This window comes from Staphylococcus gallinarum, from assembly GCF_029774255.1.
Taxonomy (GTDB): domain Bacteria; phylum Bacillota; class Bacilli; order Staphylococcales; family Staphylococcaceae; genus Staphylococcus; species Staphylococcus gallinarum.
Window position 1 is genome coordinate 1,557,128 of sequence record NZ_CP069082.1, and the last position, 57,671, is coordinate 1,614,798.

48 protein-coding genes (2 of these 48 running past the window's edge) are annotated in these 57,671 nt (G+C 31.9%); 7 read left to right on the plus strand and 41 right to left on the minus strand.

From position 1 onward, the window contains the following. Positions 1-923 carry the 5' portion of a siderophore ABC transporter substrate-binding protein gene (locus tag JN168_RS07355; RefSeq protein WP_279525728.1) on the minus strand. Its footprint begins 88 nt before the window's first position, so the window shows 923 of its 1,011 coding nt (coding positions 1-923); the start codon lies at positions 921-923; its stop codon lies beyond the left edge, outside the window. A 1,343-nt stretch (positions 924-2,266) separates the two neighbouring features. Here JN168_RS07355 and JN168_RS07360 point away from each other — a divergent pair. Continuing rightward, positions 2,267-2,788, plus strand: coding sequence for a DUF308 domain-containing protein (locus JN168_RS07360; RefSeq protein WP_042738734.1), 522 nt, complete (start codon positions 2,267-2,269; stop codon positions 2,786-2,788). Positions 2,789-3,201: 413 nt separating this feature from the next. On the opposite strand, the gene JN168_RS07365 is transcribed toward JN168_RS07360, so the two are convergent. The 15 genes from JN168_RS07365 to JN168_RS07435 all read right to left on the minus strand — a co-directional run bounded on the left by JN168_RS07365 (position 3,202) and on the right by JN168_RS07435 (position 18,294). Next, positions 3,202-4,461, minus strand: a complete 1,260-nt coding sequence (locus tag JN168_RS07365) for an aminoacyltransferase (RefSeq protein ID WP_107528019.1) — start codon at positions 4,459-4,461, stop codon at positions 3,202-3,204. Positions 4,462-4,491: 30 nt separating this feature from the next. Continuing rightward, a complete protein-coding gene (locus tag JN168_RS07370) occupies positions 4,492-5,754 on the minus strand; it encodes an aminoacyltransferase (protein WP_107528020.1) in 1,263 nt (420 codons plus the stop codon). Positions 5,755-6,051: 297 nt separating this feature from the next. Continuing rightward, entirely contained in the window at positions 6,052-6,711 is a 660-nt protein-coding gene (locus tag JN168_RS07375) for a type 1 glutamine amidotransferase domain-containing protein (protein WP_042738737.1), read from the minus strand. A 120-nt stretch (positions 6,712-6,831) separates the two neighbouring features. Beyond that, positions 6,832-7,560 carry a tryptophan synthase subunit alpha gene (gene trpA, locus JN168_RS07380; protein ID WP_232138670.1) on the minus strand — a complete coding sequence of 243 codons (729 nt, stop codon included), beginning with the start codon at positions 7,558-7,560 and terminating at the stop codon, positions 6,832-6,834. Beyond that, positions 7,553-8,767, minus strand: a complete 1,215-nt coding sequence (gene trpB, locus JN168_RS07385) for a tryptophan synthase subunit beta (protein ID WP_042738739.1) — start codon at positions 8,765-8,767, stop codon at positions 7,553-7,555. The genes trpA and trpB overlap by 8 nt, the downstream gene beginning before the upstream one ends. Continuing rightward, on the minus strand, positions 8,760-9,398 hold the full coding sequence (locus JN168_RS07390; RefSeq protein WP_279525729.1) for a phosphoribosylanthranilate isomerase: 639 nt from the start codon (positions 9,396-9,398) through the stop codon (positions 8,760-8,762). Before JN168_RS07390 ends, trpB begins: the two co-directional genes overlap by 8 nt. Further along, entirely contained in the window at positions 9,398-10,180 is a 783-nt protein-coding gene (gene trpC / locus JN168_RS07395) for an indole-3-glycerol phosphate synthase TrpC (protein WP_042738741.1), read from the minus strand. The genes JN168_RS07390 and trpC overlap by 1 nt, the downstream gene beginning before the upstream one ends. Then, complete coding sequence (gene trpD, locus JN168_RS07400; RefSeq protein WP_279525730.1) at positions 10,164-11,180, minus strand: anthranilate phosphoribosyltransferase; 1,017 nt, start codon at positions 11,178-11,180, stop codon at positions 10,164-10,166. Before trpD ends, trpC begins: the two co-directional genes overlap by 17 nt. After that, positions 11,149-11,745, minus strand: a complete 597-nt coding sequence (locus JN168_RS07405) for an anthranilate synthase component II (RefSeq protein WP_042738743.1) — start codon at positions 11,743-11,745, stop codon at positions 11,149-11,151. Before JN168_RS07405 ends, trpD begins: the two co-directional genes overlap by 32 nt. Then, positions 11,742-13,148, minus strand: coding sequence for an anthranilate synthase component I (locus JN168_RS07410; protein ID WP_042738744.1), 1,407 nt, complete (start codon positions 13,146-13,148; stop codon positions 11,742-11,744). The genes JN168_RS07405 and JN168_RS07410 overlap by 4 nt, the downstream gene beginning before the upstream one ends. Before the next feature lie 558 nt (positions 13,149-13,706). Beyond that, entirely contained in the window at positions 13,707-14,429 is a 723-nt protein-coding gene (locus JN168_RS07415) for a hypothetical protein (protein WP_279525731.1), read from the minus strand. Positions 14,430-14,725: 296 nt separating this feature from the next. Next, on the minus strand, positions 14,726-15,754 hold the full coding sequence (locus tag JN168_RS07420; protein ID WP_042738746.1) for a M42 family metallopeptidase: 1,029 nt from the start codon (positions 15,752-15,754) through the stop codon (positions 14,726-14,728). A 28-nt stretch (positions 15,755-15,782) separates the two neighbouring features. Beyond that, positions 15,783-16,088 (minus strand): SdpI family protein, encoded by a 306-nt coding sequence (locus JN168_RS07425; RefSeq protein WP_232154984.1) that lies wholly within the window; start codon positions 16,086-16,088, stop codon positions 15,783-15,785. A 272-nt stretch (positions 16,089-16,360) separates the two neighbouring features. After that, complete coding sequence (locus JN168_RS07430) at positions 16,361-17,179, minus strand: squalene/phytoene synthase family protein (RefSeq protein WP_042738748.1); 819 nt, start codon at positions 17,177-17,179, stop codon at positions 16,361-16,363. A gap of 182 nt (positions 17,180-17,361) precedes the next feature. Beyond that, a complete protein-coding gene (locus JN168_RS07435; protein ID WP_042738749.1) occupies positions 17,362-18,294 on the minus strand; it encodes a D-2-hydroxyacid dehydrogenase in 933 nt (310 codons plus the stop codon). 181 nt (positions 18,295-18,475) lie between these two features. Here JN168_RS07435 and JN168_RS07440 point away from each other — a divergent pair, with 181 nt between their 5' ends. Next, positions 18,476-19,567 carry a prephenate dehydrogenase gene (locus JN168_RS07440; protein ID WP_042738750.1) on the plus strand — a complete coding sequence of 364 codons (1,092 nt, stop codon included), beginning with the start codon at positions 18,476-18,478 and terminating at the stop codon, positions 19,565-19,567. A 93-nt stretch (positions 19,568-19,660) separates the two neighbouring features. Here JN168_RS07440 and JN168_RS07445 read toward each other — a convergent pair whose 3' ends face one another. The 3 genes from JN168_RS07445 to JN168_RS07455 all read right to left on the minus strand — a co-directional run bounded on the left by JN168_RS07445 (position 19,661) and on the right by JN168_RS07455 (position 22,487). Further along, positions 19,661-20,686 carry a threonine aldolase family protein gene (locus tag JN168_RS07445; protein WP_279525732.1) on the minus strand — a complete coding sequence of 342 codons (1,026 nt, stop codon included), beginning with the start codon at positions 20,684-20,686 and terminating at the stop codon, positions 19,661-19,663. Then, positions 20,683-21,135 (minus strand): MarR family winged helix-turn-helix transcriptional regulator, encoded by a 453-nt coding sequence (locus JN168_RS07450; RefSeq protein WP_042738752.1) that lies wholly within the window; start codon positions 21,133-21,135, stop codon positions 20,683-20,685. Before JN168_RS07450 ends, JN168_RS07445 begins: the two co-directional genes overlap by 4 nt. An 89-nt stretch (positions 21,136-21,224) precedes the next feature. After that, the gene (locus JN168_RS07455; RefSeq protein ID WP_042739030.1) at positions 21,225-22,487 is read right to left on the minus strand and encodes a Y-family DNA polymerase; all 1,263 of its coding nucleotides are present in this window, start codon (positions 22,485-22,487) and stop codon (positions 21,225-21,227) included. 160 nt (positions 22,488-22,647) lie between these two features. Here JN168_RS07455 and JN168_RS07460 point away from each other — a divergent pair, with 160 nt between their 5' ends. Next, positions 22,648-22,833 carry a 2-hydroxymuconate tautomerase gene (locus JN168_RS07460; RefSeq protein WP_042738753.1) on the plus strand — a complete coding sequence of 62 codons (186 nt, stop codon included), beginning with the start codon at positions 22,648-22,650 and terminating at the stop codon, positions 22,831-22,833. A 79-nt stretch (positions 22,834-22,912) separates the two neighbouring features. Here JN168_RS07460 and JN168_RS07465 read toward each other — a convergent pair whose 3' ends face one another. After that, positions 22,913-23,893, minus strand: a complete 981-nt coding sequence (locus JN168_RS07465) for an LCP family protein (RefSeq protein WP_042738754.1) — start codon at positions 23,891-23,893, stop codon at positions 22,913-22,915. A 138-nt stretch (positions 23,894-24,031) separates the two neighbouring features. Between JN168_RS07465 and msrA the strand changes: the two genes are divergently transcribed. Further along, positions 24,032-24,547 (plus strand): peptide-methionine (S)-S-oxide reductase MsrA, encoded by a 516-nt coding sequence (gene msrA, locus JN168_RS07470; RefSeq protein WP_042738755.1) that lies wholly within the window; start codon positions 24,032-24,034, stop codon positions 24,545-24,547. Between the two features lie 233 nt (positions 24,548-24,780). On the opposite strand, the gene JN168_RS07475 is transcribed toward msrA, so the two are convergent. The 12 genes from JN168_RS07475 to parE all read right to left on the minus strand — a co-directional run bounded on the left by JN168_RS07475 (position 24,781) and on the right by parE (position 43,632). Then, positions 24,781-25,695: a D-ribose ABC transporter substrate-binding protein gene (locus JN168_RS07475; RefSeq protein ID WP_042738756.1), complete on the minus strand. Its 915-nt coding sequence runs from the start codon at positions 25,693-25,695 to the stop codon at positions 24,781-24,783. A gap of 12 nt (positions 25,696-25,707) precedes the next feature. Continuing rightward, the gene (locus JN168_RS07480) at positions 25,708-26,649 is read right to left on the minus strand and encodes an ABC transporter permease subunit (protein ID WP_107589411.1); all 942 of its coding nucleotides are present in this window, start codon (positions 26,647-26,649) and stop codon (positions 25,708-25,710) included. Further along, positions 26,636-28,126, minus strand: coding sequence for a sugar ABC transporter ATP-binding protein (locus tag JN168_RS07485; protein WP_269668881.1), 1,491 nt, complete (start codon positions 28,124-28,126; stop codon positions 26,636-26,638). The genes JN168_RS07480 and JN168_RS07485 overlap by 14 nt, the downstream gene beginning before the upstream one ends. Before the next feature lie 11 nt (positions 28,127-28,137). After that, complete coding sequence (gene rbsD, locus JN168_RS07490) at positions 28,138-28,527, minus strand: D-ribose pyranase (RefSeq protein ID WP_042738759.1); 390 nt, start codon at positions 28,525-28,527, stop codon at positions 28,138-28,140. A 45-nt stretch (positions 28,528-28,572) separates the two neighbouring features. Then, positions 28,573-29,526: a LacI family DNA-binding transcriptional regulator gene (locus JN168_RS07495; protein WP_042738760.1), complete on the minus strand. Its 954-nt coding sequence runs from the start codon at positions 29,524-29,526 to the stop codon at positions 28,573-28,575. 181 nt (positions 29,527-29,707) lie between these two features. Continuing rightward, a complete protein-coding gene (chrA, locus tag JN168_RS07500) occupies positions 29,708-30,868 on the minus strand; it encodes a chromate efflux transporter (protein WP_279525733.1) in 1,161 nt (386 codons plus the stop codon). A gap of 679 nt (positions 30,869-31,547) precedes the next feature. Further along, positions 31,548-34,073: a bifunctional lysylphosphatidylglycerol flippase/synthetase MprF gene (gene mprF / locus JN168_RS07505; RefSeq protein WP_279525734.1), complete on the minus strand. Its 2,526-nt coding sequence runs from the start codon at positions 34,071-34,073 to the stop codon at positions 31,548-31,550. A 403-nt stretch (positions 34,074-34,476) separates the two neighbouring features. Further along, positions 34,477-35,703 carry an AI-2E family transporter gene (locus JN168_RS07510; RefSeq protein WP_042738763.1) on the minus strand — a complete coding sequence of 409 codons (1,227 nt, stop codon included), beginning with the start codon at positions 35,701-35,703 and terminating at the stop codon, positions 34,477-34,479. A 609-nt stretch (positions 35,704-36,312) separates the two neighbouring features. Beyond that, positions 36,313-37,155 carry a glucose PTS transporter transcription antiterminator GlcT gene (gene glcT, locus JN168_RS07515; protein WP_042738764.1) on the minus strand — a complete coding sequence of 281 codons (843 nt, stop codon included), beginning with the start codon at positions 37,153-37,155 and terminating at the stop codon, positions 36,313-36,315. A gap of 398 nt (positions 37,156-37,553) precedes the next feature. Next, a complete protein-coding gene (gene alsT / locus JN168_RS07520; protein WP_042738765.1) occupies positions 37,554-38,996 on the minus strand; it encodes a glutamine transporter AlsT in 1,443 nt (480 codons plus the stop codon). 242 nt (positions 38,997-39,238) lie between these two features. Next, a complete protein-coding gene (parC, locus tag JN168_RS07525) occupies positions 39,239-41,641 on the minus strand; it encodes a DNA topoisomerase IV subunit A (protein ID WP_107580082.1) in 2,403 nt (800 codons plus the stop codon). Then, entirely contained in the window at positions 41,638-43,632 is a 1,995-nt protein-coding gene (gene parE, locus JN168_RS07530; protein WP_107512369.1) for a DNA topoisomerase IV subunit B, read from the minus strand. The genes parC and parE overlap by 4 nt, the downstream gene beginning before the upstream one ends. Positions 43,633-43,831: 199 nt before the next feature. Here parE and plsY point away from each other — a divergent pair, with 199 nt between their 5' ends. Then, positions 43,832-44,440 carry a glycerol-3-phosphate 1-O-acyltransferase PlsY gene (plsY, locus tag JN168_RS07535; protein WP_042738768.1) on the plus strand — a complete coding sequence of 203 codons (609 nt, stop codon included), beginning with the start codon at positions 43,832-43,834 and terminating at the stop codon, positions 44,438-44,440. 326 nt (positions 44,441-44,766) lie between these two features. After that, positions 44,767-45,063, plus strand: a complete 297-nt coding sequence (locus JN168_RS07540) for a HesB/YadR/YfhF family protein (RefSeq protein WP_042738769.1) — start codon at positions 44,767-44,769, stop codon at positions 45,061-45,063. A 231-nt stretch (positions 45,064-45,294) separates the two neighbouring features. Here JN168_RS07540 and menI read toward each other — a convergent pair whose 3' ends face one another. The 3 genes from menI to JN168_RS07555 form a co-directional block, all read right to left on the minus strand. Next, a complete protein-coding gene (gene menI / locus JN168_RS07545) occupies positions 45,295-45,741 on the minus strand; it encodes a 1,4-dihydroxy-2-naphthoyl-CoA hydrolase MenI (protein WP_042738770.1) in 447 nt (148 codons plus the stop codon). Positions 45,742-45,855: 114 nt separating this feature from the next. Next, entirely contained in the window at positions 45,856-48,558 is a 2,703-nt protein-coding gene (acnA, locus tag JN168_RS07550) for an aconitate hydratase AcnA (protein ID WP_042738771.1), read from the minus strand. 342 nt (positions 48,559-48,900) lie between these two features. Then, complete coding sequence (locus tag JN168_RS07555) at positions 48,901-50,544, minus strand: glycine betaine uptake BCCT transporter (RefSeq protein ID WP_042738772.1); 1,644 nt, start codon at positions 50,542-50,544, stop codon at positions 48,901-48,903. Positions 50,545-50,751: 207 nt separating this feature from the next. Between JN168_RS07555 and mscL the strand changes: the two genes are divergently transcribed. Next, a complete protein-coding gene (gene mscL, locus JN168_RS07560) occupies positions 50,752-51,105 on the plus strand; it encodes a large conductance mechanosensitive channel protein MscL (RefSeq protein WP_042738773.1) in 354 nt (117 codons plus the stop codon). A 197-nt stretch (positions 51,106-51,302) separates the two neighbouring features. Here mscL and sbcC read toward each other — a convergent pair whose 3' ends face one another. From sbcC to tkt, 6 genes are all read right to left on the minus strand, one after another. Next, the gene (gene sbcC / locus JN168_RS07565) at positions 51,303-54,332 is read right to left on the minus strand and encodes an exonuclease subunit SbcC (RefSeq protein ID WP_279525735.1); all 3,030 of its coding nucleotides are present in this window, start codon (positions 54,330-54,332) and stop codon (positions 51,303-51,305) included. Beyond that, positions 54,329-55,465, minus strand: coding sequence for an exonuclease subunit SbcD (sbcD, locus tag JN168_RS07570; RefSeq protein WP_229367169.1), 1,137 nt, complete (start codon positions 55,463-55,465; stop codon positions 54,329-54,331). The genes sbcC and sbcD overlap by 4 nt, the downstream gene beginning before the upstream one ends. Before the next feature lie 108 nt (positions 55,466-55,573). Continuing rightward, positions 55,574-56,041, minus strand: a complete 468-nt coding sequence (locus tag JN168_RS07575; protein ID WP_042738776.1) for a CcdC family protein — start codon at positions 56,039-56,041, stop codon at positions 55,574-55,576. A gap of 248 nt (positions 56,042-56,289) precedes the next feature. Next, positions 56,290-56,475, minus strand: a complete 186-nt coding sequence (locus tag JN168_RS07580) for a hypothetical protein (RefSeq protein WP_042738777.1) — start codon at positions 56,473-56,475, stop codon at positions 56,290-56,292. Between the two features lie 567 nt (positions 56,476-57,042). After that, complete coding sequence (locus JN168_RS07585; RefSeq protein WP_042738778.1) at positions 57,043-57,282, minus strand: YneF family protein; 240 nt, start codon at positions 57,280-57,282, stop codon at positions 57,043-57,045. Positions 57,283-57,493: 211 nt separating this feature from the next. Continuing rightward, positions 57,494-57,671: the 3' portion of a transketolase gene (gene tkt / locus JN168_RS07590; RefSeq protein ID WP_042738779.1), read on the minus strand. 1,811 nt of this gene lie beyond the right edge of the window; the window shows 178 of its 1,989 coding nt (coding positions 1,812-1,989); its start codon lies off the right edge, out of view — the gene reads right to left on this strand; its stop codon occupies positions 57,494-57,496.

The following is a 57,671-nucleotide window of genomic DNA, read 5'->3' on the forward strand; positions in this document are numbered from 1 at the left end:
AAAGGGGTAACATCATTTTGTTTGATAGCTTTCACATTTTTTATTACAGGATTTTTCAACGCCTGAGGAATATGCTGTTTATCTTGCTTTAAATCTTTTGTTCTATCAATAACAAAAATTTTATCAGGGTTAAGTTTTTCAAGATATTCATTTGAAACTAATATACCACTTGAATTTGCTTTCATTTTCGGATCAGCATGTTTGATGCCTAAATCTTTGTTTAAAAAGCCTCCAAATCTACCACTATCTGCAAATGCTTTAATTCCTTTATCATCTACATTTAAGAACAGTACACGATCATTGTTTATACTCTTTTTAGTTTCATTAACTTTATCATCTAATTTTGAAATTAATTTATCTGTCTGTTGCTCTTTATTAAAGATCTTCCCAATATTTTGTGTATTATGCTTAATAGATTTTATGTAATTATCATTATCTGGACTTACAAATACTATTTTGGCTTTAGGAGCAGCTTTTTTCATTTCATCTAGCGTCTTTGTATGTGCCTGTCTAAATGAAGCAAATATTACATCTGGTTTTGCTTTAGCTAAAGCATCATAATCTGGTTGACCTGGATTACCTAAATTTGTATATTTTTTATCTTTAAACTCATTCAAGATCTTAGGTAAAAAAGATGCACCTTGACCTTTAGAAATTGCTACGATTTTATTTTGTAATTTCAATGATTTCATAATATCTAAAGCACCATAATCCATAACTGCAACACGTTTAGGATTTTCAGGAACTTTAATTTTTTCTGTTTTCATTTTCCCACGATTATGATCTTTATTTTTATCTTTAAATTCATAAGTTTGTTTAATACTAACTGTTTTTTGATCTTTTTCTGCTTTTTCATTTGAATTGGAACCACACGCTGCTAACATCACAGCAAAACATAAAACTACAAACAATATTTTCTTCATTACTTTATCCTCCTTATAATAGCTTTTATTATATCCTAATTGAAAAGTGTTATCAATTAGATTTTTAAAAACTTAGTTTTATACTATTACTTTGATTGCAGAATAATTCACTTTTTGCAGAAAATATGTAAAATCTAACAAACCAATGATAATAACTACATTAATAAGTACAAACTCACAATCATAGGAGATAAATGTATATCAAAACTTTAACTATTACTGAATGCAAAATAATAGTTAAATATAGGACAATCAATAAAATATACTTGCTTAAAGCAGGTTAACTTAGATGCTAGTGATTTATTATTCAAAATTTACAGGATTGTTCAAATACAAACATATGGAATTGAATAGCATTTTGACTTTAGAGAAAAATGTCTTAAAAGAATAAGCTTGAACAAGATTCTGATTAGAATTATCAACAAATTAAATAATATGAATAATTTTATTAGTTAAATGACTCGAATTTGAATTTATAAAATGTGATGAATTAGATTTATAAGCATTAGCAAGCTAAATTATATTTATTGGATTTAGTAAATGAAATCAAGTCTTAAATAATAACATAATTTCAACTATAGAAAACAACCAATAATTAATGAACAGGATTATCTATAATTTTAAAAATTGAAATCTACTAATGAATGATATGAAAGACGTTGATGCAAATTAACAGTATGATAGATGAAATAGGGTTATAATGCGCACTTTTCAATCACTACACATAACTTCCTATAATATATATTATGTAAACTAAAAACAAAATTTCAAAATATGCCATATGAATCAATGACTTTAACTGTTCATTAGTTATATTTGGTGTGATTTCATGTTTAATATATTAAACGTTTATAACTGCTCATACATGTTGCTTATTATTACTGAACGATTTATCGTCCTTATAAACTTACAACGATCTTAATCCATATATTGCGAATTAACTCGCAATCTTAAAAATTTTACGCCACAACATTCTAATTTTTAAGATTTAATTATATTCATAATACTCAGACAACCAAATGCATTATTGCTCATCATGTGTAAGTGATTCTAGATTACATTCAACGTACAATGACACGTAAAATTAATTTTCGATGCTCAGAAATTGCAATCTCAGCGTCATAATATCGAACACGCAACATGCTGCTAGATACATTCATATACAGCTGTCATTTTTATGATATATAAATAACATGATGAAACAATCCTTAGTTAATTGGTTTTAAGCTAAAAATCAACTACTGTAGGTTTACATAACATATTTATGGTTATTTATATTTTATGGTTGCATTTACATTATATATGTTTATACTGTTATTATTATTAACTTAGGAGTGACTAAAATGAGTCAAAACAATCGAATCAAATGGCCAAGTTTAGTTGTTGGTGTGATTTTCCTGATTATAGCAGTTTTTATCATGAGTTTTCCTCAAGAAAATCTCTTCGTTATTACTTGGCTAATTGGACTATTATTTATAATCAATGGCTTTATGGAGCTTGTGATGAGCTTTAATATGAGGAAACATACAAATCAAAATTCAGTATTCATAATGCTAACTGCTGTTATTAATATTATTATCGGTATTGTCATTATGCTTAATATTGTTACGAGTACTACATTTATCATTTATCTATTTGCTGTTTGGTTTATTATTCATGCAGTTTTAGCTATATTTACAGTTACACAGCTCGAGAGATCTAATCGTTTATTACACACGATTTCTATTTTTATTAATATTTTAGAAATAATTTTGGGGATACTTTTATTATTTAACCCTATAATTGCAGCTGTGCTAGTATCATTTGTACTTGCGTTCGTATTTGTGATTATAGGTATCTCACAAATTATTATCGCATTATCATAATAAATTAATTTTAAAAACCACATTGTAAGACAAAAGCGTTTATTGAAATAAATGTATTTCAATAAACGCTTTTTTAAAGATAGTTCGGTAGTTATAATGACACTATTTCGTTAGCAAATTTGTTAGAACTAATCATACACAATAATCGAGCCATTTCATTGCAAAAACAAAAAATATAAAAATAAATTTTACTATAAAAATATTATAATGTAATGATATTGCAATATAATATTTCGATTGATATACTAAAAATGTGGAAGACATCGAGTATCAACAACTAAGATTATTCCACACAATTTAGTATACTTGTTATATTAGATTGCCATCCTAATATAACTAATATTTTCATTTAAAAATGAAAGACAGCAACCTGAATTTTGCTCATACATAATCAGGTTGCTGTTTTATTTTTGCTATTTTTTCACTTTTTTACGTACATTATTTAATGTATTAAACAGCCAATATTTCGTCTTCTTAATCGGCTTATAGAAGTCACCAATCAACTCTTCAATTTGTACATTAAAACCTCGTTTAAATCTATATACACCGTAATCCTCACTATTTTCAGTGAAATCACCTGATAATCCATAGAAATTATAACGCGCATACCCATGTTCAAAACAATAATTCATCATAAACCAATGCATCATATAAGGTCCCATATATTGATTATATTTCGTTGATGATCCACCAGAGAAATAGTTAACTTCATAAGCATTTGCAAAGTAAACACCAGATGCTAGGTTTAATATCGAACCGTCTGTTTGACGTAATTCACTTGCTTGTAACAATTCTTTCTTGTCATGTTCAATTTGTTTATCTAGTTCAGCAATTTTCTTTAACTGCTTATCATTTTTATTTTCTTTTTGCATGATTTGATCTCTACGTGATTCCTTATCATTAATGGCTTCTTGAGTGCTATTAATATATTCATCTAAATCAATATACGCTAACGGCACCAATGCTTTGTCGCCATAATTATCAATAAAATTATAGAAATATTCATCTGTTTTCGATACAAATCCAGTACGTTCTTCTGTTTCTCTATATAAATCCAAGAATATACCGAACTCGTCACGTGATAACATACGTACCTTTACGCCATAATTAATCGCTTTATTAATATTACGCTTTCTTTGGCTATCAAATTGCTTTTTCAAACTAGCAGGCGTTTCATTTTCAAGGTTTAGTACACCCATCCATCTCACTTGGCTTGAAGTATCGTATTTTGTAGTGAAGCCATGATGCGTATAGCCATGTGATTTAAACAGATTAACCAATGCGTCATTTTCATTATATTCTGGTAAAGGATTAATATCTTTATCATAGACATTATAAATCCAATACGGATCCATTTTCACATATAAACAATTGTTTTGTTGTAAATATGTATCTAATTCACGTAAATAGAAATCCACTAAACCTAAATCGTTATAATCCATGACCGGACCACGGTTTGAATAATAAACATAGCTACCCATTGTGGGAATTTTAGAGAAAAGACTAGCAGCAATAACTTGATTATCGTCATCTTTTAAGCCTAATAATACAACTTGAAATCCATCTTCTTCTCTCGTCGCAATATTTTCTTTCACTTGAAAGTAATGACTTTCTAATGCTGGATTCTGTACAAAATTGTCATATTCTTTGACAGTTAACTCTGTAAATTTCATTCTAGCTTAGTTCCCTTCTATAATTTATGTTTACTTCTTTATATCTTTTAATTTTTTAAGTGCTGTATATATTTTATATGCTGGTTTGTTAATTGGTTTGATAAAATCACCAACGTATTCAATTACATCTGCATTGAAACCTTTTTTAAATTTAACTACGCCTGCATCCTCTGCATCTTCTGTAAAGTCACCACTAATGCCATAAAAATTATAGCGGTCTATATTATTGTCTAATGCATAGTTTATCATAGTCCATTGCACTGCATAACTTCCAGCAAAATGTCTAAACTCATTTGATGTACCACCGGCATAGTAGACAACTTCATAAGGGTTGATAATGAAGAATGCTGCAGATATTGGTAACTCATTACCATGTTGCTCTTGTAATGCTTTTGCTTCATCAATTTTCTGTTGATTTGCAATAAGTTGTTTTTCTAAATTATCTCTTTTGTTATAAGCTTTTTTATTTTCTGGACGTTTTTCTATATCTTTTAAAGCTTTGTTGATATCTTTACTTAAAACTTCACGTTCAGCAGTAAGTTCTTCGATATATTCATCAAAATCCATATATGCCAACGGTACCAGCACACGATTTTTATAATATTTCAAACGATTATAATAGAAACTATCGTCTCTATCTTCGAAAGCTTTAGTTTCAGACGTATCTTCCATAAATGCTCTAAAGATTGGCAATTCATCTTCACCTAAGAAACGTACTTTAACACCATTTTTTTGAACTTTTTTAGTGTTTCGCTTACGTAAACCATCCATGTCTTTTAGGACATCCTTATCAGTCTTATCCTTTAAATCTAATACTGAGTGAAATCTTATTTGAACGACTGGATCAAAACCAGTTAAGAAACCTTGGTGTTTATAACCTAAATGCTTCATCTTATCGAAGATCCAATCATGCCCTGCATTCTCTAATACATCACCATCATGATTTCGATATTGGTAAGGTAAATATGGATCAACTCTTAAATAAAGCGCACGATGTTTCTTTACATATTTTGATAATTCATTAAAGAAGTAATGCACAAGTTCTTTATTTTCAAAATCTATTACCGGTCCACGGTTAGTATAAAAATATTTAAAGTATTTCATTACAGGTACAGCAGTTAATAAACATGCTGCAATAACTTCATTTTCATTATTTTTTATACCTACTAAATGTGTTTCTGTACCTTCTGCAATTTTTAATTCATAGTTCCCCACCATTTGAGTGAAATGGCTATTAGGCATACTATCTGTAAATGTCCCGAATTCTTTTGCAGTCAAATTAGTAAATTTCATTTTATATACTCCTAAATGTCTATGATTCTATTTCTAATATTATAATCTTCAATCTTTATTATTATACAATATTCATTTATAAAACAAAATCAATACCTATGTTCAACGATGTTGATTTAATGCATTTTATAACGTTTTCTTTAAATAAAATAATATTTTACACTTAATCACTATCTATTCTTTCAAAATGTATTAAAAATAAGAACTAGTTACCGTAAAGTACAAAAACTGGAAAACATAAAGTTCTCCAGTTTTATACTACTTAATACAGTAATTAAGCTTTGCTTCTATTTTAATTTATTTTAATGCATCACGCAAAGTTTTACCTATCTCAACACTAGATTGTGGGTTTTGACCAGTGATAAATTGTCCATCTGTTTCAACATGTTCAACAAAATTATCTTTAACAATAAATTTAGCCCCTTGATTCTCTAGCTCTGTTTGTGTCAAGAATGGCACTTTGTCGTCTAATCCCATTGCACGTTCTTCATCATCAGTAAATGATGTTAGCGTAACGCCTTGGACTAAAAAGTTGCCATCGTTATCTTTGGCACCGACAAATGCACTTGGACCGTGACATACAGATGAAATGACTTTGCCATCAGATTTAAAGTCAGCTAATATAGATGCTAATTTTTGATTGTGCGCATAGTCAAAAACTGTACCATGACCGCCCGGTAAATAGACAGCATCGTAATTTTGGACATCAACTGTTTCAATACTTGGCACATCTTTTATAGCATTAACAAAGTTATCATATTGAGTTAACTCATCATTTTGTGTTGAATTGGGATCTAATGGTACTGCTCCACCTTGAATAGACACAATATCTACATCAATGCCTGCTTCTGTTAAAATATTATATGGTTCACTAGCTTCTTCTAACCATAAACCTGTTGGTGTACCATCATCATATTGACTTCTGCTCGTTAATATAAATAAGACTTTTTTACTCAAAATAAGTCACCTCTTCATTAGTAATATGAGTAGTTTCTAAATCTTTATTTTAAACTCATTTCTTCCTTTAATATTTTACCCGTACTAAATAAAGAGTATGCATTTCTTACTACATTTATTTTAACTATCAAGTGCTTGACGAATTGAATTTAAATAATCTGTAGTTGTATCGTGGTTATCTTCGCTAAAACGTCTAACAATCTCACTACCGATAACGACACCATCAGAAGCTTCAATAATATCTTTCACATGATCAGGCGTTCTAATACCAAATCCTGCTACTACTGGTACACTCGAAATTTCTTTAATTTGCTTAATTTTTGACTTTAGTTGTGGATGAAACTTACCATTTTCCCCTGTAGTGGCATTCATGGTAACGGTATAGATAAAACCTTCTGCTTGTTTAGCAATTTGCTCAATTCGTTCTTCAGAAGTCGTCATAGCAATTAATGAAATGATATGAAGCTTACGTTGTGGATGGCGCTCCTTTAGTTGTTCTAATAATTCAAATGGCAAATCAGGTATTATTAATCCATACACGCCTGCATCTTCACATGCTGTAAAGAAAGCATCTTCTCCATAAAAATTTATTATATTATAATAAGTCATCAATACATAATCACTCTCAATGTCAGCTTGATGAGATTTTAATTCATCCAATATATATTGAATGTTTACACCTTCTTCAATCGCCTTGCTTCCTGCATCCATAATCACGGGTCCATCAGCAACAGGATCAGAGAATGGCACACCTACTTCTATAATATCTGCACCAGCAGCACTTAAAGTTTTCATATTTTCAATAAAACTTTTGTTTCCCATTATATAAGGAATAAATAGTTTACTCATTATTGTCACCGCCTTGTTGCATATAATTCCTTATCGTTTCCATATCTTTATCTCCACGTCCTGATACAGTAACTACAAGAATTTCATCTTTACTCATCTTTGGAGCTAATGATTCTACATAGCTTAGTGCATGGGCACTTTCAATAGCTGGTATAATACCTTCAGCCTTAGTAAATGAAACAAGTGCATCCATTGCTTGTTTATCACTCGCAGTTTCATAAGTCACACGCCCAATATCATGATAATATGAGTGTTCTGGTCCAACGCCTGGATAATCTAAACCAGCTGATATAGAGTGGGCTAACTGAATCTGGCCATGATCATCTTGTATTAAATACATTTTAGTACCATGTAATACCCCTTCTTTACCTTTGTTGATAGCTAACGCATGCTTATCACTATCAATACCTTCACCTGCAGCCTCTACACCATATAATTTCACAGCATCATTGATAAATGGATAAAATGTACCAATCGCATTAGATCCTCCGCCAACACACGCTACAACTGCATCGGGTAAACGCCCTTCCTTTTCAAGAATTTGCATTTTTATTTCTGATCCAATCACACTTTGAAAGTCTCTAACCATAGTTGGAAATGGATCAGGTCCTAAAGCTGATCCTAATAAATAATGCGTATCTTCTACATGACTGACCCAATATTGTAATGCTTTGTTGACAGCATCTGATAAAGTGCCTTGACCTTCAGTAACAGGTTCAACTTTGGCACCAAGTAATTCCATTCGAAAGACGTTTAAAGATTGTCGTTTTATGTCTTCTTCACCCATAAAGACTACGAGTTCCATATCAAACAATGCTGCAACAGTTGCACTCGCAACACCGTGTTGACCTGCTCCAGTTTCGGCAACTAATTTATTTTTCCCCATGCGTTTAGCCAATAATGCCTGCCCCAAAGCGTTGTTTATTTTATGCGCACCTGTATGATTTAAATCTTCTCTTTTTAAATAAATCTTTGCGCCACCAAGTTGTTCAGTATACGATGCTGCATATGTTAAAGGGGTACTACGGCCTACATAGTCCTTTAAATAGTTATCTAATTCTTGTTGAAAGGCTGGATCTGCTTGCGCCTCTTTATAAGCCTTTTTTAATTCTTGAATTGCAGGCATCAATGTTTCTGGTACATATTGACCACCATATGCTCCAAAAAATCCAAATTCATCTGCTTCTGTTTGTATTTTTTTAACCATTTTGTTGTACTCCTTTCACATATTCAATGATTCCATACATTTTCTCACTATCTTTAACCCCATCAGTTTCAATTCCACTTGCAATGTCATAACCCACATGATTCAAATTAAGTTGTTCGATTTTTTTTATATTTTCCAAATTAATACCACCAGCAATTAAAAATTCAATATCGGTTAATGATTTAAGTATCGACCAATCATAAACTTTTCCAGTGCCACCAAAATCTTCAGATGGTGTATCGATAATAAACAAATCAACACTTTGTTGATAATGAATAATAGATTGTTGCAATGTTGCTAAATCTTTTGCAGGTAATGCCTTTATAATTTTTAGTTGTGGTGCAATTTGCTTTATATAATTTATTGTGGCTAAAGTTTCATCTCCGTGTAATTGAATGGTTGTAATACCAGTATGCGTTATTAAGTCAGATATAGTAGTTTTGCTAGGGTTGACCACAATAACCACTTTCTCTTTATCGTCGGGAATGAGTTGGGTGAATTGATTAATGGTTTGTACATCTACAAAACGTTTACTCTTTGGATAATGTATAAAACCAATTGCATCAATATTTAAATTTTTCGCCTTTTCAACATCATCTAATGTTTTAAAGCCACAGAATTTTAGTTTCATTATGACTTCACCTTATCTAATTTTAAGCTTGGCAAAAATTCATTTAATTTATCACTTTTCATCAAAGATTCTCCAATCAACAAGCCATCGATACCTGAATCAACAATATTTTCAACATCTTGTTTGTCATGAATACCACTTTCTGAAATATAGAAATATCCTGATTTTTTATCTTGTAATATTTCATTTGTATGCAGGACATCTGTAACAAAACGTCTTAAATCTCGATTATTCACTCCAATAATTTTAGGATCCAACTTATAAGCACGTGCTAATTCTTGTCTGTCATGAACTTCTATCAAGGCTTCTAGACCTAATGATGTTGCATAATCATATAAATCACGCAATGCTTCATCAGTAAGCACATTGACGATTAATAATATTATCGAAGCACCTGCTTGTTTGGCCACATCGATTTGTATGCGATCTACTACAAAATCTTTGCATAATACAGGTAAATTGGTTTCAACAGTTAACTCTTGTAGCCTTTCATAGCTTCCTGAAAAATAACGTTCATCAGTTAATACTGATACAGCATTCGCACCATATTGTTCATAATCCTTTACTTGTTGTGTTAAATTCCTCTCCGGTAATTTATCTAGAGACGGACTTTTCGACTTGATTTCTGCTATAACAGCTAAATCATTTGATTGTGCTAACTGTGACTCTAATGTAGGTTTATGGGAAACATCAATTTTTGATAATGATTCTAGTTTTTCTTCATAATATCCTACCTTTATCAGGTCCTTTTTATACTCTACGATTTCATCTAATATAGTCATACGTTTTGCCTCCCATTTTATTGTACTGTTCTAATGCTTTACCCTCATTAATCAATGTTTGCGCTTTTTCTACTCCATCTTTGATACTTTCAGCTTTCTCAGCAACGTAAAGTGCTATACCAGCGTTCAACACAACAACATCTCTTTTTGCTGTTTGATCGCTACCAGTCAAAATATTTTTTGTAATTTCTAAGTTATCTTGTGGACTGCCACCAACTAAGGTCTCATTGTTCGCACTTTGTAGTCCGACATCTGTTGCATTTAACGTATAATTGATCACGTCTCCTGTTTCAGTTACCTCATAAATAATATTGTCTCCTGAAAGCGTTGCTTCATCCATACCATTTGCACCATGCATTACGATTGCTCTTTTTCTCCCTAAATCTGCAAGGGTATGCGCAATTTTTTCTAATTTGGATGTTTCATAAACGCCCATCACTTGATAATCCAATTTAAATGGATTAATTAATGGACCAGTAATATTAAATATTGTTGGCGTACTAATTTGTTTTCTAACAGGTTGGATATGCTTCATAATTGGATACGTTTCTGTTGCACTTAAAAACACTAACCCTTTATCTTGAAGTTGTTCAGGTGTTTCCTCAACTGTTCTCGTCTTGATATTCATCGCATTTAATAGATCTGTACTTCCAGAGGCAGATGTTACGCTTTTATTTCCATGTTTAATTACAGGGACACCAGCGCTAGCAACTACAAATGAAACAGTAGTTGAGATGTTAAAGCTATTTGACTTATCTCCACCTGTACCACAAACGCACATACTATCGCTATAGGTAGGTTGTTGATCATACATTGAATGAATTAAACTTTTTGAAATATAAGTTAACTCATCTTGAGTAATTTCCTTTTCTGAAAATGTCTCTAATAATTTCACCTTTTCACTATCAGTTAAATCTGTGTTGATTAGACTGGAAATAAATTCATTCATATCTTCTTGATTTAATGGTTTATATTGATTTAACTTTGTTTGTAATTGCATTGTCTTTTGCCTCCCTTACTATTTCAATAAAGTTTTTGATTATTGTTTCACCATATTCTGTGGCAAATGATTCAGGGTGATACTGAATACCAAAATGTAATTCACTTTGATGTTCAAATGATTGAATACAATCCACGGTTTCTGCAGTTATTGTTAAACAATTAGGAAATGTTTTAGGATTACTAATCAACGAGTGATATCGCATTATTTCAGAATATTCTGGCATATTTTGATATAATGGTGTATCTTTGATTACTTTCATTTGATCTGTTTTTCCGTGCTTAATGCTATCAGCTTGTATTACATCTCCACCATAATATGCTGTTAAAGCTTGCGAGCCTAAACAAACGCCTAATATTGGTTTATCTTTATAATGTTCAATGATTGTCATTAAATCCTTTGTATCTAACGGATGTCCAGGTCCTGGCGAAATTAATACACCATCGACATTCAAATCATATATATCAGGATCATCTGGATATTTCACTATAACTTCTTCTTGTTTAGCAATCATATCTACTAAGTTATAAGTAAACGAATCATAATTATCAACTATAAGAATCATGGTGATACCTCCAATAAACTTTTAGCTTTCAATCTTGTTTCTTCATATTCTTTTTCTGGAATAGAATCATATACAACGCCACAACCTGCTTGTACATTAACATGTGTATCGTCTATCATCATTGTACGTATTGCTAAAGCAAAATCTAAATCATGATTACAATTGATATAACCTATACCTCCACTATAAATACCGCGTTTATGTGGTTGCGCTTCATAAATACGTTGAATTGCTCTTAACTTCGGTGCACCCGAAACTGTTCCAGTAGGTAATAAACTTGCAATGACTGACATCGGTGAGTAATCGTCGTTTAATTTACCCGTCACTTCACTGACAATATGAATAACGTGTTCATATCGCTCAATTGCCATTAGTTTTTCAATTTTTGAAGTTCCCGTCGTACTAATTCTATGAATATCATTTCTTCCTAAATCAACTAGCATACTGTGCTCGCTTAACTCTTTTTCATCATTTTTTAGTAATTTTTCATTTTCAATATCTTCAGCTTCATTCTTACCACGCTTAATTGTGCCTGCTATTGGATTTGTCACAACTGTATCACCTTTCACCTTAACAAAGCTTTCTGGTGAACTACCCACAACGATAGGCTCATCCATATTGAGATAATACATATATGGACTTGGATTTTGACGTTTTAAATTTTGATACAATTGATAAGCTAATTGCTTTAGATGATTGCCAAATTGATGACGATAACTATAAATAATAGAGGGTACGACTTGGAACATATCACCCTGCTGTATTAAAGACTTCATAGCACTAACCGTTTCTTCAAATTCTGACTGTGTCATATTAGCTTCAATCTGCTTATTACTTAAATCATGCGCTTTATATTCAGGATAAATCGTAATATGCTTTAATTCGTTAATTCTATCTTGAACACGCTGTTTCAATTCAGATTCTGCTTGATTTGAAAATAAATTAGTTGCGATAATAAACAATTGCTCTTTATAGTGGTCAAACACATAAACATCTTCTACCATATGAAATTTAGCATCATGCTGTGGATGATCTTCCAATTCAATTTGTTTTAAAACAGGAAACTCATGTCTAACTAAATCAAAACTACATGATCCTACAAACCCTGATATAAATGGTAGAGCTGCTAATTCACTATCATCGATTTCCGCTTTATAGTCGTTGACCAACACTTTCAATGCTTGATAAGGGTTATCATTAATTATTTTTTGTTGTTCATTCGTTACAACTTCTAAAGTTTCGTTATCTAATGTTACGGATCCATACGTATCAAATATCACAATGGAATAACGTCCCTTTAATTGTGATTGATCCGAACTTTCAAGGACAATTTTTTGCTTTCTTAATCTCGCTAATGCTTCCGGTGTTACTTCAGCATTTAATTTTTCATAATATATTTTCATTTCAACTTACCTCCTAATAAAAAAACAGCACCCTTAACTCAAATTATGTCAAGGACGCTGTCGCGCGGTACCACCTAAATTTAGTAGAAAAAAATCTCTACTCACTCTTAAGTTATTAAATTTTAAATCCAACAAAACCCAATTTCAGTTTATGTGAGTGTTAGTTTGCATCGACCACTAACTTTCTGAAACTACTCATTCATAACCTACTACATTTTGTTTTCCATAATTTTGAATATAAAAAGACACCACAATAACGCATTCTGTAAGGACGCGTTACCGTGGTGCCACCTTAGTTAACAATTTCATTTGTTCACTTAAAAAATATAATATTATACATTCAAAAGCCCAATTCACAATATATGCCGTGCTAATTTTCATCAACCATTAGCTTTCTGTGTACTACGAATCATATATGTTACTCATACTTTCAAATGGCAACCAAAGTTGCAAAAAGTAATTAACTAGAATAATACGAGCATCTCAGTTATTTGTCAACAGTAATCATCTTTTTTTTGAAAATTAATATCCTGTTATATATATTAAGCATCTACTAATTTAGTAAAAACTAACTTTGGATTGATCTTTATCTAATTTTATAATGACATTAGTATTGTCTCGTTCATGTTTACCATAATGTTCTTGTACTCCCGAAAATCTTGAATTACCTATTTTCTTCGTTGACAATTTACGATTAACATTAAGCATTCCCATATTTTCTAGGTCTTCTTTATATTCTTTCATATCATTTATTGATACACTAACTAAACTCGGTAGGTCAATCATTGTTTCTTGATGCTTTCCATTTTTCAGCGTAGTTTCAATATTAAACTTATGAAACTTTGGTTTTACATACTTTATTGTTCTTAAATCCTTTAATTCTTCATTGTATTTCTTATAATCTGAACTGCCCTTTTTTTCATAAGAAATCAATGATTTTAATGTATCTTCTCTAGAGCTATATTCTTTATCAAAGTTATGTTTATCCTGTTTCGCAGCCCATTTCACCACTTCTTTATCATCTTTTTTAGACAATTCTTTTAAGTTCGTTGTCGATTCTTCTAAATTATATCCTTTCATTTTGCCATCTTTAACTTGTATAATTTGAGTTATTTCATTATCTTTATTAATTTCTTTCGACGATTGATGAGATATGTATAAAATATGTTCCCCAGTTCCAAGTTTTGATAATGCTAATGGTTTACCTTCTTTTTTAGAACTAAAGCCACAACCTGCCAGTACAATTGTAAACATTAATAATATTTCTACAACTTTTTTCATCATTGTCTCCTTTTCTGTTATTAAATTTTATATTATTCGTCATCATTCATTCTAGGATGCATTTTCTTTACATCTCTTGAATATTTCAAACAATATAAATTTATATCTTTTAACTTTCTTACGTTTTAATTATATATTAAAATTGATTGTGTTAATACATTTTTTTGTGTTACTAAATTTTAATACGATAATAGATTTTCCAATTACATAAATTGATATTGTCAAACACAAAAACACCCCTAAAAGTGAGTTTTTGGTTCTACTTTCAGGAGTATTTATAAAGATATTAAATTGACTTATAAAGCTGTAAGACAATATGCCTTTAGTAATGCTGCAGTGGCATTTAATGAGTCGATGTGTGTTCTTTCAAGTGCGTGTGATGATTCTATACCAGCACCAAATAAACCATGTCGTACATCTGCACCAGCTTTGAGCGCTGCTGATGCATCGGAACTATAATATGGATAAATATCAATTTTATATGGTATTTTATTAATTTTGCAGAGGCTAACGAGTTGTTCCTTTAAGGCTTTATGATATGGTCCTGAACCGTCTTTAGCACAAATTGAAACTGTGTATTCGTCGGATGCTTGGCCATCGCCTAGCGCTCCCATATCTAAAGCAATATATTCAACAACTTTAGGTGATATTGATGCATTTGCACCATAACCAATTTCCTCATTATTAGAAATATAAAATTGTGTCGTTTGTGGTAATGTTAATTGATTATGTTTGATATCCTTCAATAATTCAATAATCATTGCAACACTTGCTTTATCATCTAAATGACGCGATTTAATAAATCCAGATTCTGTTATTTGTGTCCTAGGATCGAAACTGATAAAGTCACCGACCTCAATCCCTAAACTTTCTGTATCTGCTTTGCTCATTACCTTTTCATCTAAACGTACTTCCATATGTTCTATATCCCGTGGTAGTTGATGATTATCACGATATACATGTACACTCGTTTCATGCATACAGATTGTGCCACTATAGATTTGACCTGCTGCTGTTTCTATTTCACAGTATTCACCTTCGATCGCATTATAATGAAATCCTCCGATTAATGTTAAAGCTAATCGCCCATCTTCTTTGATTTCTTTTACCATTGCACCTAATGTATCAACATGTGCAGTTATACATTTATACTGTGCATCGTTTTGACCATTAACTGTGATTAATAATGCACCTTTGTTAGTGATTTCCGTATCAAAACCTAATTTCTGTGCGTGTTGCTGTACATACTCTATCGCACGTGTAGTATGGCCTGATGGACTATTAATCTCTGTAAGTTCTTTAATTGTTTTAAAAATAGCTTCCATATGTACTACCTCACTTATGTTGATTTAATTAATAACTTTTAGTTATTTTTATTTCCGTTCTTATAATTATATATAATATACCTACAAAAAATAGTAAAACTTGAATAATTAGTGAACTTGGTGTTAACCACGTTGCGATATCCCAAAGTAACGCTAAGACGCCTAATACAACCCCTACTTTGTTTACCTGTTCTGAATATTTTAAAAACATTTGTTGTGCAAATTGCCAACTTTTATCATTTTTCAATGATTTAAAACTGCGATAGCCCATTAGTAAATTGGGTTTAGCTATTAAATTTTGCTGCACATTCTTCTTGAAATTTCGTATGATCAAATGATGCGCTACTATGAAAGTTAGCAAAAGCATATTGCTACTTATCCTCCCTTAGATAAATTAACACAAAGATAGCCAACCCAAGTGATGATTTAATCTTGGGTTGGCATTTTATAAACTATATGTCTCGAACACTAAATGTTGAGTGTTTATTAGTGCAATTTCAATAATCATATAAAAGTATCTATTAAACATGTATCATTCCAAATATAAATTACTTAAATATATGACTAAACTTGTTACCTTAATACATTCTTAAGTGTTTATTCGATTTAATCTTTTTGAATTTCTTCCACTGTTTCTTCAACTTCTTGGCGCGATATTTTCTCACGTCCATTTTTCATTGCTTTTAAACTTTTATATGCAAGCGCTAGAGGTAGTCGACAGAATAATAATATCGTCTTTTTATTGATATCCTTTTTATATTCATCTGCTTTAGCTAGATTTTCTTCAGCATATTTAAATAAATCATCACGCGTCCAACCATCTGGTTTAAAGCTCACACCACGTTCTTCTAAGTCTTCATCTTCATTACGCAAGATATTCACGGCTTGTAGACCTCGACCAAAGCCAATTGCTAAATCACGGTCAGTCTTAACACCGGCACAAATGTCCCAAATTTCTGACAACATGACACCTACTAATCCAGCAACATAATATGTATAATCATCCAAATCTTCTCGTGTATGGATTTCCCAGTTTGCCTTAGCCCACTTCGCCATACCATATGCCATCTCACTCGTAGATGACTTAACAACTGTTAATGTCTTATCTGGACAAGCCTCCAACCAATCACCTAAACGACGGGTAACTTCAGGCATATCATCTAGAACAGGTTCTAAAATATTAAGATATTCGGTCTCATTAAATGGTTTCTTTAACAAATCACTGACTTGCATTAATAAATCATATTTCAAATCATTATCGATTTCTTCATGATCTTCAATTTCATCAATTGCACGCATTACCAAATAAGCCGATGCAACTGTATGTTTGATTTCTTTATCTAAAAAAGTAATCGGTATATAGAATGTACGGCTCGTTTCTTTCAGAACTCGCATTGCATCCTTTGGGAAATTCTTTTCTGTCATTTTCTTGTTACCTCCCTTTTTTAAAATACTATCACATAATGGCAAAATAAAACATTATTCCAAGGCAAATTCAATTTATAGCCTTCAATTATCTATAAACAATATTTATTCTATAATTTACAATAAATAAGGTTTGCAACATTAAAAAATTATCATTTATATTTTTTGTATTATCCTAGTGATCAATACCCTTTTTGAAAATCAACTTTATTATTAAGATGATTTTTATTTTCTATATTTTGCAATGTCTCATAAAAGCATGCAACTGCATCATCAATATCTGTCAACGCTGATATGTGTGGTGTGATAGTTATATCACTTCTATCCCACAGAACAGAATTGGTCGGTAAAGGTTCTTCATCCACAACATCTAATATAGCATGGCGAACAGTATTATTTTCTAGTGCTTGTATTAAGTCCTCAGTATTGACAACTTGTCCCCTGCCTACATTAATAAAGACTGCTTTATTAAACGTTTTAAAAATAGTGCTATTAAATAACTGATTTGTTTCTTGTGTTAAAGGCAACGTGCTAATTATGTAATCTGATTTTTCTACATATTGACTAGATTGTGCTACTGTTGTCACAGCTTTAAATTCACTTTTTTGCTCGCCACTATACGAAATACCGTATACTGTAATACCTAATAACGAAAAAATTTCCGCTATTTTCTTACCAATTTCCCCTGTTCCAAATAGAGTTACTGTAATTTCCTTTAATGGTTTAGGAGTGACAACAGACCATTGTTTATTTCTTTGCTGTTTCTCTAATATTTCGTGATGTTGTGCTTCTTTAAGCATGTAACTGAGACAATATTCTGCCATTTTTTGTCCGAAATCTGTTACTGTTCTCGTTAAAAGTGTTCCTGATTCAAACCAACCCTTTAATTGTAAATAATTATTTACACCAGCATTGAACGTATGTACCCACGAAACTTGCTGCGGTTGAAAGCTTTGACTAGGGCTAAAACCTACATATACATCTGCCCATATTAAATCATTATTATCTATCTCCTGTAATTGCTTAAATAATAAATTATAATTTTTTAATTTTGGTAGATATTCATGAAATGCTGCTTGATAATCACCAGCTATTAATATATTTTGAATCTTCATTATTATTCTCCTTTGTTAACTGTACCAAATCATACCTTCTATAATTATACATTTAAATTTTTATTCTTCATTAATATTCCCTTCACTGTATCGACTAAATATACTGATTGATGTTGCTTATTAATACTTGCTACTATACAATATTACTATTCTGAAAATTTTGATAGAGGTGATTCGCTTTATGAAACAAATTCTTTTCGTCGGATTAGGTTTAATTGGCGGAAGTTTAGCTAGCAATCTTCGATATTATCATGATGATATTGAAATTACAGCATTTGATGCTGATGCATCACAACTAGAAAAGGCACATTCTATCGGCATTATCGATTATAAATCTACAGATTATCAGGCTTGTGTCGAAAATGCAGATATTATTATTTATGCCACACCAGTTCAACAAACAATTAAATATCTTCAAGAATTACCTAACTATCATATCAAAAAGCATGTCATCGTTTCTGATACGGGTAGTACAAAATCTACAATACAGCAGTACGAAAGTTATTTATTAAAGCACGATATTCATTTAGTTGGTGGCCACCCTATGGCTGGAAGTCATAAATCGGGAGTTCTTAACGCAAAAAAACATTTATTCGAAAATGCATTCTATATTTTAGTACATAATGAATCAGCAAATGATGATGCATTTGAAATTATACAAGAGCTATTGAAAACAACTGATGCTAAATTTATTTCAACAACTGCTGAAGAGCATGATTTTGTTACTGGTATCGTGAGTCATGTACCACATATCATCGCATCTAGTTTAGTACATCTTAATGCTGAACACGTTAAAGATTCATCCTTAGTTAAAACATTGGCAGCTGGTGGTTTTAGAGATATTACTCGAATCGCTAGTAGTAACCCTGTCATGTGGCGTGACATCACATTAGAGAACAAAGACACAATTTTAAAGTTATTACGAGAATGGAAACATCAAATGGCTGATGTGATTGATTTAATAGAACATAATAACCCTAAAGACTTACATGATTTCTTTAATGACGCTAAAGTATATCGTGATGAATTACCCCTTAAATCACAAGGTGCGCTGTCTGTCGAGTATGATCTATATGTAGATATTCCGGATAAACCAGGTATGATTAGCAAAGTAACTCACATCTTAAGTTTACATAATATTTCTATAAGTAACCTTAGAATATTAGAAGTCCGTGAAGATATTTATGGAGCTTTGCGTATTAGTTTTAAAAACCCTGAAGATCGCAAACACGGTGCTGAAGTACTAAGTGATTTTGATACTTATTTCGACTAGATTTTCATTGCGATATTTTGTGTAATTTACATCAAAAACCCAACACTCCCATTTTTAGGGGAATGTTGGGTTTTGTTTTGTTCACTAATGGTTTTAAATCAATGCATCTATCTTCGCAATATTTTCTTCGGTTGTTGCCCAGCTCATCACAAAGCGTATGATTGTATGTGTTGCATCATATTGTTCCCATATCGAAAATTTTATTTTTGTTTGTAGTTCTTTTAATTTATCGTTATGTACAATAAAAAATTGTTGGTTTGTTGATGAGTCTATATACAGTTGATAACCTTTTTTTACAAATGATGTTCTTAATTTTTGAGCCATTTTTATAGCATGTTGACTAATTTCAAAATACAAATTATCCGTGAACAATTCTAAAAATTGCACACCTAATAATCTACCCTTTGCTAATAGAGCGCCATGTTGCTTAATACGTGTTACAAAATGCTTTGGCATATTATTTGAAGTAAAGACAACCGCTTCACCACAAAGCGCCCCTATCTTTGTACCTCCAATATAAAAAACATCACTTAATTGTGCGATGTCTGCTATTGTTACATCTGAGTAATCACTTGCCAATCCATAGCCTAACCGTGCCCCGTCTATAAATAGTGGTATTTGATACGCTTTACAAACCGCAGATAGTTGCTCTAATTCTTGCTTTGAATACAATGTTCCATACTCAGTTGGAAATGAGATATAAACCATGCCTGGAAATACCATATGGTCATGGTTAGCATCGTTATAAAATACTTCTATATAGTCCTTTACTGATTCGGCGGATAACTTTCCGTTACTTGAAGGAAGCGTTATTACTTTTTTACCCGTAAATTCAATCGCTCCCGCTTCATGAGTACTGATATGTCCTGTATCTGCTGCAAGTACACCTTGATATGGTTCTAACATAGTATCTATAACGATTTGATTAGTCTGTGTTCCACCTGTTAATAATTGTACTTCTGCTGTTGGTAAGCCTATCACTTCTTTAATACGTTCTTGAGCTTGCTTTGTATATGAATCAGTACCATAGCCTGACTCTTGAACCATATTAGTTTCAATCAGTCGCGCTAACACTTTTTCATGTGCACCTTCTAGATAGTCATTTTCAAATGAAATCATTTATGAGTCTCTCCTTCTATATCCGGACTAACCACTTGACCTAATATGTTTTCAATAGTTTCCATTGCTTCTTCTAATGCTTTAACTTCACCTGGTGAAATATCAGCGATTAACTTTTCCACCTTTTTATTTGATGCAGTTTCTACATATTCATTAAGCTTTTGCCCTTCTGCTGTTAGATAAATATGCAATTTTCTACTATCTTCTGAATCCTTTTCACGATATATATAGTCAGCAGTTAATAGTTTATCAAGAATCCTGCTTAAATAGCTTTTATCTATATCTAAATAGGTTGTTAATGTATTAGCTGTTATACCACTATTCCTACTAATTTCTCCTAATATTCTCATCTCTATCATAGAATAGTTTAAATTAAATACTTTCTTATCAAATATACCTAAGATTCTTGTATAGTAGCGATTAAACTTTCTTATTTTCTGTACACTCAAATTCAACACCTCATTAGTTTACTTTGTCAACTAATTGTAGCGTAGATTAATAAGTTGAGTTTGTCAACTATATAAAAGGTATGTGTTTGCTACATCTTATGTCCAGCCATTAATCCTAATCTTCCATTCTTTGTCCCTGCTGCAGTATACGATACAGCTCGAGACACTATGCCTCTACCATACTTTCTTTGTAATTCATCAATTGCTTTAGCTAAACGTTCCTTGCGCTTTCTTTCATATTCATCGATAAATAAATTCAGTTGTCTCTCCCTCTCGTTGACAAACTGTGTTAATGAGACGCTCAATGTACGATATAATGCTGAACGATCACATAATTTATCTGCAAAATGCTCAATAACTTGAAATATTTGATCATCTAGATTGGTCGGGTTATCCAAAGTATATTGTTTACTAATACCTCCTTCATCACTGTAACCAAATGAAAAATGGATAGTCTTTGCTAATTTATTCCTTGCTCTAACACGACTTGCTACATCCTCTATAAGTTCACGCATCACAACCTTTGTTTCTTCATATCGGTAATCTCTCATCAATATTTGGCTTTTACAAATAGAGGGATTCATCACTTCATACTTATCTCTCACTTTACTTTGATCTATACCATTCGCATGTAAATGTAAATCTACGCCGATAATACCTAAATCCCTCTTTAAGTATGGATATGGGTAGTTAGCTAAATCACCAATAGAGAAAATCCCTCTCTTATTTAATTTGGCTTCTGTACGCTTACTAATTCCCCAAAATTTACTCAATGGTTTAATTGGCCATAACTTTTGAGGAACATCATGATAACGCCACTCTGCTATCATTTTCGGACTATGTTTCGCTTCAATATCCATGGCTACCTTACTCAACAACATATTAGATCCGATACCAATACTACAATCAATCCCTGTCTCTTCCTTTATCTCATACTGTAATCTTTCACAAAATGAATGTAAGGTCGTGCTAAACCTATGATAGCTATCTGTAACATCCATGAAAAATTCATCCACGCTATATTGGTGCAAATCTTCAGGTGCAACATAACGTAAAGCAACCTTAGAGATTGCTATCGATACTTCTAAATATTTGCGCATACTTGGGTTAATAATATATATGTCATTTCTATGTGGTATTTCAAACAACCTAGATCCAGTCTTGATTCCCAATTCCTTTAAAGGTCCTGTAGCTGCTAATACAACAGAACCTTGACGTTTAGTATCAGCTACGACTGCAAGTTTAACTTCTTTTGGATCTAGTCCCTTCTGTATGCAAGACACACTTGCAAAAAAGCTCTTTTGATCTATACATAGCACATCTCTTTCTTCCACTAGATTATAATCATACATATCCATAATGAATGCCCCCTTCATAAAAATATTATATACGAACAAATGTTCTCTTTCAACAATTAACGAACAAACGTTCTGCTAGAATAAAATTTCTAACTTTTGGGAATTTTCATGCTATAATGAATGCGTCAATTATAGTTAAGTAGGAGGAATTGCAATGCCAATCGTCAATGTAAAATTATTAGAAGGTCGTTCAGATGAGCAACTCAAAGCACTTGTTTCTGAAGTAACTCAGGCAGTTGAAAAAACAACAGGTGCAAATAAAGAAGCAATCCAAGTAGTGATTGAAGAAATGAATCCTGCACATTACGGTGTTGCAGGCGTAAGAAAATCAGATCAATAAAGTATCTATGACTAAACATAACAATGGTAATACAATAAAGAAGCGCTCACTCCTAAAGTGAACGCTTCTTTATTATTATTTATTCATTTAAAAACTTTTTAACTTCTTCTTTGTTCTTAGCTTTATCAATTTGTAAAGCACTACCATCTGTTGGTGTCTGTAAATCTTGGTAAGTACCTTTAATTGGTAATGTAACAGAATCTATATTCTTATCACCACGAATACCAAAGTTTAACGCAGTTTGTATCAATGCTGAATCTGGCATATTGGTATTCAAATATCCTCTTAAAATACCAGCCACTTTTGGTAATTTAGGTAATGTATCTAGACTCACTAATTCCTTCTTCAGTGATTGCATAACTTGTTGTTGTCTTCTCACACGTCCAAAGTCACCTTCAGCGTCATGTCTAAATCGCGCATATCCTAATAACTCTTTACCATTTAGTCGATGATTACCTTTTTTTAGAGATACGCCGATATTTGCTGACATATCCTTTTCAACATCAATTGGGACACCATCAGGTTCAAGTTCATCAATCATTTTCTCAAATCCAGTAAAGTCTAAGATTGCGTAATATTCAGGATCAATATCTAAATTCTTCTTCAATGTCTGTCTCAGTAATTCAGGACCACCAATTGAATAAGCTGAATTTATTTTGTGTTGCCCACTACCTGGAATATCTGCATATATATCACGCATAACGGACATCATTTTCATTTTCTTATGAATATAATCATACTGCGCAATCATAATAGAGTCTGTTCGTGAAATACCACCTTGCTCTTTATCTGCACCCAGTACCATAATTGTAATCTTGCCATCATTTTTAGAAGCACCATTAAATTTATGTGCTTTGAGTGTCTTGCCATGGTCTTTGGCATAGTCTATTCCTGAATGATAACCATGTACACAATAGCCAATAATAATAGCTAAGATTACGACGAAAATCAAAATAATAAACGGAAACTTTCTAATTCTCTTCTTTTTTACTCTTCTCATAGAACTGTCGGTCGTTCTTTTTTCTGTAAATTCATTGTTGCTTTGTTTGTCTTCACTCATTAGTATCAACCTTATATCTTCAAAATTGCACATTTATGTACTATAATTAATATATACTAACTTATATAAAAAGTGTATAAAAATCAAGAAAAAACTTAATAAATGGTACTAAAGTCCAATACAGAAAGGATGTTAATCATGAATATAAACAAAGCATACTTCGCCGGAGGTTGCTTTTGGTGCATGGTCAAACCATTTGATACATTTGAAGGCATTGAAAAAGTAACCTCTGGTTATATGGGAGGTCATGTCGACAATCCAACATATGAACAAGTGAAGACTGGCGAAACTGGGCATCTAGAAACTGTTGAAATCGAATATGATGTCGCATTATTTTCGTATAATAAATTATTGGAAATATTCTTTTCTGTAATTGATCCAACAGATGCTGGTGGCCAATTCCAAGATAGAGGCGCACAATATCAGACAGCTATTTTCTATACAAATAATGATCAAAAGGAATTAGCTGAAGATTATGTAGAAAAGTTAAAGCATACAATCGATAAAGACAAAGCGATTGCCACACAAATCTTACCCGCTTCAGAATTCTATAAAGCTGAGGAAGAACATCAAGATTTTTATAAAAAGAATCCTGAACGCTATGCTAAGGAACAAGCTGATCGCAATCAATATAAAAATAGTAGTGATGTTTAGTCTGTTGTTGATATGGCATCAACACTCACAATTTGAATAAACTGTACTACAATCCATTCAAGTAATACCCAAAAACATGTGAAATACATAAGACACCTCGATAATTTGGTATATATTCTTATTAAATTATACGACTGTGGCTTATCCCTTTATCAAATAAGCGCACCGATTAAAATTTAATATTTCAATCGATGCGCTTTATTATTATAATCTAAAACGATTCTTTCTAAGATTTACTTTTGCTGTTTCATTTTCAATGGTATTTTATGCTTTTTAGCAACCTTTTTACCATCATAAAGTTTCATAACTGTTTTAATACTTTCTTCTCCCATTAAACTAGGTTGTTGTGCTACTGTTGCAAATAATTTTTTATTGTCTACTGATTTTAACGCATCTTCATTTCCATCAAAACCAATAACTTTAATATCTTTATTACCTATAGCCTCCACTGCTCCTAAAGCCATTTCATCATTTTGAGCAAAGACGGCTTTAATATCAGGATGCGCTTGGATAATATTTTGTGTGACATTCAACCCTTCCGTTCTGTTAAATTTCGCACTTTGTTTTGATACGACATCCAATGATTTATCAGCGATATTATGGAATCCTTTACCACGTTCTCTCGTCGCACTCGCACCAGGAATACCTTCTAATTCTGCCACCTTGGCATCTTTGCCTATTTCATCAACAATAAGCTGTGCACCCATCTCTCCACCTTTAACATTATCAGAAGCAATAAATGACGCTACTTTCCCTTTAGAAACTTCTCTATCTAAAGTAATTACTGGAATATTTTGGTCATTCGCAATTTGTATGCTACCTGAAATAGCGTCTGAATCAGTAGGATTTACTATTAAGTAGTCTACGTTTTGCTGAATTAAATCATCGATATCATTAGCTTGTTTTGCTGCATCATCTTGCGCATCCGCAAACTTGACCTTTACGCCTTGTCGTTTCGCTTCATCTTCTATACCTTGTTTAATTTTTACAAAGAAAGGATTATTCAAAGTAGAAATACTAACACCAATTACAATATCTGATTTCTTCTTATCCGATTTACTATTACTATTATTTTCTAAAGGGGATTCAAGCGAACAACCTGTTAAAAATAATAGTACAGCAATTAAACAAATAAAGATTTTCTTCATACTCTAAACCCCCTATTTATTCTTTCTATCAATCAACACTGCTATAATAATCACTACACCTTTAACAACTTGTTGGTAGAAAGATGATACACCAAGCAAATTCAAACCGTTATTTAACACACCGATAATCAATACACCAATAAGCGTACCGACAATTCGCCCCTTACCACCTGTTAGTGAAGTACCACCTAATACAACAGCGGCAATGGCATCTAATTCATATGACATACCTGCAGTCGGTTGAGCCGAATTAAGTCTCGATGTTAAAATCGCTCCAGCAAGTGCAGACATTAGCCCTGCTAAACCGTAAATACACACTTTCAGTTTATTAACTTTTATACCTGAAATAAATGCAGCCTTCTCATTACCGCCCATAGCATAAGTCTGTCTACCAAATATCGTCTTATGCAGTATCACATAGAGAATAATAAAGGTAATGAACATCGTAATGGCAGGCACTGGAATACCAATAAAATAACCTCGTCCAAACAATTGGAATGCATAACTGCCGTTTAAATTCGTTATTGGATTACCATCTGTAATAACAAGCGTTACGCCTCGAAATACAGTCATTGTAGCCAAAGTTGCAATAAATGGTGCCATTTTCCCTAAAGTAATTAAGAATCCATTAATCGCACCTAAGACTGCTCCAAAAATGCATCCGATAATAATAGCGATAATACCATCAACACCAGAAACCATGAGAATTGCTACTAATGCACTAGATAAAGCTAAAGTGGAACCAACTGATAAATCTATTCCACCTGTTAAAATAACAAAGGTCATACCAAATGCAATTAACCCATTAATTGATACCTGTCTCAATAAGTTAAATAAATTGGATGGTTCCAAAAATGCACTGTTTAAAATACTAATAATAATAACGAGTAAGATTAATCCAATAAATGGAATTACTTTTTCTAAATAAGATAATGATATTTTAGATTGTTGCATCTAAATTCCCTCCAGTAGCTAACGTCATAATATGCTCTTCAGATAATTCATCTTTATTTAATATGCCTGCAATATGTCCCTCATGAACCACTGCTACTCGATCACTCATACCAATTACTTCAGGAAGCTCAGATGAAATCATAATAATCGACATACCGCGTTCAGTCAGTTCATTCATTAATTGATATATTTCTCTCTTAGCACCGACATCTATACCTCTTGTCGGCTCATCTAAAATTAACACTCTAGGTGCGGTTGCAATCCATTTAGCCAATACAACTTTCTGCTGATTTCCACCAGACAAATCTATGCAACTATTTTCTTTACGTCCTTTAATATTTAAGCGTTGAATCATTTGATCAGTATATTGATCCATTGATGATTGTACTAATAAATTCGTCTTTGAAAAGCTTTTTAACGCAGGTAATGTCATATTCTCTACAATTGTATCTTGTAATACTAGACCTTCTTCTTTTCTATTTTCTGTAATAAAAGCTAATCCTTGCTTAATTGCTTGATTCGGATTGTTAATATGAAGCGGTTGTCCTGCTAATTCAACATGCATTTGACCTACATCCAAACCAAACAATACACGCATAATTTCGGAACGACCTGCTCCCATCAATCCACTAAATCCCAGAATTTCTCCTTTATTCAACTCAAAGTTCACATTTTCAATACCATGCGCTTTGCTATTCAAATTTTGCACAGTTAAAATCGTTTCACTTGCAGTAAAATTTCTATGCGGATATTGATGATCCAAATCTCTACCAATCATTGCTTTGATGATTTGTTGCTGTGTTGTCTGTTCTGTTTGTGTCGTCAATATTGAACGGCCATCTCGCATGACAGTGATACGGTCTGACAACTCAAAAATTTCTTCCATTCTGTGCGAGATATACACAAATGATACGCCTTCACTTTTTAACTTATTGATTTGTTCAAATAACACTGTTATTTCACTATTTGTTAAAGCTGCCGTAGGTTCATCCATGATAATTATTTTGGCATCTTGCATTAACGCTTTACTTATTTCCAGCATTTGCTGCATACCTACAGATAAATTACTCGCTAATTCATTCAATTCAATTTTGAGGTTCAACTTTTCAAATAAAGCTAAGGCTTCTTTACGCATCGTTTTATTATCAATTAGACCGAAACGTTTCACCTTTTCCTTTCCTAAAAACAAATTCTCCAAAACTGTTAAATTAGGCCAAATATTTAATTCTTGTTGTATAAATGCAATCCCGTTTTCTTCAGCATCTTTAGTATTTTTGTACTGTACTTCGTGACCATTGTCATAAATTGTACCTTTATCTGCTTTATAAACCCCAGTTAAAATTTTCATTAAAGTACTTTTTCCAGCACCATTTTCACCCATAAGCGCATGGACTTCCGCTTCACGAATTTCTAGGTCAACGCCCATTAACACATCGTTTTGACCAAAAGATTTGTAAATCTGATTCATACCAATCATCATTTCACCTCCTAGAATATAACGCCACTTGTTAAGATTACATTGGCATATGGTGTCCCTTCGCCAGTTCTAATAATTGCTTTTACATCATGACTCAACATTTTTAATTCTTCATGGCTTACACTTTCAATGGTTAAATTAGTAGCCTTTAAATCTTCAAATAATTGATTATTATCATTTTCAATTTCAGTTGCTACCGTCATCCGTTCAATCTTCATATGCTCACTCACTATATTAAATACATCTAAAAAGGAGGGTTGTCCTAATGTGAGTGCGAGATCAATTTTGTGTACATGTTGTGGTACCGGTAAGCCACAATCCGCAATAATAATTTTGTCCGTGTGTCCCAAATCACTCAATACCTTTGAAATTTCACTATTTAACACACCTGTTTTATACATTTATAAACCCCTTTCTCCTATATGTAACCCGTTACATAAAATTCATTAATTTCTAGTGCTTTGTCTTTTTTTAATTATTAATTTAATTTGTTCACAATCCGCTTCATCAATATTTAATAATTTTGAAACTGCTGTGGTACCTAAACGATATGCTGACTGATCAACCGTAGTAATTTGTGGATATGTCATTTTAGAAAAAGGAATATTATCATATCCTACAATTTGAATCGCTTCTGGAACTTTATAATTTAATTGTTGAATCATTCCTAGCACTTGAATTGCTATCATATCGTTACTGCAAATAATAGAATCAATATATTGTGTCGTGAGTATGGTTTCGAATAATTTAGCATCTTGCAACGTTGAAACCGGACAATCTATAACCTTAATATTCACTTGTTCCAATACATGCTTTGCACCTTTATATCGTAATTTGAATGTTTCAATAGTAAGATCCTCATGCAATAACAATACATGCTGTGCGTCACCATTGATTACAATTTGTGCCTGCAGTTCACCGCCTCTATAGTGGTTCGTTGAAATGCCATTTTGTTCCTTGTTTAATCTGTCTACAAAAACAACAGGAAGACTTTGTGTTGCTATCAATTCAGTAATTGAATGGTGATCGAATGCAGTAGAAATGATCCCAATACAATTATGAGAATTAAAGGTGTTAATATATCCTTTTGCTTTTTCTAATGAATTGTCACTATTACCAATTAAGACTTGAAATCCATGCTTTAAAGCAATATCTTCAACACCACGAGCAATTAACATAAAAAATGGATTGCTAATATCAGGTAACAGTAAACCAATTATTTTTGATTTCTTTTTAAATAACGTTCTTGCAGCTTCATTAGGTTTATAATTTAATTGCTTAATCGCTTGCTCAATTTGAAGCTTGGTATCTGCTTTAACATAACCGTTATTATTAATCACTCTAGAAACAGTTGCTACAGACACACCGGCTAATTGTGCAACTTCTTTAATTGTCGCCATAGTGTAGTCACTCCCACCAATATATGTAACCGTTTTCATAATAGCATATTTTTTCAAAATTGAATAGATGATGTATTATTTTCTGCATAAAATTTATAAAATCTATATCCAGTCAAAATTTTCTACTTTTTATAGTAAAAAAGACCATTACGCAAATAACGTAATGGTTCATCTTAAATATTTAATAAAATACAATACCAAACAATAAACCAAGTAAGACGATTGACCAAGATGGCCATTTAAAATACATTGACAAAACAAACATAATGCTCACCAAAGCAAAATCGATTTCTGATTGAATCGTTGTTTTCCAAATGGGATTGTAAAAAGCAGAAATTAAAATTCCGACTACCCCTGCACTAATTCCTTTTAAGAAGCCATTTGCATAGATATTATTAATAAGATTGTCCCAAAACGGTAAGACACCAAATAATAATAAGAAAGCAGGTAAAAATATAGCAATTGTGGCTAAAATACCTCCACCTATACCAGCAACTTCAGTACCGATAAATGACGCAAACGTAAACAGTGGTCCCGGTACTGCTTGAGTAGCACCATAACCAGTTAAAAATTGCTCTAAAGTTATAAGGTTTTGAGGGACAAATTCACTTTTCAATAATGGTAAAACGACATGACCACCGCCAAATACAAATGCCCCCGCTCTATAGAAACTATCAAACATAGAAAGCCAGACGTTATTGGTTAACGTTCTAATATATGGTAATAGGAATAGTAAAAGAAAGAACAGAAATAGTGAAAGGTAACCCATACGTTTAGGTAAATAAAATAATTTGTTATGTGTTTGTTGATTATTTGATTTATTTCTCAAAAATATCAACCCATACATACCTACACACATCAAAGAAAAAACTTGTATAAAAATATTCTCAATCAGCAGTGTCAAAGTTAAAGTAAATAATGCTAATGTAATAGTCGTTTTAGTAGTAGCAAGTTTTTTGCCCATACCAATAATTGCTTGCGCTACAATTGCAATAGCTACCAATTTTAACCCCTGAATCCATGTAAAATGTGTATTTTCATTAGCAAAAAATAACGAAAAAGCCATTAAAATAATTACTGAAGGTGTAGTAAATCCTAAAAACGAAATAATCCCACCTATAATTCCACCTTTTATAGTTCCTATACCAATTCCCACTTGGCTGCTTGCCGGTCCTGGCAAAAATTGACATAAAGCCACAAGGTTTGAATATTCTTGCTCATTAAGCCATCGTTTCTTTTTAACATATGTGTCATAAAAATAACCCAAATGAGCAGTTGGACCCCCAAATGAAACAAAACCAAGTTTCAAAGCAATCCAAAAAATATGAAAATATTTTTTCAATTTATTCTCCTCTATTCTCTTTATTATTTCAAAGGATGAATTTATCATAATAAATCAAGCAATTGAATTTCTTTATAATGTAGCAATAAAATCGTAACTTTAAACACCTAAGCCTACTTACTTAATTTTCGATCTATAAATCCAATACAACCATTTGAATTATTAATTTTTAATTATTGCAGGTAGTAACAAACGATAAGCACTACACAATCTCTATTTACGTGACAGAAGATAGTTTAAATTGAGTTTATAAACTTTATACACACTAGTCAAACCAATTTTTAAAACTTTACACTCTTTTTACAAAAATGTAAATTAACAATTTAAAATCAAATTGCATTAAAGAGAGTAGAATGTAAATTTTTATTTTGAAGAATAATTAAACTACTGTTGAAAGCGCTTACCTACGATGTTATATTATATACATACCTTCGGCAAAAGGGTAATGATCGTCATATAGAGTTAGAATTAAATGACTTTTCTAGTATTCAAGTTAGTTTATTAGTAGCTAATACTTCTCCAATCATTGGCTACACAAACCATTAAGCACTACACTTAAACTCCTAAAAGCTTAAAGTCATGGAATTTAAGCTACAAAAAAGGCCAAATCTTTTAATTAAGATTTGGCCTTTTTGATGTTTTCTTGTATTTACTTTTAGTTACTTATCTATCATCCATATTACTTTTTCTTTCTAATTACACGCATTACCTTTAACATACTAAGCCAAAGCGAATGGTGTTTACGATATACTAAAAATCTTGGTTCCCACTCTGGTTTAAATTTCTCTTTATATTTTCTTAATCCTTGGAATCTATATAGTCCATTGAAATGTTCAAATACTCTTCCAGCAATACGTTCTCCATAGAATGAAAATTGTACTTGTCCGACATTTGATAAAGTAGCCATTCCCATATTGAATTTACTATAGCCGTGTTCTTTTGCCCATAAAAGCATTTTTAAATATAAACCATCCATCAATGGTACATCAATATCTAGCTTCCAACGAATCAAATCTACAGATATCGTTTCATGCTCACATACCGGCATAATTGATGAAAATGCTATAACTTTATTATCATTATTTTTAATAATGGCTATTGGTGCCTGATTTAAATAAAAATTATCAAATTGTCCTACAGAAAAATGCATTTCATTTCTATCATCTAACCACTCATCACTCACTGCTTTAAGTTCAGATAATAAACTATTAGAAAATGGCGGATATAGTACTTCAAAGATCAACCCACTATCATCTAACTTATTAAGTGTTGCACGCAAACCTCGCTTCTTTTTTCCTGAAGTAGAGAAATGATTCAAATCAATAACTGCTTCTTCACCTAATTTGAAAAACTGGTTTCCAAAATTATGGTATAGCGACATATATTTATCCGTTACTTGGTAGAAGATGACATCATAGCCGAAAAATTTTGCTTCCTTATAAAATGATTCCAATAATGTATTAAATGAAGTCGAGTTACCAATTGGATCACCCAGTACAATATAGGCATTATTTTTGTAACGATACATTACAAATGCATCTTGTTGTTCATTTATAAAGAACTTCTTATCACCACTATACATTAAATGACTGAGGAAATGACCGCCATACTTAGCGATGATATCTTCACAAATTTCAAGTGACTCATTCGTCCTTAAAACGCGGTAACGATGTTCAAACCACCAGACAATTAATCCAACAATAATTGCAACTAAAATAATAGTTATCCAGAAGTAATAGCGTAATATAGATGTATCAATTTCCACATGATAAATATCTAAACTTGCAAATGCACTTGTTATGATAATGTGATTTAGAAATAGAATGATCGCACCTATCAACACACTTAGCATCAACTTAGAAAATCTAAACGGTCGTTTGATTACTGTAGCTCGTCTATAAAATAGTACAAGCAGTATGATGATAATAGTCAACCAACCTAATAATATAAACGAAGCATAAGTATATGCTGTCACACCGAAAATTAATATTGCAGAGATAATAGAAAACAATATTGCACGTTTTGATCCACAGTAAACACCAAACGTATTTAGTAACAACAATAGGCATGCACAAGTATGAACTGCCACAATTGTATAATATACATTATGGTTTGGTGCATATAATCCATCGTATATAATTGTCAGGTTATTTAAGAAGAACATTAAACTCGTAAACATTAATAGAACTGCAATTGAAAATGATGGTATTCTTGCCAATACGTCCTTTTGATATGAAGCTAACAATGAAGACATATCCTTTACAGGAATACTGAGCCTTGAATCTTCCCAATAACGCTTTGCAGTATCTTTAAATTCAAAGGTTGAAAGAATCAACGCAATCAATAATGGGAATAAATAATATGCAAAACGATATAGCAGAACTGCTAATACGATTTTTTCTTCAGGAATACCTAACCCCTTCATGCCTAATAACACAACTAAATCAAATGAACCAAATCCACCAGGAATAAAACTGATGAGACCTGATAACGCAGCAATGATAAAGATGCCCATAAAGGTAGGAAATGCAATATGAATACCAACAATATATGCAGCAAAGTATAGTACTAATGCGGCAACAAACCATTCAATTGCCGATACGATAGTACAATATACCCCTAGATACTTTTCACTTTGCTGAACAGGTTTAAGAATTGTAACAACAATAAATATCGGTAAGAATAATGCAACGATATATAACAACCATCTTATCCATGGAAATGGACTAAAAATGTGCGAGACATCAAAAATATGTAATACAACCAAAATAGACAATAAACTTAGACCCGTTAACATGGATACTAAAACAATTGAAATAGTATGGACTAAAGCCTTTTTATCCTTAGTCGTATCTTTATAAAATAAAAATCTTACGCTAGCACCAATAAAGCCGCCAAAACCAATTACTGAATTAAGCGCATTTACAATATAACCAATACGAATTGTTCTTAAAATGGAAATACGCAAATTTAATGTCTTTGCTAAAATCACATCATATAAAGACATTACAACAATTGAAGCACCACCACTTAAAAACAATCCAACTAACCATAAACTATTAATTTTGCCAAATGCTTTTACAGTTTCCTTAAAATTAATATGGGCAAGTTCACGATACAATGTAAAAATCACAAAACTTAATAAAGCAACTGCAAATACAACCTTTAATACAGAGAGCAGTTTACTTCTTATTTCCTTAGACATTTTTTCACTTCATTTCTACGAGTTTCATATATTCATAAAAAATATACCACAATATAATTGTCAAAGAAATATAATTAAGCAATCATGAGCTAACAATAATGTCATATTTAATATTGATAAAATTGCTTTAATGCTTAAAAATATTTTTGTTTGTTTTATTGTTGTTATTTTGATTCATCGTTATCGTCATACTTATTATGTTTATATCATTTGTATTATCATATTCAACTTTAGTACTACCAATCAATTACGTTGATTTCAACATTTTAATTGAAATATTTTCCATATAAAAAACCCGCAAATGAACTTTTAACATTCATTTGCGAGCTGATATCATTTTTTGACGAATATCTCAACATCGCCTATTCAAGCGAACTATTTATCTAGTTATACGACTATCTTATTAACGATTGACTTCTTCGTCTTTAATTTCATAATCTCCAGCATCATCACCATAATATTTATTATATCTACGCTTATAAAGATAGAATAAATGAGTAACTAATACCTTTAAGATTGCATAAGCTGGAATTCCAAGAATGACACCAACGACACCGAGTAAATTACCCGCACTTAATAAGATAAAGATAATTGTAAGTGGGTGAATTTTCAATGTTTTACCCATGATATTTGGTGAAATAAAGTGCCCTTCTATAAATTGTACTGCAGTCCATACCACAATTAACTTTAATAACATAATTGGCGAAGTGATTAAAGCAATTATAATTGCTGGTGAAATTGCAATCGTTGGACCAATATATGGTACGACACTTGTGACCGCGGCGATACAAGCAAGAATTAAACTATAATCCAATCCAATAATGCTATAACCAATAAATAATAAAATACCAATGCAGAATGACACGATAATTTGTCCTTGAATATAAGAACCAACTTGTTCACTCATTTTATCCAATAGATCATGAAAATCTTTTCTAAATTTTGGTGCCATTAAATTCGTTGAAAATTCTTTAAATTTGTGGCCATCCTTCAACATAAAGAATAATACAAATGGTGTTGTAGCAATAACGACACCGACATTTACTAATGCTTCTGCTACATTTTTCACTTTAGTACCAAAACCATTAAAGTAATCTGAAATCATTGATGGAATCTTCTTAGACAATGCATCAAGTTGGTCTTGAATTTGACTATAAGAATTAGATATCAACGAATATTTAGTAATCCGATCAATTAAACCATTTACTTTATCAACATAATGAGGAAAATTATGACCAAAACTTTTAATTTGAGTGCCAATTACAGGAATAAGTAAATTAATCGCCAATGATATAACACCGACAATTAGTAAAAATAGAATAATAACTCCCCATGCACGTCCAATATTATAACGTTCCATTAAATTAACTAAAGGATTAAGTAAATAGTACAAAATAATAGAAACGATAATTGGTGCAGCTATTGTATTAAATACAATAATAAATGGTTTAAAAATATAAGATACCTGGTCAAAAATAAAAATCGCAAATCCGACCAATATGAGTACAATGAGGCCAAAAATTAAATCTTTACCACCAAAAAATTTCATAAATCGTGTCTCTGGAAAACTTAACTTGAGCCGATCCTTTTTATTTTTTGATTCTTGTTGAGTATTTTGTTCTTGATTCATAACTTCACCATACCTTATTTTGATTCATAATAATGTCTTAATAAAATACATTTTAACCTAAGCTTTTATTTTGATAGTCACAAATAAATACTTTTATATTTAGTCTTAAAAAGTAACCTCAACTATCAAATATCGTAATTAAGACAATAAAATACGAAAAGTTAACATACCATCATAATTTCAGTTCCATAGCATGTCAATAAATTTATAATAACATATCCACGTTGTTCTAAACATATATTTCCTCACATAATGTTTAGTACGTATTAATTTTAAAATTTATATACTTTTTGAAACGTAAGTAACAATTTGCTTTTGTGAATTTTTTATCTGAATTGTTTCTATTACTTGTAAAATAAGTAAGGTTATAGCATAAACATCAATTTTCACAAGCTATTTCTAGTACCCAATTAGGTGCCGACTCCTGTGGGAATAGCACTTGCCGAAGACTACAAGCTGAGGCTGGGCCCACGGAAAGCGTGCATCTATTTTATTTACTAATAATAAAAAAATTGACCTACACCTAGCACATGTCCCCAAAATAAAAACTGACCACAAAGCCAAAGGTCTGTAGACAGTTTTTAAAAATTAGAAACATCCTTATTAAATTTATTTTTTATTTGCCATAAAATGATATACATGTAACGTAAGATAAGTAATTTCCGCTTCATATATTTCAACCTTTAACTCTTGCTGTAACATCTTCATAATTTTGAGCGCAATATTATAACACAATGGATATTGCTCCTTTAATAACGCTTCAAACGCACCATTATGTTGTAAATTCTCACCACTACTCAACCTCTTTATTAAAAATTGAATATGTCGAATAAACCGTTGATATTGAACCGAATTTTTATCAATATCACTTTTCAAATCATGCTCTAATATAAAAATACTTTTATTAATAAGTCGATTAATTGATTTAATTTCTTCAAGAGATACCGTTTCAGTATTTGAAGCTATGTGTAATGCGATAAATCCTATTTCATCTTCTGGAAAATTCACATCCAACACATGATTTAATTTATAAATCACCTTTTCCGCTATCGAATAAGCTGTTTGGTATAATTGCTTTGTTTCAGCTACAAAAGGATTATTTATAACTTGACCTTGTTTCAAGCGTTTATAAGCAAAAATAATATGATCCGTAACAGAGACCACGAGTTGTTGATTATCAATTGTCAATTCCGAACTCGTTATAATATTAACAGCATCGATAACTGCTTGTATAAGTTGATCATCTGCATATTCAATAATAGATTTGTAGTATTCTTGTTGCGATTTCTGATCTAGTACATAAACCTTTTCAATAGATTGATTATTATGAATAGTCATGCCAGCTTTTTTATTAAACCCTATCCCTTTAGCAATCAACACGTACTCATGCATATCTTTTGTGCAAATGATAACATTATTATTTAAAACTTTAGTAACTAAGTAATCATTCATATTGTTCATCCTTATTTATATGTCAGTAAAATTATATATTGAAACTAAAAAAATTGGAAGTAATAGATCGCCTTCATTCATAAAAAAGCACGTATAAAATATATTTATCACTGCCTAATGTGCAATAATAACAACGATGAATAAATTGTTAGTTCCTTCATCTTAAATAGAGTACAGTAACAATTATAATCATAAAGCATACATAGTATATTTTGAATAATAGTCCAAGCTATTTTATACAACCCATACCTCCATTAAATATTACACAAAGCTGACTCAACAAATTAACAACAACACAACTAAATTTTATAAAAAAAGACAATTGCTATATTGACCACTAGCAATTGTCTTTCTACGTTAGACTATAACAGTACTAACATAAATATTTAACTGTTATTTTATTTTTTCATGCCCCAACTTTCAATACCAAATAAATTGATTTCCAACTCTTCTGGTCTAAACACTGGCTTTCTACCAGCTTTACGTTGTTTCTGATAATCATTCATTACTGCAAATGCAATATTGGATAATCCTATAATTGCAACTAAGTTAACAATGGCCATTAAGCCCATGAATAAATCAGCTGTACTCCATACAACATCCGTTTTTGCTACTGCTCCAATAAATACTAAAACAACGACAAGACATCTAAAAATAAATAAGATAACTTTATTTTTTGATAAAAACTCAATATTTGATTGACCATAGTAATAATTTCCTACAACAGATGAGAATGCAAATAAAGCAATTGCCACCGTTAAGAATATACCACCAATGCTACCAATGTGTTCATTGAGTGCTGACTGTGTTACGGCTACACCCTGTGGTGCATCTTCACCGAACTTCAATCCAGAATATAATAAGATCATAATTGCTGTTGACGTACAAACAAGCATTGTATCAAAGAATACACCTAATGATTGAATTAAACCTTGTTTCACTGGGTGAGGTGCAGCCGCTGTTGCTGCTGCGTTAGGGGCAGAACCCATACCTGCTTCGTTTGAGAACAAACCACGTTTTACACCTTGTAAAATTGTAGCACCAATTGTACCACCTGTTACTTGTTCTAGACCAAATGCACTTTTAATAATCGTTGTAATCATTGGAATGATTTGATCGAAATTTAATATTAAGATTACAATAACTGTAAAGATGTAAAGTATTGCCATAATTGGAACGATAACAGATGACATCGTAGCAATACTTCTTACACCACCAAAGATTATAACAGCCGTTAAAATTGCTAATATAATACCTGTAATGACTGGACTCACATTGTACTGTGTTTTTAATGATTCTGCTATTGTATTAGATTGAACTGTATTAAATACGAAAGCAAATGTAACTGTAATCAATACCGCAAATACAATACCCAACCATTTTTGATTTAGTCCTTTTGTTATGTAATAAGCTGGTCCACCACGGAAACCACCATCTTCGTCAGGCACTTTATATACCTGTGCTAATGTTGCTTCAATAAAGGCACTTGCTGCACCAATGAAGGCGATAATCCACATCCAAAACACTGCGCCAGGTCCACCTAAAACAATCGCTGTAGCCACACCTGCTATATTACCGGTACCAACACGAGAAGCTGCACTAATTGCAAATGCTTGGAATGGTGCGATACCTTTCTTGCCATTATCTAAAGTTTCAGGTTTCTCACCAATGGCACGAAACATTTCAGGAATCCATCTCAACTGAACAAACTTAGACCCAATTGTAAAGAAAATACCGGCAGTTATCAGTAACCCAATTAGGTACTGAGACCAAATCAAATCATTACCGACTTGGACGAAATCTTTAAACCAATCCGGAATTAAACCATCAAAATCTCTCACTTTTATCCCTCAAATCTACTATTTAAAATTCATAATAAAATCAAGAGATTTATAGTATTATCACAAGCCGTATTATCTCTTTTAAAAGCGATAATATACTTGCAAAGTTAATAGACAATAAATAGAATCGAATCATTCCATTTGATATCTATAACTAACCATAAATCTCTTGGGTTCAATTATATTGCATATGTCATTATTTTATCATTCTATAGAAGAATTTACTAACAATTTTTTTAATTTTATTTTAAATCTAATCCTTCGACCTCACCGAAGTCGGTAACATCTACGATAAAACTACCATTCGTATATTGTTCAGATAAATGAATATCTGAAATTAACCCTGTTTCTTGATCTTTAGAAGAATAAATCGTGTAGTTCTTATCTTCAGGGTTCACTACTTTAGCAGCAACGATACGATGTGGCGCCTTTTTAAGTTCTTTCAATAACGTAATACCGCGTTGTGCACGTTTAGCTTCTTGTAATATCTTGAAGCTTATTCGTTTTAATGATCCACGTTGTGTTGCCATTAGAATAGTATTTGGTTCAGAAATAATTTGTGTTAACACAACGAAATCTTCATTTTTCAAGTTGATTGATTTCACGCCAGCTGCTCTGAGCCCAGTATCTGACAACTCTTCACTACTGTATGTTAATGACATACCTTTATTGGTAATCACTGTCAGTAACTGTGTTTTAGAAATACGCATTACGTCAATAATTTCATCATTATCCTTTAACTTCATAGCAACTAAAGGTTTATTATAGCGCGACGTTTTAAACATAGACACATTACTTTTCTTAATCATGCCATTTTTAGTAGCTAAAATATAATACGCTTCAGGTTTAAAATCACTTTCACCATAAATATCAATAACATATTCGCCTTCATCGATTGGAACAATTTGCGATACATGTTGGCCTAAGTCTTTCCATTTAATGTCAGCTAGTTTATGAACCGGAATGAATAAATATCGTCCTTTGTTTGTAAATACTAAGACCGTATCAAGTGTATTCATTTCTTGTTGTTTTAACAATGCGTCTCCATCTTTAACACCAATCTCATCTATACCACTTGCGTTGAAACTACGTAAAGATGTACGTTTAATGTAGCCATGCTTCGTAATACTCATTACTACAGTCTCACTAGGAATCATCACTTCTTTATCAATCTTAATTTCTGTAATTTCAGCTTCAATTTTAGAAAGACGTTCTTGTTTAAAACGTTTGCGAATATCTGTTAGCTCTTCTTTAATAACTGTTAATAATGCATCATGATTATCTAAAATATTTTTCAGTCTATCAATTAATGCCTTTAACTCATCATGTTCATCCTGAAGTTGTACAATATCGGTATTGGTCAATCTATACAATTGTAATGTAACGATTGCTTCAGCTTGTGCTTCAGTAAAAGCATATTTATCAACTAAGTTTTCCTTCGCATCCTTTTTATTTTTAGAATTACGAATTAATTGAATCACTTCATCTAATATTGATAAAGCTTTCATTAAACCTTCTACAATATGCATACGGCTTTCAGCATGATCTAATTCAAAGCGTGTACGTTTTGTCACCACATCAATTTGATGATTTAAATAACTATCAATAATTTCACGAATGCCCATTAACTTAGGTCTGCCTTCACTTATTGCAACCATATTAAAGTTATAAGCAACTTGAAGATCAGTATTTTTGTATAAATAGTTAGCTACAGCTTCACTATTTACATCTTTCTTCAATTCAATTGCAATACGTAAACCCGTTCTATCTGTTTCATCACGTACCTCAACAATGCCATCTACTTTTTTGTCGGCACGTAATTCATCCATTTTCTTAACTAATGCACTCTTATTCACTTCATAAGGTATTTCAGTAACAATTAATTCTTTACGTCCATTTCTAAGTTCTTCAACATCAACTTTAGAACGGACAATGATTTTACCTTTACCAGATTCATATGCTTTTTTAATTCCATCAATTCCTTGAATAATGCCACCTGTTGGGAAGTCTGGACCTTTAACATATTTCATTAACTGGCTTACTGTAATATCTGGATTATCAATATACTTTAATGTCGCTTGAATGACTTCACCCAAATTATGAGGTGGTATATCCGTCGCGTAACCAGATGAAATACCAGTACTGCCGTTAATCAACAAATTCGGTAATCTTGCAGGTAACACCATTGGTTCCATCGTTGTATCATCATAGTTCGGCATAAATGGTACGGTTTCTTTATTAATGTCTCTAAGTAATTCCTCAGAAATACGACTCAACTTAGCCTCAGTATAACGCATTGCTGCTGCTGGATCATTGTCGATACTACCATTATTACCTTGCATTTCTATTAATACATGGCGTAATTTCCAATCTTGGCTCAATCGCACCATTGCATCGTAAACGGATGTGTCACCATGCGGGTGAAATTGTCCAATTACGTCACCGACCGTCTTGGCACTTTTTCGGAAATTTTTATCAAATGTATTTCCGCTTGAAAACATTGCATATAAAATACGTCTTTGAACAGGTTTGAGTCCATCTCTTACGTCTGGCAAAGCACGCTCTTGAATGATGTATTTACTATATCTACCAAATCGATCTCCAATAACATCTTCAAGTGATAAATCTTGGATTATTTCACTCAATTTACTTCCTCCTCATTAGGATTTTCCTGTTCTAAAATTTGAATTTCATTATTATCTAATATACTTTGATCTTCTTGAAGTCCAAATTCAACATGCTTTTCAATCCATTCACGACGTGGCGCAACTTTATCACCCATCAACGTTGTCACACGTTTAGATGAACGTAATTCATCGTCCACTTGCACTCTGATCAAAGTTCTTGTTTCAGGATTCATTGTTGTTTCCCAAAGTTGATCGGCATTCATTTCACCAAGACCTTTGTATCGTTGTAACATAAATCCTTTACCAAGTTTCTTTTGTAGCTTTTCTAATTCTTCATCCGTCCATGCATATTCAACTTTCTTCGAAGCACCTTTACCTTTTTCCAATTTATATAATGGAGGTAATGCAATAAATACTCTTCCCGCTTCAACTAACGGTTTCATATATTTAAAGAAGAAAGTAAGTAATAATACCTGAATATGCGCACCATCTGTATCGGCATCAGTCATAATAATAACGCGATTGTAATTGCTATCCTCAATCTTAAATTCATTTCCTACACCTGCGCCTATGGTATGAATGATCGTATTAATCTCTTCATTTTTGAAAATATCTTCCAGTCTAGCTTTTTCTGTATTTATCACTTTACCTCTTAATGGTAAGATAGCTTGGTATTTTCGATCTCTACCTAATTTTGCAGATCCACCAGCAGAATCACCCTCAACTAAATACAGTTCTTTTTTCTCAGTATTTTTACTTTGGGCCGGCGTTAGCTTCCCAGATAACAACGTGTCTTTACGTTTATTTTTCTTTCCTGAACGTGCATCTTCTCTTGCTTTACGTGCAGCTTCACGAGCTTGTTGTGCCTTAACAGCCTTCTTAACTAACGCTTTAGAAAGTTGCCCTTTTTCCTCAAGGTAGTATGGTAGTTTTTCTGCCACAACTGAATCAACGGCACTTCTAGCTTCATTTGTACCTAATTTAGACTTTGTTTGTCCTTCGAATTGGAGCAGTTCTTCAGGTATTCGAATTGAAATAATTGCTGTTAAACCTTCTCGAATGTCATTACCATCTAAATTCTTATCCTTTGCTTTCAATTCATTAATTCGACGTGCATATTCATTAAACACACGTGTCATTGCAGTCTTGAAACCAACTTCATGTGTACCTCCGTCTTTAGTACGCACATTATTAACAAAGCTCAATATACTCTCTGAATATTGATCGTTGTATTGAAACGCAACTTCAACTTCAATATTATTTGCTGTACCACTAAATAATGCCACGTCATGTAATATTTCTTTTCCCTCATTAACGTATGCAACAAATTCTTTAATACCTTCTTCATAGTGATAAACATCTTCACGTTCTTTACCAGCGCGTAAATCTTTAAGTTGTATTTTTAAATTCTTAAGTAAAAATGCTGATTCCTGTAAACGTTCACTTAATGTTTCGTAATTAAATGACGTTGATGTTTTAAATATCTCTCCGTCGGGTTTAAAGGTTACTTTCGTACCTGTTTTTTTAGTCTTGCCCTTTTTCACTAATCCTGATGCGGGTATACCACCATTTTTAAAACTTTGTTGATAGATCATACCATCTCGATGAATTTCAACCTCTAACCATTCACTCAATGCATTTACTACTGACGCACCTACACCATGTAAACCACCAGAAGTTTTGTATCCACCTTGTCCAAATTTACCACCTGCATGAAGTACAGTGAAGATAACTTCAACAGTTGGTTTACCTGATGCGTGAATTCCTGTTGGCATACCTCGTCCATTATCCTCAATTGTAATACTCTCATCTTTGTTTATTGTAACTGCGATTTCATTTCCAAAACCGTTTAATACTTCATCGACGGAATTATCGACAACTTCATACACCAAATGATGTAAACCACGTTTATCGGTAGAACCAATATACATCCCAGGTCTTTTTCTAACGGCCTCTAATCCCTCAAGAACCTGTATGGAATCATCCGAGTAATTATTTTGTTTATTCATTGCCAATCGTTTCGCCCTCCTACAAACGTACGTTCGTTATTAAAACTATACAATAGTTATTTTTATATAAATCTAGATAAAATGCAAGCACCAAATGAATATTTAAATGTTTATTCATTTCTTTTTAATTTTTATTCGTCTAAAGGTCCTCTTATGTGATAAAATGTTTTTAATGTCATTAAAGGATGTGTAATTGAATATGATGATAATAATCATGTTAATACTAAGTTACCTTATTGGTGCTTTTCCAAGTGGCTATGTAATAGGGAAATTATTTTTCAAAAAAGATATTAGACAATTTGGTAGTGGTAACACTGGCGCGACAAATAGCTTTAGAGTATTAGGAAAGCCAGCTGGATTTTTAGTTACTTTCTTAGATATTTTCAAAGGATTTATTGTCGTTTTCTTTCCTTTATGGTTACCTGTACACGCAGATGGTGCAATTAGCACATTCTTCACAAACGGTCTAATTGTTGGAGCATTTGCAATTCTAGGCCATGTTTATCCGGTATACTTAGGATTTAAAGGTGGCAAAGCAGTAGCTACAAGTGCTGGTGTGATACTTGGTATCAATCCTGTCTTATTATTAATATTAGCAGCAATTTTCTTTGGAATCTTGTATTTAACAAAGTATGTATCGCTATCAAGTATCATTGCATCAATTTGTTGTGTCATTGGCGCGCTAGTCATTAGAGACTACATCTTGTTTGTGGTTAGTATCGGCGTTGGAGTATTACTTATAATCAGACACCGTTCAAATATTGTTAGAATATTTAAAGGCGAAGAACCTAAGATTAAATGGATGTAACTATTACAAAAACCACGTTACAATTAAAAAGGGAATAAATTTTTATCAGAGCTGAAGGTATAATTATCTTCAGTTTTTTTATTATATTAACCCTTATGTCTTAACATCTTTTTCTACATTATTCTATTATACTATTTATATAGGTCATTAGCATGATTTTTAGTAAAATTAGCTAAAACAAAGCGTTTATTAGAAAATTAATCGAAAAATTATGTTATACTGCTTTTAACATTATCCAAATTGGGTAATGAATATAATACTAATTTAAAAATTAGTAACTAATTGTCATAAGTGAACCACTTGTGAACCGAAAGGAGACTTTAATTATGGGTATAGAACTTTCAGACAATGCTGTATCTTGGTTTAAAGAAGAACTAGATTTACCAGAAGATGATAAAGTCTTACAATTCTTCGTTCGTTATGGTGGAGAATTCCAGTTGAAACAAGGATTTAGTCCTGCATTTAGTGTTGATCGTAAAAATGACTTAGAGATTGGATATGAAAATAATTACCAAGGTTTAAATGTCGTAATTGCAGAAAAAGACTTATGGTATTTCCAAGATGACAATTTATTCATCGATGTGAATGATGGCATTGATGAAATCTCATATTCTAAACAATAAGTAATGATGATATTTGAGTTGAATTCTAAATCATGTTGATGTTAAGTTGAGTTCAACAATATTTATAATCTACTTTCATTGAGTTCAAACGTCATTGCAACACTCATTCAAGTATACATTTTAATGCAAATTATTTTGCAATTTATATAAAAGATGGTCGCTCATATTATGATGAACGGCCATCTTTTAAATTATTATATTATGTTGGTCATGTTCGCTGTTTAATTCAAATCAAATCTCAAGTGATTCTCCCGCTTTATTTCGGCCTTCTATACTTTGATATGTATTATGCCAATCTGGGAATGCTTTATCTAAACGGACTGGTTTAAAATCTGACTTTGTAATACACGTCAATACAGTTGATCCCGTCGTTGCTAATTCCCCTGCTTCATTATATATTTCATACCGATACTTTGAACGCAATCTTGTATATTTTTCAACCCAGGTTTTGATTTTCACCTTTTCAGGATAAGTAATTGACTTAATATACTTGATTTCAATATCTGTAACAGGAGAGATTACACCTGAATCTTCCATTTCTTTATAACTAAACCCTAACTTACTAATATAATCCGTACGCGCAACTTCAAACCATGTCGGATAATTCCCATGATAAATCACACCCATTTGATCCGTTTCTTGGTAGCGTGATTCTATTTCAGTTATACTATAAATCATTTCTCGATATCCTCTTTTCAATTGTTCATATATGACAATGGTAACATAAACAAGCTGTACTAGCATATTGCTAATACAGCTTGATACAAATCATTTTCACTCACTAATTATTCATTATTGAGCTAATTTATTTCTCAATACTAATTGTAAGATACCACCGTTACGGTAATAATCTAATTCTACATTTGAATCGAAGCGAGCAATTGCTTCGAATTCAATTACTTTGCCATTTTCTTTCTTAGCTTGAACTTTAACTAAGTCATGTGGTTTTACATCTTCGTTAACGTCAACTGAAATAATTTCAGTACCATCGATACCTAAACTATCTGCAGATTCGCCTTCTTGGAATTGTAAAGGTAATACACCCATCATTACTAAGTTAGAACGGTGAATTCTTTCATAACTTTGTGCAATTACTGTTTTAACACCTAATAAATTAGTACCTTTTGCTGCCCAGTCACGTGAAGAACCCATACCGTAGTCATTACCTGCTAATACAACTAATCCAGTACCATCTTCACGGTATTTCATTGCTGCATCAAAGATAGACATTTGTTCACCAGTTGGCCAATATGTTGTATATCCACCTTCTGTACCTGGTGCTAATTGGTTTTTAATTCGAATGTTTGCAAAAGTACCACGTACCATTACTTCATGGTTACCACGACGAGAACCATAAGAGTTAAATTCACGAATTGGTACATTATGCTCTAATAAATATTTACCTGCCGGCGTATCTTTACCGATAGCACCTGCTGGAGAAATATGGTCAGTTGTTACTGAATCACCAAATTTACCCATTACACGTAATTGATTTAATGGTTCAATTTTACCTGGCTCTTTTGATAAGTTTTGGAAGAATGATGGATTTTGAATATATGTTGATTCAGGATCAAAGTCATATAATGGTTTATCAGTAACATCAATTTCATTCCACATTTCGTTATTGTTATAAACCGTTTCATATTCTTCTTTAAATAAAGCTGGAGTAACAACACTATCTACAGTGTCAGCAACCTCTTTAATTGTTGGCCAGATATCATTAAGATATACATCTTCTCCATCTTTACCTTTACCAAGTGGTTCATTTTGTAAATCAATATCTACTGTACCAGCTAACGCATAGGCAACAACTAATTGTGGAGATGCTAAATAGTTAGCTTTTACTAATGGATGGATACGTCCTTCAAAGTTACGGTTACCAGAAAGTACTGAAGTAACAAGTAAATCTTCGTCAGCAATTGCTTTTTCAATTTCTTCAAGCAATGGACCAGAGTTACCGATACATGTTGTACAACCATAACCTACTAAATTGAAACCTAATTCATCTAAGTATGTTTGTAAACCAGCATCTCTTAAATAACCTGTTACAACCTTAGAACCTGGCGCCAATGAAGTTTTTACATATTCAGGTACTTTTAAGCCTTTTTCGATTGCTTTCTTGGCAACAAGACCCGCACCTAACATAACGTAAGGGTTTGATGTATTCGTACATGATGTGATTGCAGCAATCGCAATGTCACCTGTTTTCATTTCTGAAGTCGAACCATCTTTAAAGTTAATAGTTGCTTTCTTATCAAATTCACTTTCATCGAATCCATGACCTTGGTTACCAGCTGGAGCAGTAACTGATTTTTCGAATTCTTTCTTCATGTCGCTTAAGAAAATTAAATCTTGTGGACGTTTAGGACCTGATAATGAAGCTTCAACAGTTGATAAATCTAATTCAACTACATCTGTATATTCAGGTTCATCTTTATCTACAGTAAAGAACATACTATTTTCTTCTAAATATTTTTTAACTAAATCGATTTGATCGTCTGCACGACCTGTTAGTCTTAAATATTTTAATGCTTCTTCATCAACTGGGAAGAAACCACAAGTCGCACCATACTCAGGTGCCATATTTGCAATTGTTGCACGGTCAGCTAAAGGTAAATGTTGTACCCCTGGTCCGAAGAATTCAACAAATTTACCAACTACACCTTTTTTACGTAATTCTTGAGTAACACGTAATGCTAAGTCAGTTGCAGTTGAACCTTGTGGTAATGCATTTGAAAGTCTAACCCCAACTACTTCTGGAATTGGGAAATATGATGGTTGACCAAGCATACCTGCTTCGGCTTCAATACCACCTACACCCCATCCTAATACGCCTAGACCGTTAATCATTGTCGTATGTGAGTCAGTACCCACTAATGTGTCTGGGAATGTAACTGTTTCGCCATCAACTTCACGAGCATGTACAACATTTGCCAAGTACTCTAAGTTAACTTGGTGTACGATACCTGTTGCTGGTGGTACGGCGCTATAGTTATTAAACGCTTTCGTAGCCCAATTTAAGAATTGGTAACGTTCATAGTTACGTTCAAATTCTAATTTCATATTTCGTTCTAATGCATCTGGGTTGGCATAACTATCTACTTGTACTGAGTGGTCGATAACTAAATCAACTGGTACTTCTGGATTAATTTTGTTTAAATCTCCACCTACGTCATTCATCGCTTTACGTAATGAAGCCAAGTCAACAACAGCAGGAACACCTGTGAAGTCTTGTAAGATAACACGAGATGGCTTAAATGGAACTTCACCATCAGCACCTTCTGTAAATTCAGATAATGCTTTAATGTGTTCATCTGTAATAACAAATCCGTCTTCTTGTCTCAATACTGATTCTAATAATACTCTAATTGAATATGGCAATTTCGATACTTTAGTAAAACCTTGTTCTTCTAAAGTGTTCAAATCATAATACGTGTACGTTTTACCATTAAGGTCAAACGTCTTTTTAGCTTGTTGCTTAATATTTGAAGCCATATAAATCCCCCCTGAAAGTTTTTATTAATATATGCCGTTACTTAAATTGTATAATTATATGTAATTTAAAACAACTGGATAAAGTTAGAAAACCTCATAATTTAGTTTTGAATTTTCAATCAGCATGTATAAGTTATGCTTATGTTGAAACGTTGGTGTAATAAGTTATTTTTATCAATTGAGAATCATTATCACTTTTCTTCAGAAGCTTTGTCCTTGTTTAATTTTATTAGTATGTATATTAAAAATTAAAATCCCCCATTTAAAAGGTTATAAATGCGTAACAATTAATGCCCGCTATTTATAACAATTTAAAATGAGGGAAAATTAAATTAATATAAATTATTGTTCAGATTTTTCTTGTTCTCTAATAGAGCTACGACGATGTATAATATCGTCTTCAAAATCATCTTGTTGATGTTGAACATATTCTTGAAGACGGTGTTTATTAGGTGTCAACGTCAATCCTAAGAATTTACGTTCTTTATTTGCATCCTTATAGAATGAAATCATCATCATAATTACTACAAAGGAGAATGGCAAGGCACTTATAATAGCAGCACTTTGAATTGCGTTTAATGCTTTAGCACCGTCGCCACCACCAGCGAATAGTAGTACAAATGCAATAAGTGATTGTGCAATTCCCCAAGTCACTTTTACAACATTAGAAGGCTCTAATGAACCATAAGTTGTTTGCATACCTAGTACAAATGTTGCTGAATCGGCTGATGTGATAAAGAATGATGCTATTAATACTAATGCAATAATAGATAATACCATTCCCAATGGAATATGATTAAACACACCAAACAATTGTGTTTCAGCAGTCATCTTGAATAATTCAGGGTGTTTCTTACCAGTTTCAATACCTAATACCCCAAACACACTGAACCAAACAAAACTTACTAATGCTGGCACTAATAATACACCAGCAATAAATTCTCTTATTGAACGTCCTTTTGATACACGTGCTATGAATATACCTACGAATGGGCTCCAGCTTAACCACCAACCCCAATAGTAAAGTGTCCAGCTAGACATCCATTCACGTTTTTGTGGATTTTGTGCAGCTGTATCAAATGTATTTAATAAGAATGAATTCAATAAGCTACCTGTTGAACTTGTCATCATATTCAAAATAAGTACAGTTGGTCCTATAATTAATACAGCAATCATTAAGATTGCACCTAACGAAATATTTAAATTACTTAAATATTGAATACCTTTACTTAGTCCTGACCAAGCACTCATTATAAATAAAATTGTTACAACAACAATAATAATCGCTTGAACCCAAACATTATTTGGAATTCCAAATAAGTAGTTAAGTCCACCATTGATTTGAAGTGCACCCATTCCTAAAGATACGGCAACACCGACAACCGTTGCAAATACGGCTAATACATCAATGATTGTCCCAATTGGACCTTCTACTTTGTTCCCTAATAAAGGACGCAATGTTCTTGAAATTAGTCCTGCCTCACCTTTTCTAAACTGAGCATATGCTAAGGCTAAGGCAACTACACCATAAATAGCCCATGCATGGAATCCCCAGTGGAAGAATGTAGAACGCAATGCTTCAGTGTAAGCTGCTGTTGTTTTTGGATCTGCATTTGGTGGTGATGCAAAGTCTGCCATAGGTTCAGCAGCACCATAGAATACAAGACCAATTCCCATCCCAGCACTGAATAACATCGCAAACCATGATACAGTGTTGAATTCTGGTTTATCATTTGGCTTTCCTAATTTCAATTTCCCGATTGGGCTGAAAATTAAGAAGATACAAAAGAAGACGATAAACGTTGTAAGAATTAAGTAGTACCAACCAAGTTTTTCAGTTATCCATAGTTTAATATTGTTCGTAATTGTATCAAACTGTTCTGGTAAAATCGCACCAATAAGTACAACAATTGCGACAATTATAGCACTATAGATAAAAACCGGAGAAATCTTCCTACCATTTGCATGTTTTTCAGAAGAATTCATAAATAATTACTCCCTTTCTAGTCATATTTAATTGCAAAAACTAATGTAGAATTTTAAACAACATAATAAATCTACATTAGTTTCATCATTTATTAGAATAACAAACACATGTATTATTATCAAATTCAACTAAAAAAAGTATGTTCTATTTTAAATTTATCTTGTATAATAATTTTTATGTTTTAAAAAATAAGTGAGGTTAATAAAATGTTAAAAGAATTTAAAGAGTTTGCTTTAAAAGGAAATGTACTAGATTTAGCAGTTGCCGTAGTTATGGGGGCAGCATTCAACAAAATCGTTACCGCTTTAGTTACATACATTATTATGCCATTAATTGGTTTGATCTTTGGTACAGTTGATTTTGCTAAAAGTTGGTCATTCATGGGTATTAAATACGGTATGTTCGTTCAATCTATCATCGACTTCATTATTATTGCTTTTGCTTTATTCATTTTCGTGAAAATTGCAAACACATTGATGAGAAAAGAAGAAGAGGAAGAAATCGAAGAAAACACAGTATTGCTTACTGAAATCCGTGATTTATTACGTGAAAAAAATTAATTTATATTTTGCTACTACATAAATTTCTCATAAATGTGAAGCTTATGTACAAGTCTAGAGCAATGTTTCTAGCAAACACCCCAGTAAATGCTAAAGCGCATTTACTGGGGTGTTTTATTTATGAAATAAGCAAACCATTGGTGAGCATTACAAAAGGTTCGCCACGTTTCAATATTAATTTAATTTTATGATAATTATTATTGTTGTTTAAATTTTGTAATACTTTGATAATTGTCTGATTGCACTTCTAATATGAGTGGAATACGTTGCTTCAATTCACTAACATGCGAAATAATTCCAACCATACGTCCCGTTGATTTTAAACTCATTAAAGTATCAAGTGCTGTTTCTAATGTTTCTTGATCCAAAGTACCAAAACCTTCATCTACAAACATTGATTCTAACGTAATACCACCGGATTCTTCTTGAACAACTTCACTTAATCCAAGCGCTAGTGCTAAGGATGCCTGGAATGTTTCTCCACCAGATAATGAAGTTATGTGTCTAGTTTGATTTGAATACGTATCAAACACTTCAATTTCTAAACCACTATAACCTTTCGATACTTGTTGCCTTCTGGATAGTCGATAACGTTGGCCTGTCATTAGTGATAGACGCTGATTTGCTTGCGCTAAAATTCTTTCCAAATAATGAATGAGTACATAATTCTCTAAAGTTAATTTCAAATTATTTTGCCCAGATAATATTTCAGATAGTTGGAATATTTCTTGTTGCTCTTTTAATTCTTCTTCTAATTGGTTTATAATCTTTTCAATTTCATTGATTTTCTGTGCATTAAATTCCATTTTATATTCATGTTTACTCAATTCACTTGCAACCAAGTCAAACTTTTGCTGCTCATTTTCATATTGTTCACGAAGACGATCTATATCTTGCAATTCTTTATCACGAGTCAAAGAGCTAAACTCTGCAATTGCTAATTCTAAAGTTTGTTTAGCTTTATTATATTGTTCAATTTCAACCTCTAATTGTTCTTTTTCAGGTATTTTGGATATCTTTTCTTGCACTTTATTGAACGTTGAAAAACCTAACTTTGCCATTTCTTCATTGATTTTGTTATCTAATGTATTAATCTCATCATTTAATTCATTCACACTTTGTTGCATGTAGGATTTATTATTAGTTTCTAATGTTAAATTCGTCTTGTCTTGTTGGATACTTGATTCTAAATCTTTAACACGCACATCATGTGCATTTACACTATCTAAATTTTCTTTATAGATTGTTACAAAATCTTCCACATTATTATATTGTGTCGTTACTTCGAAATCATTAATTGCAATTTCATGTGTTTCAACTTGATGTTTAATGGATTTTTGCTCTAATTCTAAATGATGCAAACGTTCTTGTGCTTTTGATAGTTGCTCTTGAAGTTGTTCAATTTGTTTATTTTCTTCTACTAATGCAACTTTATCTTGTTGTTTTGCAAACAATTCTTGCTCTAAAGATTTATAATCCGTATCCTCTAATACAGCTTTATCATATTTGCTCAATTGCTCCTCTATGGCATTTAAATCACTTTCTAACTTTATTCGTAATTCAATTTGTTGTGATTTTTCTTGCTCAATATCAGCTAATCTCTGATGTCTGTTTGTTAATTCATCAAAATCAATATGTTGCTCTAGACTATCTACCTCTTTACCACAAACCGGACACGTATCACCAGATTGAACGGCAGCTTGAATAGTCGCAATAAGCTCTTGTTTATTATTTAAATCTAAATTCGTTTTGTCGATTTGTTGTAATGCTTGTTCCAGTTCTTTAATTTCACTTTGTTTTCCCATCAATTGTTGCGCATAACTTTCTTTTTTAGCAACTAATCTATCGTATTCTAATTTATGTATTTCATTATTCTTTAATTCCTTTATTTTCATATTAAGTTCAAATATTGATGTAGATATAGTATCTACCTTTGCATAATTCGGTTTACGATGATTCAATTGTTCAATTAAAGTTGCAACTTCTTCTTGTTTAAGTTGATGTTGTTCAATTTTGCGTTCTAGTGCTACTGTCGTTTCCGTTAACTGAGTATATGCTTGTTGGTATTTGTCTTTCTTTTCATAAAACAAACTACATTTTTCTAAAAATTTTCTTTTACTATCTATTTCAGGTTGACCTTTCTTACAATTAGATAAATCGTCTTGTTGTTTATCTAAACGGTCTTGTATTTTAGCAATCAACATTGATTTATCATCGATATTTTTAAATAATTGTTCTTTTTTACTATGTTGTTTTTCTTGTGATTCAATTAAATTAACTAGTGGCTTTACTTCATTTAAATCATTTAATAATTGTGTTTTTTCCGAAATATCTTGTTGCCTCTGCTTAAGATTTTCTAATTCTTGTTGTTTTTGATCTAACATAGCTAGATCTTTTTCTAATTTTAAATTTAACTCTAAATTGTCCTTAATTGTTCGAACTGCTGATTCCTGCTTAGCTTTATCCTCTATAAGTCCTTGTTGTATTGACTGGCCTTTATCAGTAAATTCAGGAAGCGCTTCAAGTACTCTATTTGTTTGTCTTGAGCTAATTAATTTATATTGATTCAATAGATCGTCTTCAAATGCATTAATATCTTGCCAATTATTTTCCAAACTATTATATCGTTTCTCAATTAAAGTTCGAACTTCTGAGACCTCATCTATCAATCTTTTTTGAATTTGTTCAAAGCGTTCACTGTTAAAAAGTGTCCTTAAAATTGATTGCTTTTCTTTACTTCTTGAAAGTAAGAATCGCTTAAATTCACCTTGAGGTAAAATAAATAACTGTCTAAACTGTTCAGCATTCACACCTAACAATTCTTTAATAAAATTATTCCCTTGGATAATTTTACTTTCTCTCAATGAATATACATCATCTTCTAACTGATAGACAGCTAATTGACCAAGGGTTTTATTTTTATTACCTTCTTTGACAAATGCGCCTTGTCTCACTATTTTAAACTTTGCTTCCTTCAATTTAAATTCAAATTCTACAGACATGGGTGACTTACCATCTGCAAAGTGACTTCTTAAATCGCCTTCTTGTCTATCATTTGTTGATGCCTCACCAAATAAAGCATATACCATAGCATCAAAGATCATTGTCTTACCGGAACCCGTCTTTCCACTAATTAAAAACAATTGATTGTTACGAACATTATCAAAATCAATGGTTTCTTGCAAAAAAGGACCGAAATTATTTAATTTTAATGTCAATGGTCTCATTTTGTCGAACCCCCTTCAAGCATGTCATTTAATACTGCTTCAAGTTTAGTATTTTGTGTTTCAGTTAATCCTTCATCAGTTATATATTCATAAAATCGAGAGATGATTTCCTCATCATTTAACTTTTGTATCTCTTCATTTCTTTCATAAAGCGGCGTATTGAAGTCAAACGTTTCATTCGTTAATGCTAAAGTGTTAGGGTAAACCTGTTTTAAATGCATCATCGGATCATTTACATGAGACATGTGCTTTAATTTAAAATGTAAATAATTATCTTTATTATTAACATTTAACCTTTCTTGTATAGCATCTTCATAATCACCACTTACTACTTCTAACTTTCTTAATGGCTGCATTTTTATAAATTGTTCCTTTACAATTGCACCGTCAATAATTTCAAGACACTTATAACCTTTAGGTTGATTCACCTCTGAAAATGAATATTGTAATAATGAACCGCTATAACTTATGTAATCCGATTCAATACTAAAAGGATGATGTAAATGTCCTAACAACACTCTATCAAATTGCTTAAAGCTATCAGCCTCAACAGATTCAACCGTTCCAATAGTTAAAGGACGCTCTGACTCAGAACGTAAACCACCTTGAACTGTTAAATGACCAATTAAAATATTTAGTTTCTCTTTATTTAGTGATTGATTTATGTAGGATAATGATTTTGCTAAGCATTGTTGATGAGTTTCCAGACTATCGTCATCAAAGAATTGCTGCACTTCGTTAACTGTTGCAAATGGCAAAGTATAAAAATCAACATTAGCTATAGTAATTGGTTTATTGATATCATCTAAACTTGTTCGTATAAATAAATTTGATTTTTCAAACCAAGTTGACCCATAATGCAAACGTTCTTTACTATCATGATTACCACTTATCATAATAACTGCGATCCCCATATCCAAATTAAGTCGTCTAATCGTATGTTCCAATAGCAATATCGCTTCTTTATTCGGATAGCTTGTATCATATAAATCGCCCGCTATAACGATGACATCAGGCTGCTGCTGCTCCATTTCATCGATAAATTGCTCTAATATATATGCTTGATCCTCTAATAATGATTTGCCATTGATTATTCTGCCAAGATGCCAGTCAGCAGTATGTATAATCTTCATATTTACACCCCTTATAAGAACGTTTGTTCGTATATATCATAATATATTTTGAAAGCTATCGCAAGTCTATAAAAAAACCGTTTATCCACGAGATAAACGGCATACGAACTATTGAATTAGTGTTTGTTTAACTTTCCTATATTTATATAACATCGCTAAGCGCCATGGAACTATCATACAAAAAGCTAATAAGAAAAACATACCTGCAATTTCACCTGGATCAATCTTATTACTAATAAATATCTTAATTAATGTACGAACCAATAACAATGATATAAGTATAATTGGGAAAGCCTTAGAACGTTTCATATATATTTCACTACCATGTGTTTCAAATCTAGAAGTCCACATCAATATCGTAGAAAATACTACGCCCAACACAATACATTCAATAATTTCTAATCCTGTCAGTCTAAAATAGGGCACTACATACATTAATGCTCCTGTAGCCATAAAAAATGGCGGTAATATAATTTTCTTTTCATTTACTGGAAATTGTTGAGCTTTCATTCTGATTATAATGACAGCAATTCCCATCAAAAATGCAAATAAAATAGAAAAGATTAAATATAACACGTTGACACCTTCTTTAAGTTTATACAAGATGATTTATTACTTGGTCAGTATATCATTAAATTTTGATTTTATCAGTTGTTTTATCTCAATTCAAAATTCTGTCATATTCCAAATAGTTTAAAATACACATTAATTTTCTATATAAATAACTTAAGACTCATTTTCAGCACGAAAAAAACAAACCAAATGCATTATAAGCACTTGGTTTGCAATAAGTGTAAGTCCATTCAGACTTAAATCGCTTTTATCTACAATGCTTGTTTATTGTCACAAGCAGAGTATGCGTTATTCAATGTAAATCTTAAATAATTCATATCATGAATTTGCATAGCATTGTGGTATTTCTTAAATGCTTGCTCATCAGGAAAGTTAATGTGCACATTGGCAAGACGGTCTAATACTTCCTTATCTTCCATTTCATAGGCATCTTTCACTTATTACTACCTCCCTTATGTTTAAACATTATAGCAAAAAGATTTTCTGAATCAAAATATTTTCTGAATATTTAAAAAACATTTCCAAATTGGCATACAATAATTTCAAACTATTCCTATAGATTATTGTTTGAAGATGATAAATGCATTAAAAACGTTTCAAATGATAAACGTGATAACATTTCAGATTTTCCATAAAACAATTTGTTTATAACATATTAAAATGATTGTGCTTATTGTGCTTATTGTTGTTACATTTATACTTTCTGTCATAAGTACATAATATATAGCTTTTATTAAGTATTCATTCATAAGACTATTAATGATAAATGTAAGTATGTATATATGCCCCTATCTATACATTTAGGACATGAAGATATACAGACAACAGCGAACATCTACGGACATTTATACCTGAACAGTGAAAGTAAAGTTTCTGCATTACTAGATAACGAATAAAGAGAAAATTATTCAGAATAAAAATAAAAACTGTCACAACCCTGCCACGGACAAAAAAAGGGCTGATAACTACTTTGAGTAAGTAGTTGTCAGCCCTTTAATGACGCGCTATTTCTTTTTCTTCATAGCGTCTTCTTGATTTTTGTTCATCATTGTCATCATTTGATTTATTTTCTTTTGAGATGGTTTTTGACCCATTTGCATCATCATCATACGTAGCATTTCTTCATTAATTGGTGGGTTCTTTTTAAGATAATCCATCATATATTTTCTTGCAAGGAAAAATCCACCCACTAAACCAAGTATAAGTGCTAACACGATTAATAAAATTGCTAACCAAGTTACCATTGTTTCACCCACTTTCCTATCCTAATGCATTTTACTAAAATTAGTACTCTATTTCAAGAGAACCTGAATTTTATAATTGCTCTAACCTAAAGTATTATATCAATTACAGAATCAATTTGTAAACATGGGATAAGCATCTCTAATAACTAAAAAGTGGTATGGGACAATAGCTCCCATACCACTTAGTGTTAACTGTCAAATTTAGTAATTATTAAAGTGATTGAACTTGGTTAAGAACATTTTCTTTAGTGAAGCCATATTTTTCAACTACTAAATCTCCAGGGGCACTTGCACCAAAGCCATCAATACCAATGACTTTACCTTCAGTACCTACATATTTATGCCAACCAAGAGAAGAGCCCATTTCAATTGCAACACGTTTAGTGATT

Excerpts from the sequence above, each read along its gene's own strand:
- mprF (WP_279525734.1), bottom strand. The coding sequence starts at position 34,073 with ATGTCTAAGGAAATAAGAAGTAAACTGCTCTCTGTATTAAAGGTTGTA.
- JN168_RS07440 (WP_042738750.1), top strand. The coding sequence starts at position 18,476 with ATGAAACAAATTCTTTTCGTCGGATTAGGTTTAATTGGCGGAAGTTTA.
- JN168_RS07390 (WP_279525729.1), bottom strand. The coding sequence starts at position 9,398 with ATGAAACTAAAATTCTGTGGCTTTAAAACATTAGATGATGTTGAAAAG.
- JN168_RS07405 (WP_042738743.1), bottom strand. The coding sequence starts at position 11,745 with ATGATTCTTATAGTTGATAATTATGATTCGTTTACTTATAACTTAGTA.
- parE (WP_107512369.1), bottom strand. The coding sequence starts at position 43,632 with ATGAATAAACAAAATAATTACTCGGATGATTCCATACAGGTTCTTGAG.
- sbcD (WP_229367169.1), bottom strand. The coding sequence starts at position 55,465 with ATGAAGATTATACATACTGCTGACTGGCATCTTGGCAGAATAATCAAT.
- acnA (WP_042738771.1), bottom strand. The coding sequence starts at position 48,558 with ATGGCTTCAAATATTAAGCAACAAGCTAAAAAGACGTTTGACCTTAAT.
- JN168_RS07415 (WP_279525731.1), bottom strand. The coding sequence starts at position 14,429 with ATGAAAAAAGTTGTAGAAATATTATTAATGTTTACAATTGTACTGGCA.
- JN168_RS07445 (WP_279525732.1), bottom strand. The coding sequence starts at position 20,686 with ATGATTTCATTTGAAAATGACTATCTAGAAGGTGCACATGAAAAAGTG.
- JN168_RS07510 (WP_042738763.1), bottom strand. The coding sequence starts at position 35,703 with ATGAATCAAGAACAAAATACTCAACAAGAATCAAAAAATAAAAAGGAT.
- trpA (WP_232138670.1), bottom strand. The coding sequence starts at position 7,560 with ATGAGTAAACTATTTATTCCTTATATAATGGGAAACAAAAGTTTTATT.
- JN168_RS07420 (WP_042738746.1), bottom strand. The coding sequence starts at position 15,754 with ATGGAAGCTATTTTTAAAACAATTAAAGAACTTACAGAGATTAATAGT.
- trpD (WP_279525730.1), bottom strand. The coding sequence starts at position 11,180 with ATGCAATTACAAACAAAGTTAAATCAATATAAACCATTAAATCAAGAA.
- sbcC (WP_279525735.1), bottom strand. The coding sequence starts at position 54,332 with ATGAGACCATTGACATTAAAATTAAATAATTTCGGTCCTTTTTTGCAA.
- plsY (WP_042738768.1), top strand. The coding sequence starts at position 43,832 with ATGATGATAATAATCATGTTAATACTAAGTTACCTTATTGGTGCTTTT.
- JN168_RS07370 (WP_107528020.1), bottom strand. The coding sequence starts at position 5,754 with ATGAAATTTACTAATTTGACTGCAAAAGAATTCGGGACATTTACAGAT.
- menI (WP_042738770.1), bottom strand. The coding sequence starts at position 45,741 with ATGATTTATAGTATAACTGAAATAGAATCACGCTACCAAGAAACGGAT.
- JN168_RS07465 (WP_042738754.1), bottom strand. The coding sequence starts at position 23,893 with ATGAGTGAAGACAAACAAAGCAACAATGAATTTACAGAAAAAAGAACG.
- JN168_RS07495 (WP_042738760.1), bottom strand. The coding sequence starts at position 29,526 with ATGGCGACAATTAAAGAAGTTGCACAATTAGCCGGTGTGTCTGTAGCA.
- JN168_RS07585 (WP_042738778.1), bottom strand. The coding sequence starts at position 57,282 with ATGGTAACTTGGTTAGCAATTTTATTAATCGTGTTAGCACTTATACTT.
- glcT (WP_042738764.1), bottom strand. The coding sequence starts at position 37,155 with ATGAATGATTACTTAGTTACTAAAGTTTTAAATAATAATGTTATCATT.
- rbsD (WP_042738759.1), bottom strand. The coding sequence starts at position 28,527 with ATGTATAAAACAGGTGTGTTAAATAGTGAAATTTCAAAGGTATTGAGT.
- trpB (WP_042738739.1), bottom strand. The coding sequence starts at position 8,767 with ATGGTTAAAAAAATACAAACAGAAGCAGATGAATTTGGATTTTTTGGA.
- JN168_RS07480 (WP_107589411.1), bottom strand. The coding sequence starts at position 26,649 with ATGCAACAATCTAAAATATCATTATCTTATTTAGAAAAAGTAATTCCA.
- mscL (WP_042738773.1), top strand. The coding sequence starts at position 50,752 with ATGTTAAAAGAATTTAAAGAGTTTGCTTTAAAAGGAAATGTACTAGAT.
- JN168_RS07460 (WP_042738753.1), top strand. The coding sequence starts at position 22,648 with ATGCCAATCGTCAATGTAAAATTATTAGAAGGTCGTTCAGATGAGCAA.
- JN168_RS07360 (WP_042738734.1), top strand. The coding sequence starts at position 2,267 with ATGAGTCAAAACAATCGAATCAAATGGCCAAGTTTAGTTGTTGGTGTG.
- JN168_RS07540 (WP_042738769.1), top strand. The coding sequence starts at position 44,767 with ATGGGTATAGAACTTTCAGACAATGCTGTATCTTGGTTTAAAGAAGAA.
- msrA (WP_042738755.1), top strand. The coding sequence starts at position 24,032 with ATGAATATAAACAAAGCATACTTCGCCGGAGGTTGCTTTTGGTGCATG.
- JN168_RS07475 (WP_042738756.1), bottom strand. The coding sequence starts at position 25,695 with ATGAAGAAAATCTTTATTTGTTTAATTGCTGTACTATTATTTTTAACA.
- JN168_RS07435 (WP_042738749.1), bottom strand. The coding sequence starts at position 18,294 with ATGAAGATTCAAAATATATTAATAGCTGGTGATTATCAAGCAGCATTT.
- JN168_RS07365 (WP_107528019.1), bottom strand. The coding sequence starts at position 4,461 with ATGAAATTTACAGAGTTAACTGTCAAAGAATATGACAATTTTGTACAG.
- JN168_RS07485 (WP_269668881.1), bottom strand. The coding sequence starts at position 28,126 with ATGATTGGTATGAATCAGATTTACAAATCTTTTGGTCAAAACGATGTG.
- JN168_RS07410 (WP_042738744.1), bottom strand. The coding sequence starts at position 13,148 with ATGAAAATATATTATGAAAAATTAAATGCTGAAGTAACACCGGAAGCA.
- JN168_RS07430 (WP_042738748.1), bottom strand. The coding sequence starts at position 17,179 with ATGACAGAAAAGAATTTCCCAAAGGATGCAATGCGAGTTCTGAAAGAA.
- trpC (WP_042738741.1), bottom strand. The coding sequence starts at position 10,180 with ATGACTATATTAGATGAAATCGTAGAGTATAAAAAGGACCTGATAAAG.
- JN168_RS07555 (WP_042738772.1), bottom strand. The coding sequence starts at position 50,544 with ATGAATTCTTCTGAAAAACATGCAAATGGTAGGAAGATTTCTCCGGTT.
- JN168_RS07455 (WP_042739030.1), bottom strand. The coding sequence starts at position 22,487 with ATGTATGATTATAATCTAGTGGAAGAAAGAGATGTGCTATGTATAGAT.